Annotated in this window: 43 protein-coding genes and 1 pseudogene; 33 read left to right on the top strand and 11 right to left on the bottom strand. The window is 58.0% G+C overall.

Features of this window, described 5'->3' with window-relative positions:
* Window positions 1-133: 133 nt before the first annotated feature.
* Window positions 134-1,312, bottom strand: a complete 1,179-nt coding sequence (gene pobA, locus ALO64_RS07690; RefSeq protein ID WP_044343410.1) for a 4-hydroxybenzoate 3-monooxygenase — start codon at window positions 1,310-1,312, stop codon at window positions 134-136.
* 152 nt (window positions 1,313-1,464) lie between these two features.
* On the opposite strand from pobA, the gene ALO64_RS07685 reads away from it, so the two are divergent.
* A complete protein-coding gene (locus ALO64_RS07685; protein ID WP_044343411.1) occupies window positions 1,465-2,334 on the top strand; it encodes a helix-turn-helix domain-containing protein in 870 nt (289 codons plus the stop codon).
* 51 nt (window positions 2,335-2,385) lie between these two features.
* Here the strand turns inward: ALO64_RS07685 and ppnN are convergent, their stop codons facing one another.
* Window positions 2,386-3,759 carry a nucleotide 5'-monophosphate nucleosidase PpnN gene (gene ppnN / locus ALO64_RS07680; protein ID WP_002554339.1) on the bottom strand — a complete coding sequence of 458 codons (1,374 nt, stop codon included), beginning with the start codon at window positions 3,757-3,759 and terminating at the stop codon, window positions 2,386-2,388.
* A gap of 452 nt (window positions 3,760-4,211) precedes the next feature.
* Between ppnN and ALO64_RS07675 the strand changes: the two genes are divergently transcribed.
* The 7 genes from ALO64_RS07675 to ALO64_RS07645 all read left to right on the top strand — a co-directional run bounded on the left by ALO64_RS07675 (window position 4,212) and on the right by ALO64_RS07645 (window position 10,506).
* Entirely contained in the window at window positions 4,212-4,886 is a 675-nt protein-coding gene (locus ALO64_RS07675; RefSeq protein WP_044343412.1) for a TIGR04211 family SH3 domain-containing protein, read from the top strand.
* A 367-nt stretch (window positions 4,887-5,253) separates the two neighbouring features.
* Window positions 5,254-6,855, top strand: coding sequence for a response regulator (locus ALO64_RS07670; RefSeq protein WP_044343413.1), 1,602 nt, complete (start codon window positions 5,254-5,256; stop codon window positions 6,853-6,855).
* Window positions 6,852-7,547 (top strand): sensor histidine kinase, encoded by a 696-nt coding sequence (locus tag ALO64_RS07665; RefSeq protein WP_010212559.1) that lies wholly within the window; start codon window positions 6,852-6,854, stop codon window positions 7,545-7,547. The genes ALO64_RS07670 and ALO64_RS07665 overlap by 4 nt, the downstream gene beginning before the upstream one ends.
* 275 nt (window positions 7,548-7,822) lie before the next feature.
* The gene (locus ALO64_RS07660; RefSeq protein ID WP_010212561.1) at window positions 7,823-8,032 is read left to right on the top strand and encodes a hypothetical protein; all 210 of its coding nucleotides are present in this window, start codon (window positions 7,823-7,825) and stop codon (window positions 8,030-8,032) included.
* A 52-nt stretch (window positions 8,033-8,084) separates the two neighbouring features.
* Window positions 8,085-8,846 carry an SDR family NAD(P)-dependent oxidoreductase gene (locus ALO64_RS07655; protein WP_011169104.1) on the top strand — a complete coding sequence of 254 codons (762 nt, stop codon included), beginning with the start codon at window positions 8,085-8,087 and terminating at the stop codon, window positions 8,844-8,846.
* Window positions 8,843-9,484 carry a dTDP-4-amino-4,6-dideoxy-D-glucose acetyltransferase VioB gene (gene vioB, locus ALO64_RS07650; RefSeq protein WP_002554333.1) on the top strand — a complete coding sequence of 214 codons (642 nt, stop codon included), beginning with the start codon at window positions 8,843-8,845 and terminating at the stop codon, window positions 9,482-9,484. The genes ALO64_RS07655 and vioB overlap by 4 nt, the downstream gene beginning before the upstream one ends.
* Window positions 9,485-9,489: 5 nt before the next feature.
* On the top strand, window positions 9,490-10,506 hold the full coding sequence (locus ALO64_RS07645; protein WP_044343414.1) for a ketoacyl-ACP synthase III: 1,017 nt from the start codon (window positions 9,490-9,492) through the stop codon (window positions 10,504-10,506).
* A 62-nt stretch (window positions 10,507-10,568) separates the two neighbouring features.
* On the opposite strand, the gene ALO64_RS07640 is transcribed toward ALO64_RS07645, so the two are convergent.
* From ALO64_RS07640 to vioA, 3 genes are all read right to left on the bottom strand, one after another.
* Window positions 10,569-14,090: a glycosyltransferase gene (locus tag ALO64_RS07640; protein ID WP_044343415.1), complete on the bottom strand. Its 3,522-nt coding sequence runs from the start codon at window positions 14,088-14,090 to the stop codon at window positions 10,569-10,571.
* A gap of 74 nt (window positions 14,091-14,164) precedes the next feature.
* A complete protein-coding gene (locus tag ALO64_RS07635; protein WP_002554330.1) occupies window positions 14,165-14,890 on the bottom strand; it encodes a class I SAM-dependent methyltransferase in 726 nt (241 codons plus the stop codon).
* Window positions 14,890-16,008: a dTDP-4-amino-4,6-dideoxy-D-glucose aminotransferase VioA gene (gene vioA, locus ALO64_RS07630; protein ID WP_044343416.1), complete on the bottom strand. Its 1,119-nt coding sequence runs from the start codon at window positions 16,006-16,008 to the stop codon at window positions 14,890-14,892. The genes ALO64_RS07635 and vioA overlap by 1 nt, the downstream gene beginning before the upstream one ends.
* A gap of 384 nt (window positions 16,009-16,392) precedes the next feature.
* Between vioA and ALO64_RS07625 the strand changes: the two genes are divergently transcribed.
* On the top strand, window positions 16,393-17,634 hold the full coding sequence (locus ALO64_RS07625) for a glutamine synthetase family protein (protein ID WP_161794679.1): 1,242 nt from the start codon (window positions 16,393-16,395) through the stop codon (window positions 17,632-17,634).
* Window positions 17,635-17,688: 54 nt separating this feature from the next.
* Entirely contained in the window at window positions 17,689-19,098 is a 1,410-nt protein-coding gene (locus ALO64_RS07620) for an MFS transporter (RefSeq protein ID WP_044343417.1), read from the top strand.
* A gap of 77 nt (window positions 19,099-19,175) precedes the next feature.
* On the opposite strand, the gene ALO64_RS07615 is transcribed toward ALO64_RS07620, so the two are convergent.
* From ALO64_RS07615 to flgA, 4 genes are all read right to left on the bottom strand, one after another.
* A complete protein-coding gene (locus ALO64_RS07615; RefSeq protein ID WP_002554326.1) occupies window positions 19,176-19,922 on the bottom strand; it encodes a flagellar brake protein in 747 nt (248 codons plus the stop codon).
* An 82-nt stretch (window positions 19,923-20,004) separates the two neighbouring features.
* A complete protein-coding gene (locus ALO64_RS07610) occupies window positions 20,005-20,472 on the bottom strand; it encodes a flagella synthesis protein FlgN (RefSeq protein WP_002554325.1) in 468 nt (155 codons plus the stop codon).
* Between the two features lie 49 nt (window positions 20,473-20,521).
* Window positions 20,522-20,836, bottom strand: a complete 315-nt coding sequence (gene flgM, locus ALO64_RS07605; protein ID WP_002554324.1) for a flagellar biosynthesis anti-sigma factor FlgM — start codon at window positions 20,834-20,836, stop codon at window positions 20,522-20,524.
* A gap of 160 nt (window positions 20,837-20,996) precedes the next feature.
* Complete coding sequence (gene flgA / locus ALO64_RS07600; protein WP_002554323.1) at window positions 20,997-21,755, bottom strand: flagellar basal body P-ring formation chaperone FlgA; 759 nt, start codon at window positions 21,753-21,755, stop codon at window positions 20,997-20,999.
* Between the two features lie 78 nt (window positions 21,756-21,833).
* Here flgA and ALO64_RS07595 point away from each other — a divergent pair, with 78 nt between their 5' ends.
* Both ALO64_RS07595 and cheR read left to right on the top strand, forming a co-directional pair.
* Window positions 21,834-22,760, top strand: a complete 927-nt coding sequence (locus ALO64_RS07595) for a chemotaxis protein CheV (RefSeq protein WP_002554322.1) — start codon at window positions 21,834-21,836, stop codon at window positions 22,758-22,760.
* Between the two features lie 51 nt (window positions 22,761-22,811).
* Window positions 22,812-23,639 carry a protein-glutamate O-methyltransferase CheR gene (gene cheR / locus ALO64_RS07590; protein ID WP_004658712.1) on the top strand — a complete coding sequence of 276 codons (828 nt, stop codon included), beginning with the start codon at window positions 22,812-22,814 and terminating at the stop codon, window positions 23,637-23,639.
* Window positions 23,640-23,743: 104 nt separating this feature from the next.
* Here cheR and cynR read toward each other — a convergent pair.
* Window positions 23,744-24,606, bottom strand: a pseudogene (gene cynR / locus ALO64_RS07585) (transcriptional regulator CynR).
* A gap of 73 nt (window positions 24,607-24,679) precedes the next feature.
* Here cynR and cynS point away from each other — a divergent pair.
* The 6 genes from cynS to ALO64_RS07555 all read left to right on the top strand — a co-directional run bounded on the left by cynS (window position 24,680) and on the right by ALO64_RS07555 (window position 29,223).
* Window positions 24,680-25,147: a cyanase gene (gene cynS, locus ALO64_RS07580; RefSeq protein WP_004658714.1), complete on the top strand. Its 468-nt coding sequence runs from the start codon at window positions 24,680-24,682 to the stop codon at window positions 25,145-25,147.
* A gap of 10 nt (window positions 25,148-25,157) precedes the next feature.
* On the top strand, window positions 25,158-25,631 hold the full coding sequence (locus ALO64_RS07575; protein WP_003370064.1) for a nuclear transport factor 2 family protein: 474 nt from the start codon (window positions 25,158-25,160) through the stop codon (window positions 25,629-25,631).
* 279 nt (window positions 25,632-25,910) lie between these two features.
* Window positions 25,911-26,318, top strand: coding sequence for a flagellar basal body rod protein FlgB (gene flgB, locus ALO64_RS07570; protein WP_002554317.1), 408 nt, complete (start codon window positions 25,911-25,913; stop codon window positions 26,316-26,318).
* 3 nt (window positions 26,319-26,321) lie between these two features.
* Window positions 26,322-26,762 carry a flagellar basal body rod protein FlgC gene (gene flgC, locus ALO64_RS07565; protein WP_002554316.1) on the top strand — a complete coding sequence of 147 codons (441 nt, stop codon included), beginning with the start codon at window positions 26,322-26,324 and terminating at the stop codon, window positions 26,760-26,762.
* 15 nt (window positions 26,763-26,777) lie between these two features.
* Entirely contained in the window at window positions 26,778-27,464 is a 687-nt protein-coding gene (gene flgD / locus ALO64_RS07560; RefSeq protein ID WP_002554315.1) for a flagellar hook assembly protein FlgD, read from the top strand.
* Window positions 27,465-27,489: 25 nt separating this feature from the next.
* Window positions 27,490-29,223, top strand: a complete 1,734-nt coding sequence (locus tag ALO64_RS07555; protein WP_054991681.1) for a flagellar hook protein FlgE — start codon at window positions 27,490-27,492, stop codon at window positions 29,221-29,223.
* Here the strand turns inward: ALO64_RS07555 and ALO64_RS25505 are convergent, their stop codons facing one another.
* Window positions 29,224-29,415 (bottom strand): hypothetical protein, encoded by a 192-nt coding sequence (locus ALO64_RS25505; protein ID WP_005754776.1) that lies wholly within the window; start codon window positions 29,413-29,415, stop codon window positions 29,224-29,226. It abuts the gene before it with no gap.
* A gap of 283 nt (window positions 29,416-29,698) precedes the next feature.
* On the opposite strand from ALO64_RS25505, the gene ALO64_RS07545 reads away from it, so the two are divergent.
* From ALO64_RS07545 to fliT, 15 genes are all read left to right on the top strand, one after another.
* Window positions 29,699-30,439 (top strand): flagellar basal body rod protein FlgF, encoded by a 741-nt coding sequence (locus tag ALO64_RS07545; RefSeq protein WP_004658719.1) that lies wholly within the window; start codon window positions 29,699-29,701, stop codon window positions 30,437-30,439.
* A 46-nt stretch (window positions 30,440-30,485) separates the two neighbouring features.
* The gene (gene flgG, locus ALO64_RS07540; protein ID WP_002554310.1) at window positions 30,486-31,274 is read left to right on the top strand and encodes a flagellar basal-body rod protein FlgG; all 789 of its coding nucleotides are present in this window, start codon (window positions 30,486-30,488) and stop codon (window positions 31,272-31,274) included.
* 84 nt (window positions 31,275-31,358) lie between these two features.
* The gene (flgH, locus tag ALO64_RS07535; protein ID WP_002554309.1) at window positions 31,359-32,072 is read left to right on the top strand and encodes a flagellar basal body L-ring protein FlgH; all 714 of its coding nucleotides are present in this window, start codon (window positions 31,359-31,361) and stop codon (window positions 32,070-32,072) included.
* Between the two features lie 13 nt (window positions 32,073-32,085).
* Window positions 32,086-33,195, top strand: coding sequence for a flagellar basal body P-ring protein FlgI (locus ALO64_RS07530; RefSeq protein WP_003404340.1), 1,110 nt, complete (start codon window positions 32,086-32,088; stop codon window positions 33,193-33,195).
* A 10-nt stretch (window positions 33,196-33,205) separates the two neighbouring features.
* The gene (flgJ, locus tag ALO64_RS07525; RefSeq protein ID WP_044343419.1) at window positions 33,206-34,450 is read left to right on the top strand and encodes a flagellar assembly peptidoglycan hydrolase FlgJ; all 1,245 of its coding nucleotides are present in this window, start codon (window positions 33,206-33,208) and stop codon (window positions 34,448-34,450) included.
* Between the two features lie 11 nt (window positions 34,451-34,461).
* The gene (flgK, locus tag ALO64_RS07520; RefSeq protein ID WP_044343420.1) at window positions 34,462-36,522 is read left to right on the top strand and encodes a flagellar hook-associated protein FlgK; all 2,061 of its coding nucleotides are present in this window, start codon (window positions 34,462-34,464) and stop codon (window positions 36,520-36,522) included.
* 13 nt (window positions 36,523-36,535) lie between these two features.
* Entirely contained in the window at window positions 36,536-38,128 is a 1,593-nt protein-coding gene (locus ALO64_RS07515; RefSeq protein WP_002554305.1) for a flagellar hook-associated protein 3, read from the top strand.
* A gap of 88 nt (window positions 38,129-38,216) precedes the next feature.
* Window positions 38,217-41,792, top strand: coding sequence for a glycosyltransferase (locus ALO64_RS07510; protein ID WP_044343421.1), 3,576 nt, complete (start codon window positions 38,217-38,219; stop codon window positions 41,790-41,792).
* A 141-nt stretch (window positions 41,793-41,933) separates the two neighbouring features.
* On the top strand, window positions 41,934-44,840 hold the full coding sequence (locus ALO64_RS07505; RefSeq protein ID WP_044343422.1) for a glycosyltransferase: 2,907 nt from the start codon (window positions 41,934-41,936) through the stop codon (window positions 44,838-44,840).
* Window positions 44,841-45,125: 285 nt separating this feature from the next.
* A complete protein-coding gene (locus tag ALO64_RS07500; RefSeq protein ID WP_002554302.1) occupies window positions 45,126-46,052 on the top strand; it encodes a ketoacyl-ACP synthase III in 927 nt (308 codons plus the stop codon).
* A gap of 328 nt (window positions 46,053-46,380) precedes the next feature.
* Window positions 46,381-47,229: a flagellin domain-containing protein gene (locus ALO64_RS07495; protein WP_002554301.1), complete on the top strand. Its 849-nt coding sequence runs from the start codon at window positions 46,381-46,383 to the stop codon at window positions 47,227-47,229.
* A gap of 72 nt (window positions 47,230-47,301) precedes the next feature.
* Complete coding sequence (locus tag ALO64_RS07490) at window positions 47,302-47,694, top strand: flagellar protein FlaG (protein WP_005731560.1); 393 nt, start codon at window positions 47,302-47,304, stop codon at window positions 47,692-47,694.
* An 82-nt stretch (window positions 47,695-47,776) separates the two neighbouring features.
* A complete protein-coding gene (gene fliD / locus ALO64_RS07485) occupies window positions 47,777-49,255 on the top strand; it encodes a flagellar filament capping protein FliD (RefSeq protein WP_005731561.1) in 1,479 nt (492 codons plus the stop codon).
* Window positions 49,256-49,380: 125 nt separating this feature from the next.
* Window positions 49,381-49,779 (top strand): flagellar export chaperone FliS, encoded by a 399-nt coding sequence (gene fliS, locus ALO64_RS07480; RefSeq protein ID WP_002554298.1) that lies wholly within the window; start codon window positions 49,381-49,383, stop codon window positions 49,777-49,779.
* A gap of 26 nt (window positions 49,780-49,805) precedes the next feature.
* Window positions 49,806-50,102, top strand: a complete 297-nt coding sequence (fliT, locus tag ALO64_RS07475; protein WP_002554297.1) for a flagellar protein FliT — start codon at window positions 49,806-49,808, stop codon at window positions 50,100-50,102.
* Window positions 50,103-50,125 lie beyond the last annotated feature (23 nt).

Here is a 50,125-nt window from a genome sequence, read left to right as displayed (position 1 = left end):
AAAATTTCTGACAGTCTCCTTGGCGAAGCTGCTCAAGACCGGACGCAGAGCTCACTACCGCTATCGTGCGACGCTCGGCGTCGGCATGCTTTTCAGGACGCTCTGCGTCCTCATACGCGATAGGTGAAATACGCTACTCAATCGCCTCATACGGCAAGCCCACATAATTCTCCGCAATGGTCCTGCGCCCGGCTTGCGAGCCGACGTAGTAGTCCAGTTCGGTTTGCTGGATGCGCTGGCTGAACGCATCGGTGTCGGGGAAGTTGTGCAGCACCGAGGTCATCCACCAGGAAAAACGCTCGGCCTTCCACACGCGGCGCAGGCAGATTTGCGAATACTTTTCCAGCAGGTCGGTGCGGCCCTCGCGGTAAACCTTGAGCAGAATCCGGTACAGCGTGCTGACGTCACTGGCCGCCAGGTTCAGGCCCTTGGCGCCGGTAGGCGGGACGATGTGCGCAGCATCGCCGAGCAGAAACAGACGGCCGTACTGCATGGGCTCAACCACGAAGCTGCGCAGCGGCGCGATGCTTTTTTCGATGGACGGGCCGGTCACCAAGCGGTCTGCCAGATGCTCGGGCAGACGGGCTTTCAACTCGGTCCAGAAGCGTTCGTCCGACCAGTCTTCGACTTTCTCTTCGGCACTGACCTGCACGTAATAGCGGGTGCGAATGGCCGAGCGCATGCTGCACAGGGCAAAGCCACGCGGGTGATTGGCGTAGACCAGCTCTTCGTTGACCGGCGGCGTGTCGGCCAGCACGCCGAGCCAGCCAAACGGGTAAACGCGCTCGAAGATTTTCAGCGTTTCAGACGGGATCGATTGCCGCGATACACCATGGAAACCGTCGCAGCCGGCAATGTAGTCGCAGTCCAGGCGCACGGTTTCGCCGTCTTTCACGAACGTCACATAGGGACTGTCGGTCTTTGGATCGTTCACGTCAGACGCGTCATAGACAGTCATCGCACCTGCTGCTGCGCGCGCGGCCATCAAGTCTCGGGTGACTTTAGTCTGGCCGTAGACCATCACGGTTCTGCCACCGGTCAGGGTTTTCAGGTCGATGCGCTCACAGCGCCCGTCGAAGGCCAGCTCGAAACCGTCATGAATCAAGCCTTCGGCGTCCATTCGTTCGCTGACGCCTGCTTCACGCAACAGGTCGGTCATGCCTTGCTCAAGCACGCCGGCGCGGATGCGCGAGAGGATGTAATCGGGATCCTTGCGCTCGACAATCACGTTGTCGATGCCGGCACGCTGGAGCAGTTGGCCCAGCAGCAGCCCTGAAGGGCCTGAACCGATAATGGCAACCTGGGTTTTCATGGAGATGGTCCTGTTTTTGATCCCTGCCAAGTGTCATCAGCGGGATATGATTGTTTTTGTCTCCTGCATTTTTAATGGATGCCATCGAGATAAGAAGGCAATATTCGACGCATTATCTGGACTTTTCGAGGGTCCGGACGGGAGAAGAACACATGGCCAGACCTGCCACTGCAACGATACCGGTGTTCAAGCTTTACGGTGAAACCGCGGCCTGGCCGACCCCGGACCTGATCCATTGCGAGTCGATCCCCGAGCGCAGCAAGATGCACGAATGGGAGATCAAGCCGCATCGCCATGGAGGTCTGGTGCAGTTGCTGTATGTGCAGTCCGGCAGGGCGATGCTCAAGGTCGAGGATGTGGTCACCGAGGTCGAGACACCTTCGCTGCAGGTGGTTCCGGCGTTAAGCGTGCACACCTTCAGGTTTGCCGAAGATATTCAGGGGCACATTCTCAGTCTGGCCAAACCCTTGGTGGAGCAGCTTGAGACGGCACTCGACAGCTCGGCAATGCGCACGGCACGGTGTTACGAGCTAGGGGCGGACAGCCATTACGCTGATACGCTGTTCAGCGCCATCGCCCGTGAGTACCGGCAGCCCAAGGCTGGTCGCGATCTGATGCTGCATTCATTGATCAACGTGCTGGTGGTCTGGCTCAGTCGGCGCAGCAGCGAGCATGCTGGCGAAGAAATTCACCCCATGGACCGCGGCCGTGAGCATTTGCAGGTGTTCATGCATCAATTGGAGGCGAGTTTTCGCGAGCACTGGTCCATTCACCAGCATGCGCAGGCCATGGGCATCAGCGCCGCGCATTTGAATTCTCTGTGTCGGCGCCTGTGCAACCAGTCGGCCTTGCAGATCATCAGCCAGCGGCTGTTGCTGGAGGCCAGGCGCAACCTGATCTACACCACCATGACCATCAATCAGGTGTCCGACAGCCTCGGGTTTTCCGAGCCCGCTTATTTTTCGCGCTTCTTCAAACGCGCTACCGGGCAGTCACCCAAAGCGTTTCGTCAGCAGAAATAGAAACGGGGTGCTCAAGGGCGCCCCGTTTGCCTGCCGGTCATTGCCGTGGGATCAGGCCACGACCTGATAACACGGCACGTAGGCCGCGCCACCGGGCAACTTCATCCGGTGCTGATCGACAAACGCCTGCAGCAGCTTGTCCAGCGGCCCCATGATCGAAGGATCGCCCTGAATCTGATAAGGCCCGTGCTCCTCGATCAGGCGAATGCCCTTGTCCTTGACGTTGCCCGCCACAATCCCGGAAAAAGCCCGGCGCAGGTTGGCGGCCAACTCGTGAGTGGGCACGTCGTGGTTCAGTTGCAGCTTCGACATGTTCTCGTGAGTCGGATCGAAAGGGTGCTGGAAGCTTTCCTCGATCTTCAGCAGCCAGTTGAAGTGAAACGCGTCATTCCGCTCGCGGCGGAACTGCTTCACTTCTTTCAGGCCCTGAGTCATCTGCCGGGCGACGTCTGCCGGGTTGTCGATGATGATCTGGTAATGACGCTGCGCTTCTTCACCCAGCGTGGCACCGACGAACGCGTGCAACTGTTGCAGGTACGGCTCGGTATTTTTCGGACCGGTCAGGATTACCGGGAACGGTACGTCCTTGTTGTCCGGGTGCATCAGAATGCCAAGCAGATAGAGGAATTCTTCAGCCGTGCCTGCGCCACCGGGGAAGATGATGATGCCGTGGCCAACGCGCACGAAGGCTTCGAGACGTTTTTCGATGTCCGGCAGGATCACCAGCTCGTTGACGATCGGGTTGGGTGCTTCGGCCGCAATGATGCCCGGCTCGGTCAGGCCCAGATAGCGCCCGCCGACAATGCGTTGTTTGGCGTGGGCAATAGTCGCGCCCTTCATCGGGCCTTTCATTACGCCAGGGCCGCAGCCGGTGCAGATATCCAGGCTGCGCAGGCCCAGTTCATGGCCGACTTTCTTGGTGTATTTGTATTCTTCAGTGTTGATCGAGTGACCACCCCAGCACACCACCATCTTCGGCTCTACGCCAGCGCGCAGCGTGCGGGCATTGCGCAGCAGGTGGAACACGTAATCGGTGATGCCCTGAGAATTGCTCAGGTCGATGCGCTGGCTGTCCAGTTCGCTTTCGGTGTAAACGATGTCACGCAGGGCGCTGAACAGCATCTCGCGGGTGCTGGCGATCATTTCACCATCGACAAACGCATCGGCCGGAGCGTTGAGCAGCTCCAGGCGCACACCGCGGTCCTGCTGATGAATTCGTACTTCAAAGCTTTCGTACGCCTCAAGAATGGTCTTGGCGTTATCGACGTGGGCGCCAGTATTGAGAATGGCCAGGGCGCACTGGCGAAACAGGGTGTAGGTGCTGCCTGAACCGGCCGCGCTGAGTTGCTGCACTTCACGCTGGGACAGGGTTTCAAGGCTGCCTTTCGGGCTTACGGTGGCGTTAATCACTTGTCTTGGGATCATTCTATTTTCCATTAGAGCGATGCAGTCGAGCATCAGGATGGTGAACATTGAGAACATTCACCCCTGTGGAGCCTTTTCTACAGTACTTGGCCGGGAAAGCAAACGCCGGACCGCAGACGTCCCCTGTTTGAGCCTTTGTGCGCCATCGCAGGATTGAATCGGCAAGCGAATTCTTTTGAAAGCAGGCACTTGCCCGGCATGACCGTGCGGCTGAATTTTGACGCGGACAACGGGCAATAGTGAACCTGACCCCGTTAACGGAGTCTGTTAGCTGATGGACTTTCTGGACGGCCTGCACGAAAGGGATCATCAGGTGCTTTTTAAGCGCGCCTGATAGGCAGACATTCCGTCCGGGCAGGAGTTGCAAAACCTTTGATCACCTGCCGCTCCCATCCTTAGCCGGCCCGTTAAACGAGGCTTTATTTTCATTTCAGATAAAGATAATTATCGCCATGTCTCGTCATTTCTCCGCACTTTTTTCCCGAGCCCCTGGCCTGTTCGCTGTTTCGCGTCGCTTGCTCGGCGCAGGCCTGTTTGGCGCTGCATTGACCGTTGTCGTTCCTGGCAACGCGCAGGCCGCAGGCAGCGATCGCTGGGTCAGCGACAGCCTCACCACCTACGTACGCAGCGGACCAACCGATGATCATCGGATTGTGGGGACGCTGAAATCCGGGCAGAAGGTCGAGCTGCTCAGCTCTTCGGGCAAGTTCAGCCAGGTGCGCGGCGAAGGCGGTTCCACGGTGTGGATCCCCAGCACTGACCTGCAGGAGGTGCCTGGTCAGGCCGAGCGTGTGCCGCAACTGACCCAGCAGGTCACCGAACTGACCGATCAACTGGCAGGCATCGACAATACCTGGAAGACCCGTGTGCAAGGCATGCAAGAGACTCTTGATGCGCGCAAGAAACTGGTCGACGAACTTGAAGCCCGCACCAAGACCCTTAACGATCAACTGGCTGATTCTCAGGCCGAATTGCGTGCCACTCAGGCGCGGCTCGGCGACGAGAACAAGCAGGTGATGATGCGCTACATGGTCTATGGCGGCAGCATTGCCGGTGCAGGCCTGCTGGTGGGCCTGATCCTTCCGGCGTTGACCAAGGGTCGCAAGAAGAACGATGGCTGGGTGTAAACCTGCCCGAAACAGCTGCTCATGCCAGCGCCGCGCGCTGGCATGAGCGATAGGTGATGAGCCTCCGCTAAAAGTCCCTTCCTGCTCCTGCAATTACGATCCAGCTCGCAAAATGTATGCATGCCTGCCGCCCGGACAATGCGCGAAGTTGATGTTCGTTCTACAGTTTCTGCCCGTATGGTCGAAAAACTGAGTGTTGCCCTGAACCGCGTGGCTTGTTGCGGGGAGGGCGGCAACGGCGAACTGTGTTATGGCATGTTGCCATCAGTTATTATGTGCGTCCTGAAAAATGGGCTGCCGAGTCGGGTCTGAGTGGTTTTCAGGCCGTGGGTCTCATATTTTCACCCTCTCCTGTGCAGGAATCCGGATGCTGGCGTACAACCAAAAAAGCTTTCTTATCGTTGATGACTTCTCTGACTTTCGCAGTTCAGTGCGGTCGATGCTGCGTGAACTGGGCGTCAAGGAAGTGGATACCGCCGACACCGGCGAGCAGGCGCTGCGCATGTGCTCGCAAAAGCGTTATGACTTCGTATTGCACGACTTCAATCTGGGTGATGGCCGCAAGAATGGCCAGCAGGTGCTGGAAGACTTGATGGTCGAGCGGCTGCTGAGTTACGAAAGCGTATTCATCATGGTCACTGCCGAAAACAGTCAGGCGATGGTCATGAGTGCGCTTGAGTGGGAGCCGGACGGTTACCTGACCAAGCCGTTCAACCGTGCCGGGCTGGCCCAGCGCCTGGAAAAGCTGGTGCAGCGCAAGACCTTGCTCAAGCCGATTCTGCAGGCCCTCGACCGGCGCAAACCGGCCGAGGTACTGGCCGCGTGCAACAAGCTGATCGAGCAGGACCCGCGTTATGCGCCGTTGTGCTTGCGCTACAAGGCGGATGCCTTGCGTGATTTGAAGCAGAACGAGCCACTGGAAGCTTTTCTCAAGACCATTCTGGCTGATCGTGCCACGCCGTGGGCCTACGGCGCGTTGGGCAGTCTGCTGCTGAAACGCGGCAAGACTGCCGAAGCGCAGGCCGTCTATGAACAGGCAATCAAAGCGTTTCCGGCCATGCCGGCGCTGTTCGATGGCCTGGCTGATGCGCTGGTGGCGCTTGGCGATGCCAAGCGGGCGCAGACGGTGCTGGAAAGCGCTGTGCGCCTGTCGCCTCTGGCAGTCCGTCGACAGAAGCTGCTGGGCAAGCTGGCGCTGGGCAACGAGGATTTTGAAAGTGCCTCCAAAGCCTATCGCCAGGCGGTTTCCCAAGGCCAGCATTCGCGCTTCAAGGACCCGGAAACCAACCTGGGTCTGGCACATGCTCTGATCAGCAAGGGCGGCGAGCAGGGGTTGGATGCGCGCACGCGTGTCGAGATCAACAACGCCCTTGTCGACGTTGCCAAGGAACACACCGACGACGAAGGTCTTCAAGTGCGCACCCGCCTGATGAAGGCTGCCAGCCTGCAGCACTCGGACCCGGAAACCGCAGCCAAGCTCACCGAACAGGCGATGGCCAGGCTCGATGGCATGGAGCAGGTGCTCAGTGCCGATGCCGCCCTGATGGTGGCTGCGCAGCTCAAGAAGCTGGGGCAGGAAGAAGCGGGCACCAGTGTTCTGAAGAGCTGTGCTGAAGCCTATGGCGATGATCCGGCGGTGATGAAAAGCGTCGCCAGCATGACCGACGATCCCGCGATTCTGGGCGCCAGCAAGGCTGCAATCGATTTCAACCTGCAAGGCGTGCGCAGTTACAAGGCCGGCAACCTCACCGAGGCGCAGGCGTTTTTCCGCAGCGCGCTGGGCTTGCAGCCGAAGAACATCAGTATTGTGCTGAACATGGTGCAGTCGCTGCTTCATCCGGGGCAGAACCTCGGGCAGGCCGGCATTGACGAATGCCGTGCCAGCCTGAAGGTGCTGGGCAAGATTCCGGAAAGCGATCCGCGTTATGAGCGTTACCAGAAACTCAGGGAGAGGGCGTTTGGCGCATGAGTGAAGAGACAGAGCAGGGCCTCGACTTTTCCATGGTGATCGCCTCCACCGTGCACGACATGAAAAACTCGCTGGCGACCCTGACACAGGCGCACAGCGAGTGGCTGGCGAAGCTTTCCGGTCAGCAGCGTGACACGCCGGAACATGGGGTCATCGACTATGAGTTCGCCAACCTCAACGGCATGCTCGTGCAACTGCTGGGCCTATACAAACTCGGTGTCAATCAACTGCCGTTGCGTCCGGATTACCACGAACTGGACGATTTCATCGAAGCGCAGCTGGCGCACCATCAGGACGTGCTGGCCAGCCGCGGTATCGCCGCGCGCTATGAAATCGATGACATGAGCCCCTTGGGCTTTTTTGACCGTGAACTGGTGGGCTCGGTGGTCGGCAATATCATCGTCAATGCCATCGGCTTTGCCCGCGAGCAGATCGTGATCAGCATCGGTGAAGAAGGCGGTCAGTTGAAGATCACCCTCAATGACGACGGCCCCGGTTACCCGGCGTATCTGATCGAGCGTCAAACCGAATACGTGCAGGGCATCAATCAGGGCAGTGGCAGTACCGGCCTGGGCTTGTACTTTGCTGCGCACATTGCCCGGCTGCATGTGCGCAACGGCATGCGCGGGCGAATCGAAATCGCCAACGGCGGCGTGCTGGGCGGGGCAATGTTCAGCATTTATCTGCCCTGAAACCCGAACTGCAATTGCTGCGAAATATGAGACAGCCGCGCACCAGCATTATATTGACGCGGTGCCGCGCACTTGCGTTATCCCGTTGTCGATAAGCCTGTCATGTTTTTGACTTTGGTGTCCTCAATGCCTGCCTTTTGCCCCTGTCCAGCCCGGTAACAGGGGCTTCCCCGTGTGCTCAATGGCTTGGTTCGATTATTGCTAACGTCCTGTCAGGCGCAGGCTTTGGTCGGCGCGCGTTTTAATCCAATAGCAGGCTGTCCGGGAGCATCGAAATGGAAGACAAAGTACTTAAGCTGATCGAAGAAGCGATGGAAGCAGACGAAGGCACCTTGAGCAAAGGACAAAGTCTGGATTGGGACTCCATTGCGGTCCTGACCTTCATGTCGCTTGCGAATGAACGGCTGGATAAGAACCTGTCGGCCAACCGTCTCAACGCTTGCAAGAGTGTGGATGACGTCATCGGTCTCGTTACAGAGTCATAAGCGATCAGGGGTTTTCCAGGCGGTGCCGGTCAGCCCTGAAGAGGAACGTTGGGTGGTGAGTAATCCGTTTTCATTAAGCGGCAAATTGATCATGGTCACAGGTGCCTCTTCCGGCATCGGCAGCCAGGTTGCGATATGGCTGAGCCAGCAGGGCGCCCGGGTGGTACTGGTTGCCAGGAACACCGAACGGCTTGAAGCAACAAGGCGCCAGCTTCACGGTGAGAGTCACGGGGTCGAGCCTTTTGACTTGCTTGACGGGCACGCAGTCCCGGCCTGGATGAAAACCCTGGCCAGCACCTACGGGCCTTTCGACGGGCTGGTGCATGCTGCCGGTGTACAGATGCCGCTACCGATTCGAGCCCTGGCAATCGAGCAATGGGAAACGGTGTTTGCCACCAACGTGACCTCTGGCTTTTCGCTGATAAAGTCATTCAGGCAGAAAGGCGTCTTCGTTCAAGGGGCCAGTATTGTTCTGCTTTCATCGGTGATGGCTCAGGCCGCCCAGCCTTCCCTGATGGCCTACTGCGCCAGTAAAGGCGCAGTGGAATCGATGGTCCGCGCTGCGGCACTTGAACTGGCCAGAGACGGAATAAGGGTCAATGCCATTGCGCCGGGCATAGTGCGAACCGAAATGACCCGCAAGCTTGAAGATCTGGTCGGTATCGATTCCATGGCCGTGGTTGAGCAGAAGCACCCGCTGGGGTTTGGTGAGCCGCTGGACATAGCCTATGCGGTCAATTACCTGTTGTCTCCGGCGGCTCGCTGGGTGACCGGAACAGCGATGGTTGTGGATGGAGGATACCTGGCGCAATGAATGCCAATAGATTGCTCATCGTAGGTGCCGGCGCTTTCGGCCGTGAAGTGCATGCTTGGCTGACGGATTGGGTGGAGAACAATCCGGGATGGCTCATCGCCGGATTCATCAATGACGGCCCGGGCTCAACCGAGCGCTTCGACCATTATCCGCCTGTCGTTTCGACGGTGGACGGCTACCAGCCAAAGCCCGAAGAGTATCTGGTCTGTGCGATCGGCGACCCGAGCGGCAAGCGCCTGGTCGTAGAAAAACTCCTTGCCAGGGGCGCGCAATTTTTCACCCTCATTCACCCCTCGGTCATCATTGGCGAAAATGTTTCCATTGGCCAGGGTGCGGTGATCTGTCCTTCAACGGTGCTCACGGTCGATCTTCGCATCGGCGCATTTGTAACCCTCAATATTGGCTGTCTGGTGGGGCATGACGCAGACATCGGCGACTTCTCCACCTTGAGCGGGCATTGCGATATCACTGGCGGTGTCGTGCTGGAGGAGGGTGTTTTCATGGGGACGCATGCCAGCGTCCTGCCAAAGGTAAGGATCGGCAAACAGGCTGTGGTCGGAGCGGGTAGCGTTGCAATACGCAATGTCGCCGCTGGCACTACAGTATTCGGTGTACCTGCCACACGCATATCGGGGTAACGCTCATGGGCGCTCATGCCAGGATCGTGAACATAGAATATGAACTGCCTGCTCATTCGCTGGGCAATGAAACACTGGCGCGCGAATTTCCCGAATGGGACGTCGAGAAAATCTTCTCGAAGACCGGTATTGGCGAGCGGCGCATCATCGACAAGGATGAAACTGCGTCCGACCTTGCGTACCGCGCCTGCGAGAAGTTGTTTCTCAACGGATATATTCAGCGCAGCGAAGTAGACGCATTGATTTACTGCACGCAAAGCCCGGATTATGTATTGCCCGCCACCGCCTGCATTCTGCAGCACCGCTTGCAACTTCCCACCCACTGCGCCGCCTTCGATTTCAATCAGGGCTGTTCAGGCTACATTTACGGGCTTGGCATCGCCAAAGGGTTGATCGAGTCAGGGCAATGCCGGAACGTATTGCTGGTGACGGCGGAAACCTACAGTCGCTACATCCATCCGCAGGACAAAAGTGTTCGTACCCTGTTCGGTGACGCCGCGGCTGTGACCCTGCTCAGCGCGACTGAGGGCGGGCCTTTCCTGGAACGTTTTCGTTATGGCAGTGACGGCTCCGGGGCGGAAAACCTGATGGTCCCGATTGGCGGTGCGCGAAGACCCTCGGCGGAAAACCTTCAGCCTGCCGAGTATCAGGATGACGGTGGCAGTGTGCGTACCGATGCACACCTGTACATGAATGGCCCGGCGATTTTCGAGTTTTCCATGACCCGCGTACCGCAGTTGTTCGCGTCGTTGTTCGATGACGAACTGGGTGGGGCCGATGTCGATCTGTTCGTGTTTCATCAGGCCAACCACTTCATGCTGGATGCCCTGCGTCGGCGTTTGAAGTTGCCGGTCGAGAAGTTCGTTTCTGCCTTCCAGCACTGTGGCAATACGGTGTCTTGCACCATTCCCATTGCGCTGAAGGAATCCTTGAACCGCGGTACGCTGAAACCGGGCGACCGGGTTGCTGCGGTCGGGTTCGGGGTGGGCTATTCGTGGGGGGCGTGCGTCATACGCTGGTAAACATCATCGCTCTGCGTCACCGCCCGGACGCAGAGCTTGTTGTTGGTTTTAATCCTTTCTGATCAGCCCTTCAGCCAGGCATCGCGCCAGGCTTGCAAGTGATCGGCCTCAAGCATCCAGTTATCAATGACAGCCTGTCTCAAGGCATCGCCCTTGCGTGCGCACTCATCCAACTGATCAATGTGTTGCTCGATGGCACTGACCCAGGCATTCGTCTCGTTTTCCACCCGAGTGACGGGCAGGTCTTCAGGCACGCTGAGCACATCACTGCAAATGACTGGAAAACCGCAGGCACCGAATTCCAGCAGGGCCACCGGGCTTTTGCTCGTATTGATCAGGTTGGATTCTGCAGGCGCCAACACCAGATCCAGGTTCAGACTGGCCAGCGTCCCGGGGAACAAAGTGCCCTCCACGGGCGAACGCAGTTCATGAATATAAGGGCGTAGCCAGCGCGTGCAGGGTCCCATGATGACCCACTCCACACGGTCTGCCAGCGCCTTGATGACTTCTGACAGAATCAGCAGGTCGCCCGTTTCTGCCGCCGTGCCTACCCAACCTACACGAGGTCTGGGGCGAGTCTGGCGCTGGCTTTGCAGATTGCGCCATGGCTCAGGCGCAAGTCGGGTTTCAATCACCTGAACGTTGGGGTGTGAGCCCTCCAGCAGCTCCGCCAGCGCTGTTGTGGGGACGGTAATCAGATCTGCCCGCGCCAGCCCGTGGCGCAGGGAGGCCTGCACTGTTGCGAGTGGCACAGCGCTCTTGTCGATTTCAGCGTACGCCGGGTAGTGCGGCAGGTCGTAGGCCACCCAGGCATTGGTGTGGTCCTTGATCGCGTTGATGCTGGCAATCAGGCTTTCGTTTACTGGCCCCTGGATAACCACCGTATCCGGGCTGAGTCTGGCAATTTCCACGAATGGAAGCGGCGCATGGCTGATGATGCCGTCTGTCTCGCGCTCGGCGCTCAGGCTTTGCAGCGCAGTGCTGATGCGATTGCCGGCAGCCGCATGATTGCAGGGCAGAGCAAGGACCACCGGCAGTGGACGGTGGGTCAATGGCCGCCAGCTCAGTTGCGGGTTGCTCTGGGCGACGAAACTGTCAGTCAGCGTCAGATTCTTGTTGTATGCAGGGTCCCAGGCCATGTAGTGCAGCCAGCGGTGGTAGAGCGCGCGCGTCGCGAAGTCCAGTGCTTCAGCGTCGCTCTGTGCGTCGTCCGGGCGCAGCGCGACAATGGCGTGCGGTGTCCAGACGACCAGATGCCCGGTGCTGCGTGTCTTTAAGCACAGATCCACGTCATTGAAGTGCAGGGGGAACAAGTGTTCGTCCAGGCCTTGCACCTCTTCATGCACGGACTTGCGAATCATCAGGCAGGAGCCGCTGACAGCGCTGTAGTTCTGATCTGTTTCCAGACGTTGCGCATCGCTCGCAGATCCTGCGATGTCGCTGGCAGTGACGGTGGCCGCGGTGCCATTGAGGCCCATGATGATGCCGGCCTGCACGACATTACCATCCGTCGAAATGAGTTTCGCGCCGACAACGCCTACTTCAGGGCGCAGTGCGTGGTTGAGCAGGTGGTTGAGCCAGTCCTGCTGGATGATCAGGGCGTGGCTGTCGAGCATCACAAGATAGTCGCCCAGCGCGTGTTCGGCTGCGGAGTTGAGCAGCGCCGACGGGCTCAGTGCCTGTTCGTGGCGAACGATGCGAATCCGCTCCGACTGCATCGAATCGATGGTCGCCAGCCATTGCGTGGTCTGCGCCGACTGGCTGTTGTTGTCGCAAATCAGAATTTCATAGTGCGGATATGTCGTGTTTTCCAGAATGCTCTCTACGCAGGGCAGTAGCGTTTCGAGCTGATCCTGCGAGGTGACGAGAATGGAGACCAGAGGCTGTTCGGCATGGCCGTAATCGATCCGGTAAAGTCCCGATTCCAGCGCATGCACCTTACTGCCTGGGTAGCCACGTACGTGCAGATGCCGTTGCACGGTGCGCGCCTGATCGTAGTTCTCCTGCGCCTGCCATAAGGGCGAGATGATCATCGGCTCGCAAGAGTGCGCAAATTCGGTATAGCCCGAACCCTCGATCATGCGCAGGATCAGGTCGAGTTCAATGGCCTGCGCGTGGACTGGGTCGAAGCCGCCCACTTCCAGAGCTTTTTCACGATTGAACAGCCAATTGCGGCTGGTTGCCGCCGGGCAGGTCAGCAGGTAATCCAGGCTGAAGTCCGGGCGAAAGGCCAGATGAGCACCTGCCTGCGCATGCAGGGTCACTTCGTCGCCGAACACTGCACAGGCTTCGGGTGTTTCGATCATTTTCATGACAGCGCACAGCAGGCCGCTCGAGGTGAACGTCGTGCCGGCGTCAACCAGGATCCACCACGCTTGGTCGTTTTCCTGCATCAACGCGTTGATGACTGTTGCGCGGTTTTCCATGCTGGCATCCCGCCGGGTCAGTTGCGCTTGCAGCGGCGTCTGCTGTTCCCGGTCGTAGTCGGCAAGGACAAACACCTTGAGCTTGTCGAGCAGCGGCGCATCGGACGCCAGGCTTTGCAGCGTGCTCAGCACGCTCTCGGGCTGCTGATTGAAGTCCGACACGACAATCGCAACCGCAGGGCCGCCGTTGTGTTGTTGCAGGTACTCTTCAAGCAACACATGCTGGGCTGGCGTAGGTCGACGCTGAGCCAGCCAGCCGGCGACACGGGTATTCCGAACAGTGGCTTCGGGCCTTCTGTCGAAGTAGGCCAGCAGGTCCATTTCCTGAATATTGTCGCGTTGTGACAGCGGAGCAACCTTGACCTTGCCATTGAACTCGTCAGGCCTTACCCAGCCCAGCTCTGTGGGAATGCGCCTGAAGTTGGCGTGACCTTCGCGAGGCAGGGTCGGGTCTTTTCTGAATGCCTCGCTGCTCTGCTGATCCGACACCCGGAAATAGGAAAGGGGACGGGCGAGCATCGCCAGGTTGCCATGACGCAAGAGCTTTACGTACATGGCCAAATCACCCAGCCCCCAGATCAGCACCTGTTGCAGAGACATGATGTCCTGCCCGAATACCAGCAGGTCTTCGCGACGACACATGACTGCACTGGGCTCGCCGACGAAGTTGATCGGGTGACTGGCCAGAAAGGACACCAGCTCAGGACCGTTCAGAACGACGTTTTTGCCGAATGGGTAGGCCGTGTAGAGGTTGTCTGCCAGCAGAGCGCCGTTGGCGTCGATCCTCTTTCTGGTCGCTGACACGACTTTGATGTCCGGGCTGTCGTGCATGACATCGAACATCAGGCGCACGCAGTCCGGGAGAAGGATGTCATCGTCGTAGAGAAACTTGATGTACTCACCCTGCGCACGCGCTATGGCGTGTGCGATGTTGTGAGGTTCGCCCAGCGGCGTTGCATTTTTGAAATAGTGAATGGGCCAGCGGCTGTTCGGGCTGAGCTTTTCGACAATAGCCTTGATGCCATCGTCACGGCAGTCGTCGGTGATGATGATCTCGATGTCGTCGTGGTTCTGGCGCAGCGCGCTGGCAAGCGCTGCTTCGAAGAAAGCCGGTTTGTAAGCGGGGATGACAATACTGACCAGGCGTGAAGAACTCATCGCAATACCACTTTTGAAAAAGTTTTAAAAACCAACCGGGCAACGCAGTCGGCGTCCATGATCTGCAGTTGTCGTCAGCTTTTTTGGCCTATATACAAAACCGACTGCTCCGTAATGCCGTGCTGCTTGAAGACGCCTTCACCAAATGCCTGCGAGCCGAGGGCCTTCACGTCGAAACCGGCCTGCGTCAAACGGGACTGGAAGTCTTGTCTGGCGTACATCCGCACATGATCGTCCTGGCCGAAGCGCGCCCAGCGCTCATCGACGCTGGCCTCGTCCGGGTCTTCTTCGGTTTCGGTGGCGGTCAGCAGAATCGGCACCATCAGGATGGCAGAGCCGCCTTTGGCCAGTACCCGAAACAGCTCGGACATGGCCTTGCGGTCATCAGGTACGTGCTCAAGTACGTGCGAGCACACGATGAAATCGAAGGACTCGTCGGCATACATGTGCATGTCCATGATGTCGACCACGTCATCAGCCAGCGGCGAGAACAGGTCGGCCGAGCGATATCGGGCGTTGGGCAGGCTGCGCAGAAACTTCGAGAGCACCACTGCCGGTGCGATATCGAGAATGCGCAGCGGTTTGCCCGGCGGGTTGTCGAGCATGTTCATGGCAAACAACGCGTAAAGCCGGTCACGGTCCGACGCCATGCATTCGGGGCAGCTGTATTGCCCGACGTTAAGGGTCTCAAAGTCTTCGATGCAGTAGTGGACGTTCAGGCGGTGGAGGATTTCCAGATGGCTTCTACCCAGCGGATAGAAGTTCGGAAAACGACAGGAGCAGACCGGGCACGTTCGCATTAGCAGTTCTCTTTACTGGCTGTGACGATCACATCAATGATGCTGTCGAAGGCTTCATCCGTCAGGCTGTCGTAGATCGGCAGGCACAGGATCTGACTGGACAGACCGGTCGCGACACGCAGGCGATCAGGTTTTGCCGAGTCAAGGCCCCGGTACATCGGGAATGTGGAAATGAGCGGGTAAAAGTAACGGCGCGCCAGGATGTTGTGGTCGCGGAACCGCTGATAAAGGTCATCGCGAGAAATCGCGAAGTCTTCGGTGACCAGCACCGGGAAGTACGAGTAATTGTGTTTTTCGGTGCTTTTCCAGAGAATTTTCAGCCCCGGTACCGTTGCCAGCGCATCGCGATAGCGTTCATCGATACGTTGCCGTTTCAAGAGCGCTTCATCGATGTACTTCAACTGAAGCAGACCGAACGCAGCGTTGATTTCACTCATCTTGCCGTTGATTCCCGGCGCGACCACGGTCACTTCGTCAGCAAAGCCGAAGTTCTTCAGGTAATCGATACGTTGCTTGGTCTTGGCATCCGGACTGATGATGGCCCCGCCTTCGAAGGTGTTGAACACCTTGGTGGCGTGAAAGCTCAGCACCGACAGATCCCCGTGATTCAACAGGCTTTGCCCGCAGTGCTGGACACCGAACGCATGGGCGGCATCGTAGATGACCTTCAGGCCATAGCGATCGGCGACCTGCTGAATGCGGTCGACGTCACACGGGATGCCGTAGCAGTGTACGGGCATGATCGCCGTGGTAGCCGGAGTGATGGCTTCTTCGATGCGCTCCGGGTCCAGGTTATAAGTACCCGGGTCGATGTCGACAAACACCGGCGTCAGGCTGTTCCAGAGCAGCGAATGGGCGGTTGCCACGAACGAGTAGGGCGTGGTGATGACTTCGCCCTTGATGCGCAGCGCCTGAATGGCGGTCATCAGCGCCAGCGTGCCATTGGAAAACAGCGAGAGATGCTGCACGCCCAGGTACTCGGCCAGCTCCTTTTCAAGCTGCTGGTGAAACGGACCGCTATTGGTGAGCTGGCGGCTTTCCCATATGTGTTCGAGGTAGGGAATGAACTCCTCCAGAGGCGGTAACAGAGGACGAGTTACTGGAATCGGTGCGCTCATGGAGGGTTCTCTGCTCGTGTTTTATCCGATTGCTGTTCGAAAGGGCATCTGCTTCAAGGGCTTCCGGCAAAGGCGTTGCCATTGACATAAAAATGACAGTCGAACTGTTGTGACCGGGGTACACAGCAAGAACCCGGCCAAGACCGCTTTCGTCGGATCAGGTCGAGGCCGGGTTGTAATCCTTCTCACTAAGTCGTTTCAGTGCTTGATATCCCGAACGCCCGCTGCGTATTTTGTACGGGTTGCCGCCAAGCGGCCTGGCCCATGACAAAGGATTGAACCATGACACGCAATGACCCCCATCCGCTGGCACAGCTGTTGATGGGCATTGGTGAAGTGGAGTGTGTGACCCCGGACCTGAACGGCGTGCCTCGCGGCAAGGTGATGACCGCTGCCGGTTTTCTGGAGGGCAGGCGATTGCAGCTTGCGCGGGGGGTGTTGCTGCAATGCATCATGGGCGGGTACCCGCCGTCACGGTTTTACGGTAGCGATGATGGCGACCTCGCGCTGCTCAGCGATCCGCAGCAGGTCCATCGTCTGCCCTGGAGCGAGCAACCGCGCGCCCTGGCCATCTGCGATGCCGAGGAGTTGAGCGGCGAGCGTTGCATGCTCTCGACGCGCAGCCAGCTAAAGGCCGTCATCGCCCGCTACGCCGCACGGGGGTTGGCACCGGTTGTGGCCACCGAACTGGAGTTCTTTATCTTTGCGCCCAACCCCGAGCCGCTGTATCCGTTCGTGCCGCCGACAGGGCTTGACGGACGACGCGAGCAGGGGCATTCAGCGTTCAGTGTCAGCTCGAACAATGGCTTGCGGCCTTTTTTCGCCGAGGTATACGCCTGCATGGCGGCGTTGGGGCTGCCGCGTGACACGGTGATGCACGAGATGGGCGTCAGCCAGTTCGAGATCAACCTGCTGCATGGCGACCCGCTGCTGCTCGCCGACCAGACCTTTCTGTTCAAGCACCTGCTCAAGGAGGTCGCGCTCAAGCACGGGCTTATTGTGGTCTGCATGGCCAAGCCGCTCGCTCACACGGCGGGCAGTTCGATGCATCTTCATCAGAGCGTTGTAGCAACAGACTCCGGGGTAAACGTCTTCAGTGGTGCAGATGGCCAACCGACTGACACGTTTCGTCACTTTATTGCGGGTCAGCAAGCCTGCATGGCTGATTTCACAGCGCTGTTCGCGCCCAATGTGAATTCCTATCAGCGCCTGTGCCAACCCTATGCTTCGCCCAATAACGCCTGCTGGTCCTACGACAATCGCGCAGCCGGCCTGCGCATCCCGTCGAGTGCAGCGGCGGCTCGAAGGGTGGAGAACCGTTTGCCAGGCGCCGACGCCAATCCTTATCTGGCCATCGCCGCAAGCCTGGCGGCCGGGCTGCATGGCATCGAGCAAAAGCTGGAACCCACCCCGCCCATGCAAGGCGCGATTGAGGTGCCGGAAGAATTGTCATTGCCGTGTACCCTGCACGCCGCTCTGGAGCGTCTGAAAAGCAGTCAGTTGGCCAAGGAACTGTTTGGTCATGAATTCATCGAAGGCTACATCGCGTCGAAGACCCTGGAACTGACCAGTTTTTTTGACGAGATAACCCCCTGGGAACGCCGCGTTCTGGCTGCTCAGGTTTAAGAATCGCAGTGTTGGGCTCGCCCGGTCGGGCGACTCCCTATTTTTGGAAAGTTGATGCGCCAAATCTGGAAGTCCTTTCGAGCGCTTTATTTTGCCTCGTTGATGATGTTGATCGGTTCAGGTCTGCTGAGCACTTATCTGGCCCTGCGCCTGGCGGCTGATCAGGTCGACAGTCTGTGGGTCGGTGCGCTGATGGCCGCCAACTATTTCGGTCTGGTCCTGGGGGGCAAGATCGGTCACCGTCTGATCGGTCGTGTCGGTCATATTCGGGCCTATGCCACCTGCGCCGGTATCGTTGGTGCTGCGGTGCTAGGGCATGGCCTGATCAGTTGGTTGCCCGCCTGGCTGGTACTGCGGGTGATTGTCGGTCTGGGCATGATGTGCCAATACATGGTCATCGAGAGCTGGCTGAACGAGCAGGCCGCCGCCAAGCAGCGCGGCATGGTGTTCAGCGGTTACATGATTGCGTCCTATCTGGGCCTGGTGCTGGGGCAACTGGTACTGGTGGTCCACCCGCAACTGGGCCCTGAGCTGCTGATGCTGGTGGCATTGTGCTTCGCGCTGTGTCTTGTGCCGGTCGCCATGACCCGGGCGATTCACCCCGCACCGTTGCACCCGGCACCGCTGGAGCCGCTCTTCTTCATGAAGCGTGTGCCGCAGTCGCTGACGGCGGTTTTGGGTGCCGGGCTAATCATCGGTTCGTTCTACGGTCTGGCACCGGTTTACGCCGCCGAACAGGGGCTGTCCACCGAGCAGGTCGGTCTGTTCATGGGCTGCTGCATTCTGGCCGGGTTCCTGGTGCAGTGGCCATTGGGTCTGCTTTCCGACCGCTATGACCGATCCGTACTGATGCGCATCTTTGCCGCTGCACTGGTGGTGGCGTCATTGCCGCTGGCGGTGTTTCCGAGTGTGCCGGTCGAAGTCCTGTTCGGCGTCGGCTTTCTCGCCTCGCTGATGCAGTTCTGCCTCTATCCACTGGCGGTGGCATTTGCCAATGACCACGTCGAGGCCGAGCGCCGGGTGTCGCTGACGGCCATGTTGCTGATGACCTATGGCATCGGCGCGAGTATCGGCCCGTTGGCTGCCGGCGTGGTCATGAAGCTGTTTGGCGGCCACATGCTGTATGCGTTCGTCTGTGGTGCCGGGGTGATTCTGGTGATGCTGATCAGACCCAAGGCCGTTACCCATTTGCATCAGGTCGAAAACGCACCGCTGCATCACGTCGCCATGCCGGACAGCATGTCCAGTTCGCCCCTGGTGGTTGCACTCGACCCGCGTGTCGATGAGCAGGTGGTTCAGGAGCAGATGCAGACCACCGTCGAGCCGGAGTCCGAACCTGAGTCTGAAGTGGTGGTCGACGCCGCCGCAGAAACCGAGGCACAGGCCGAGCCGGTCGCGGGCACGGAAACAGCCGAAGCTGAAGAGCACGAACGCGAGCGTGAAAGCGAGACCTGGAAGGCTTGAGTGTAGCGGGGGGCAGAGCAGGGGATTACGGTGTGATTGCGGCAGGTTGCCGNNNNACCAGCAAGCAGAAGCGGGGATCAGAAGTCGTCGTCTTTGTCGAAGCGGCGAGCTTCACGCTGCAACTGGTAGACGAAACGCTCAACCTGACGCTGCACAAGCCCACTCATGTTGTGGAAGCGCACGCCGGCAAAGGTGGTGTGAAATCTTTCTTCGAAGTGCAGATAACGCAGCTCTACGGGGGCTGTCATTGCTCCGAATGGCAACTTCGCAATAAAGCGTTCGTATACCTGGCCCAACTGCATGCGCTCGGACACATCGCCTTCAAAGCGCAGTTTGCAACCGGTTGCAGAGATGTCCAGCAGTTTGCCGGTCAGAGGGGATTTCAAACGGTCTCCACCGATCTCGATGTCGACCAGCTGCGCCAGCTTCAGCGCTGCACGAAATGCGTTGCGCCGCTGGTGGTAAATCACCTCTTCAGGCATCGGCCCGCGGTACAGGCGCTGCCCGTTGGTATCGACAATCTCCATCTGCGATGAGCTTTCCCAGGCGATACGCACGCCGTCGTGAAAACCTTCGACGCGGAAAGACTCGCCATTACTTAAAAAGCGTTCGCCATCGCGGGGGATCATTTCGTCGAGCGCCATGACGTTGCTGTCACGGTCGACTTCAAGCAAGTAGCTCTGAAAGCGTTGGGCACGCTCATGGAAGGTAATGATCAGAGGATCATGACTCTCGAGTAGCAACCGCAGGTTAGCGGCAATTTCCAAAGGTGTGTTGAGGACCTTCGGGGGCTGCGGAGCATCGTCCGCGCTTGAGCCATTCACGTTCTTGAATCTCCAGGCAAAATACTACGGCAACGCAACAACAGGCATTCTGCCACTACGCACGAAACCTTGATACAGGAAGTTACGCCTGACTCAGAGGGCGTGGTTTTGCTCTAAGCGCAGTTGACCCGCGACTGTCATAGAGCGTGGGCGTCTCACCGCCGTTCAGTATGCGAAGCTGATGAGCGGTGCTGATCTGTTGCAGCTGGATCAGACTACCATTCTGCTCGTTCAGCGTCTGGCATTCATTGATCAACGCATTCAGTTCGTCACCGGCCATCAGCAATTGCTCGCCGACATCCGACTGGCTGGCCAGTTGCTGGAGACCACTGCGATTGGCTGGCAGCCCCATGCCCGCAAGCACCTGGCTACGTTTGCGCCCATGTTGATCGAGAAGAATGACCAGCGCCTGTTTCTGCGCCAGTACCTGCTCCATCTCGCCCATGTCGCGGCCGTGAAGAATCAGGGATTCGGCCTGCAGCAGCTCTAGAAGCTGTCGGGCCGAAACCATGTCGTCAGTGATCATCTGCAACAAAGTAGTGTCTTGCATCGCATGCTCTGGTTTTTAAGCGTCCAGAATATCCAGCGCCAGCCTTGGCTTAGCGTTGGGTTTCGAAATTCAACAGCTTGCTGGCGACACGGTTGCTGTCCACTGTGTAACTACCGTCGGCGATGGCCTGTTTGAGCTCGGCAACGCGAGCACTATTGACGGTTGGCAGATCGGTCAGCTTGTCCGTGATTTTCTGCAACTGTTGAGCCTCACTGCTCAAAGAAAAAGTTTCCCCGGTGCTTTTGACACCTGCGGTGGCTGCAGGGGCTGGTGCATCGGTTTTGACGGTGTCTTTACTGGCACTGGTACGTGTTGTACCGGCAACAGACTGTGAATTGTTAAGGCGACTGAAATCTATGACCATGATTGAAAAAACCTCTGGGTGTTTGGACGCTTGCCTTGTTTTCGGCCAACCCCTATCAAACTTTAGGCCGATTGTGAGAAAGCTTCCCAATAGACGCTTTTCACCGTCGGATATTCCCCGCAGTCTAAAAAAACACACCCTGTGCGCCAGCATCAATGCATTACATGGCCACTTCCACCTGCCCTGGGCCGGTGACATTCGCTTTGATCACCCGCTGGGAATTAAGGTTTTTCACCCGTATCTGTTCGTTGAAACCGCCGTCGGACATCGCTTCGCCGGGCATGCGCACTGCCAGCGAACCGCTGCGGGCGATGATGACCACCTGGTCGCCCTTGTGAATCATTTGTGGCTGTTCCAGCGCCACCGGGGTAACGACCTGGTCGATGACCATTTGTCGGACAACCTTTTGACCGACGGCCTGATCAAGAGAGGCCAGAAATCCCTGGCCCAGGCTGCTCACGTCGCGCTCACGCAGCGCAACGTCTTCTTCGGTAACGATGGCGTCGCGTTTCAGCGGGCGCATCACGGTCACAACGTTGCGATACAGCAGCACCTGGGCCGGCACAAATACTGTCCAGGGCGAAGAGCCTTCGCAGCGTACCCGCACCGTAACCCGGCCGACCGGGCGCGGGCTTTCCAGTGTGGCTGTCAAATCCTTGTCACAGGCACCCATCCGTAAACGCGGGTCGAGCTGCTTGACCTGTATGTCATGACGCCCGTCAATCTGGTTGGTTGCCAAATAGTCTTCTACTGTGAACTCAAGAAACCCTTGGGTGACGCCGATAAGCTGTTCAGGCAGTGTGAAATTCTCTGCGCGAGCGAGGCTCACTGTGCCACAAAGGCACAGCAGAGCGATTGCGCACAGAAGCCTGCGGGTTTCTAATGCGAGGTGTCGAGAAATTGTCGTCTTTGCGTTCATGAGGTAATAAATAGCAAAGCCCGTGCCGCTTGTTGATCTGGTGTCTGGGCGGCGGTCATTTTGGTAAGGGGGTTCGGCATGGCAGGTGTAATGGATTCGGTAAACCAGCGAACTCAGCTGGTGGGTCAGAATCGCCTGGAGCTGCTCTTGTTCCGTCTCGACGGCAAGCAGCTCTACGGGATCAACGTCTTCAAGGTAAAAGAAGTACTGCAATGCCCGAAACTCACCATCATGCCCAAGTCGAGCAAGATCGTCCGGGGTGTGGCCAATATTCGTGGCGGCACGATCCCGATCATGGATCTGGCGATGGCGACGGGTTCCACGGGCATGATTTCGCTGGTCAACTCCTTCGTCATCATTACCGAGTACAACACCAAGGTTCAGGGTTTTCTGGTGCATTCTGTAGAACGCATCGTCAACATGAACTGGGAAGAGATTCATCCACCACCCAAAGGTACCGGGCGCGATCATTACCTGACCGCAGTTACCCGGGTTGATAATCAGTTGGTGGAAATTATCGACGTCGAGAAGATTCTTGCCGAAGTCGCACCTATTTCCGAAGAAGTGTCGGTCGGTGTGATCGATGCCGAGGTTCAGCACAAGGCGATTTCGCTGCGTGTGCTGACGGTCGATGACTCGTCGGTGGCCCGCAAGCAGGTCAGCCGCTGCCTGGAAACCGTCGGTGTGGAGGTGGTTGCCCTTAACGATGGCCGTCAAGCGCTGGATTACCTGCGCAAAATGGTCGAAGAGGGTAAAAAACCGGAAGAAGAGTTCCTGATGATGATCTCCGACATTGAAATGCCGGAGATGGATGGCTATACCCTTACAGCTGCGATACGTAATGACCCGCGTATGCAGAAGATGCACATCACCTTGCATACCTCTCTGTCCGGGGTATTCAACCAGGCGATGGTCAAGAAAGTCGGCGCTGATGATTTTCTCGCGAAATTCCGGCCTGATGATCTTGCGGCCAGGGTTGTTGCGCGGATCAAGGCAGCAGAATAACCAGCCGGGGGCGCCGTCCCCGGTGATTCACATGATTTGAGAGGCGGCACCTTGTCTACGGGTAATTTGGATTTTGATCAGTTCCGGGTATTTCTGGAAAAAGCCTGTGGCATCTTGCTTGGGGAAAACAAGCAGTATCTGGTGTCCAGCCGCCTCAACAAACTGATGGAGCAGCAAAGCATCAAGTCGCTTGGCGAGTTGGTTCAGCGCATCCAGACCCAGCCGCGCAGCGGGTTGCGCGAACAGGTTGTCGATGCGATGACCACCAACGAAACCCTGTGGTTTCGCGACACCTATCCGTTCGAAGTGCTGAAGAACAAAGTGCTGCCCGAGCAGATCAAGGCCAGCCCTGGTCAGCGACTGCGCATCTGGTCGGCGGCCTGTTCATCGGGCCAGGAACCGTACTCGCTGTCGATGTCGATTGATGAGTTCGAGCGCGCCAATCAGGGCCAGCTCAAATCGGGCGTGCAAATTGTTGCCACCGATTTGTCTGGCGCAATGCTCAACAACTGCAAGACCGGCGAGTACGACAGTCTGGCTATCGGCCGTGGCTTGTCGCCGGATCGTCTGCAGCGTTTCTTTGATGTGAAAAGTCCGGGGCGCTGGGTCGTCAAGACGCCGATCAAGAGCCGTGTGGAGTTCCGCTCGTTCAACCTGCTCGACAGCTACGCTGCGCTGGGCAAGTTCGACATCGTGTTCTGCCGCAACGTACTCATCTACTTCTCCGCCGAAGTGAAGAAAGACATCCTGCTGCGCATCCACGGCACGCTCAAGCCAGGTGGCTACCTGTTTCTGGGTGCCTCCGAAGCGCTTAATGGTCTGCCGGATCATTACCAGATGGTTCAGTGCAGCCCGGGGATTATCTACAAAGCCAAGTGACGGTCTGTCAGTTGCTTGCCATGAACAAAGAGACCTTCGGGTCTCTTTTTTCATGGGCAGACAAAAGCAGTTTTTTCGTCTGCCTATCGGTTTCATGTTTACGTTCAGATATCGCTCACCAGTTTGGCAAAAGCGTTGGCGGCGGCGCTCTGGTAGCCGTTTTTACGCCGCAGCAGCGCAACCGTCCGCCCAGGCAGGGCAGGGATCGTCTGAACTTCGCGCAACCCGGGCTGCTCGCGAACGATGGCATCGGGAAGAATGGTTGCCATACGCCCCTGGGCAACAACCTTGAGCAAAATGGCGATCGAGTTCGCCTCCAGGTTGACCGCAGGCTTGAAATTCTGCGTCTGGCACCAGGCATCCAGCAGCTGGCGAGTGGCGAATCCGGGGGCGAGCAAGGCAAAGCGAAGCGTTTGCAGGTCCTCAAGTGTCAGCGCGGTCTGCTTATCGGGGGCAGGTTTTGCCATGACCAGGCACAGTTGTTCATCGAACAGAGGCTGGCTGTCTATCTCGACAGCATGACTGCCGGCAAAACCAATGGCCAGATCGAGAGCTCTGTGAGGATTATTGCCACGCCGGGATACAGCGCGCTGAAGCGGTCGATCAGCGGCGCTATCAGGTATTCACTGAAGGTTGGCGTGACGCCGAGGCGCAATTGTCCGCGTGACAGGTCGCTGACATCGTTGAGCGCACGCTTCCCGGCCTCCAGCTCAAGCAGGCAACGACGCGCGTGGTCCAGATACGCGCGGCCGGCATCGGTCGGCACGACGCTGCGATGGGTGCGGTCGAACAGTTGCACACCCAGGCTGCTTTCCAGCTGCCTGATCTGTTGCGACAACGCCGGTTGCGAGACATGCAGGGCCTCGGCCGCCCGGGTGAAATTGCCATGGTCGGCGACCGCCAGCAAATAACGTATATGGCGTAACAGCACGGCATCACCATAAGGCAGGATTATGGCGATGATCATAAATCAGTCTTGGATCTTATGGTGATAGTTGCCGATGCTGTGATTGATATGAATTCATTCCGGAGGGTTACCTATGCCGCACAGCAACATTTCCAGAGCGCCGCGCCAGAATCTGACTGAACGTGTGCTGCAGGCCAAGACCGCAAAGAACCTGACGTGGGCAGGGCTTGCAGAAGGTACGGGGTTGAGCGTGGTGTATGTCACGGCTGCATTGCTCGGTCAGCACCCATTGCCGGAAGCGGTGGCCGAGGTAGTCGCCGAGCGTCTCGGGCTGGACAGGGACGCGGTCGCCGAACTGCAAACCATCCCGTTGCGCGGCAATGTCGAAGACGTCTCCAGTGACCCGACGATCTATCGCTTCCACGAAATGGTTCAGGTCTACGGCACAACGCTGAAGGCATTGGTGCATGAGCAGTTCGGCGACGGCATCATCAGCGCAATCAACTTCAAGCTCGACATCAAGAAAGTCGAAGATCCGGAAGGGGGCGAGCGAGCCGTGATCACCCTTGATGGAAAATTTCTGCCCTATAAACCGTTCTGAGGACGCTGAGATGAGTGATAAAGGAAGACCGCCATTTCCACCCTTTACCCTGGAGACGGCTGTCCAGAAAGTCCGTGGCGCCGAGGATGGCTGGAACTCTCGCGATGCGGCGAAAGTTGCGCTGGCCTACACCGAAGACACCTACTGGCGTAACCGCAGTGAGTTCATCAATGGCCGCGCAGAGGCCCAGGCCTTTCTGGAACGCAAGTGGCGCAAGGAACTGGACTACCGGCTGATCAAGGAGCTCTGGGCATTTACCGATAACCGCATAGCCGTGCGCTATGCCTATGAATGGCATGACGACTCTGGCAACTGGTTCCGTTCGTATGGCAACGAAAACTGGGAGTTCGCTGCAAACGGCCTCATGCAGCGGCGCTTTGCCTGCATCAACGATTTGCCGATCGCCGAGTCCGAGCGCAAATACCATTGGCCATTGGGGCGGCGACCTGATGACCACCCTGGGTTAAGTGAGCTTGGCCTCTGATTCAGTCGTCAAAGAGACCTTCGGGTCTCTTTTTTATTGGGCGTCCGAATGAGGCAATGATGAAGTGCCGCCATTGTCAGGCGGCAAGTCGACACTGGCAAAAAAACGGCACCCCGCTTGCCGCTTTCTCCTCCCACAGCGGAAATGCCTTGCCGCTTTTCTGGCATTGCCGCCTCGCCGCCGCCTGCGGCCCCCGCAATCATTGGCTTTTGCAACATGGCACGCCGATTGCTTTGTCAGTAACAACAGAATCAGGTCAACCGGCAAAGGTTTCCCGAAATGAGCATCAGCTTCGATAAAGCGCTAGGCATACATGAAAAGGCTCTGAACTTCCGGGCTCAGCGTGCAGAGGTGTTGGCCAACAACATCTCCAACGCCGATACCCCGAACTTCAAGGCTCGCGATCTGGACTTCTCGTCGGTGCTGGCTGCCGAAAACGACAAGGTGCAGAACGGTCATTTCGCGCTGAACAAGACCAACAGCCGCCATATCGAAGCCGAAGGCATGGGCAATGATGACGGGACGCTGCTGTATCGCACCCCGTCGCAGCCTTCGCTGGACCAGAACACCGTCGATTCCCAGGTCGAGCAGGCCAGCTACACCGAGAACGCCATGGGCTTTCAGGCCAGCTTCACATTGCTCAACAGCAAGTTCAAGGGGCTGGTTGCAGCCCTTCGCGGAGAATAATTCATGTCACTAGCCAATGTGTTCAACATTGCCGGTAGCGCCATGAGTGCCCAGACCACGCGTCTGAACACTACGGCCAGTAACATCGCCAACGCCGAGACCGTGTCTTCGAGCATGGACCAGACCTACCGCGCCCGTCACCCGGTGTTTGCCACCGTGATGCAGGGTCAGCAGTCCACAGGCGGTTCGCTGTTCCAGGATCAGGGCGAAGCCGGGCAGGGCGTTCAGGTCAACGGCATCATCGAAGACAGCTCGAACCTGGAAGCACGTTACGAGCCCAATCATCCTTCCGCTGACAAGGACGGGTATGTCTACTACCCCAACGTCAATGTCGTGGAAGAAATGGCCGACATGATTTCTGCCAGCCGGTCTTTCCAGACCAACGCCGAAATCATGAACACCGCTAAATCCATGATGCAGAAGGTTCTGACCCTCGGTCAGTGATAGAAGGCGAACGTTATGGCCGATAACACCACAGCAAGCAGCGTCTCATCGACGTTCTTGAACACACTGCAGAATCCGACGCCGACCGCGACGAATTCCACCGGTACGCTGGGCAAGGACGCGTTCCTGCAGCTGCTCGTGACGCAGATGAAGAACCAGAACCCGCTGGACCCACAGGACAACACGCAGTTCGTGGCCCAGCTGGCACAGTTCAGCAGCCTTGAAAGCATGCAGAACCTGACGTCGACGGTTGACACGATTGCAACCAGTTACAAGTCGTCCCAGGCGTTGCAGGCATCGTCGCTGGTAGGTCGCTCGGTGATCATCGATTCGAGCTCCACCACCGTGGATACCACCAAGGGTATGACCGGTTCGATCGTTATTCCGAGCGCCACTACGGCGACAAGTATCAAGGTTTACGATTCGCAATCGAATCTGGTCGACACGGTCGAGCTGGGCGCGCAGAAAGTCGGCACCACCAGCTTTTCCTGGGACGGTACGGACAGCGACGGTACAGCGCTTGCGTCGGGCAACTACACCTTCAAGGCTGAAGGCTCGGTTGACGGCAAGAACACACAGCTTTCGACTTACCTGCCTGCCACGGTCAACAGCGTCACGTTGGGTGTGAATGGTGCAGAAACAATGCTCAATCTGGCCAGCGGCAGTGTTGCCCTGTCCAAAGTTCAAACCATCGGATTGTAGAGCCTACCAGGCGCAGGAGTGAAACATGTCTTTCAATATCGGCCTTAGTGGGCTCTATGCTGCAAACAAAAGTCTCGACGTTACCGGCAACAACATTGCCAACGTTGCGACCACTGGCTTCAAATCGTCGCGCGCGGAGTTTGCCGATCAATACGCTCAATCGATTCGCGGCACTTCCGGCCAGACCAATGTGGGCAGCGGCGTAACAACCGCAGCGGTTTCCCAGCAGTTCACGCAGGGCAACCTGACTACCGGTACTGCCAACAGCCTCGACCTAGCCATCAACGGCAACGGTTTCTTCATGCTCAGCAATAACGGCGAGAAGCTGTACACCCGTGCCGGTGCATTCCACACCGACAAGGAAGGCTACGTCGTCAACAGCGGCGGTATGAAGTTGCAGGGTTACAACGTTGATGCCAACGGCAGTGTGGTAACCGGTGCATTGAGCGACCTGCGGGTGGATTCGTCCAACCTTCAGCCCAAGGCAACCACCGCCATTACCAACGTTGCCAACCTGAATTCGACCACTGCCTTGCCGTCGCTCACTACGTTCGACGCGACTGACACCAAGTCGTACAACATGAAGTACAGCACGCCGACCTATGACACTCAGGGTAACGCGCATACGCTGGATCAGTATTTCGTCAAGACCGGCGACAGTCAGTGGTCCATGTATGTGCTGATCGATGGGCGTAATCCGGTGGACCCGAACAGCGTGGCACCGTTGCAAGTAACCCTTGAGCAAAGACCGAACGGATCGCTGTCATACAGCGGCAATAGCCAGCACCTTCGTAAAATCTCGGATACCGAATTTGCCCTGCAAGGCTGGCGGCCGGCTGAAGAGGTCAATGGTGCCTGGGTCAGTAACGGCGCTGCCAATGGCGGCACAGTTTCGCTGCCGTTGAATAATGGATCGATCAGCATGCTTGATCCTGGTGATGCGTTGATGGATCGCCCGGTTCCGGCGTTCGATCCATCGGACCTGAAGACGTACAGCGATATGTTTGCCAATGCGATTTTCGACAGCCAGGGCAATCAGCACGAGCTGAAGCAGTATTTCGTGAAGGACGGCACCAACAGCTGGCGCATTCATGCCCTGATTGATGGCCGCAACCCGCAGATGCCTGATTCCACCGATCCGCTGACTGCAAACATCGTGTTTGATTCTGGCGGCTGGGTACAGTCATTGACCGGCGGCCCTGGTTTTGCGAGTACCCATAGCAACGGTCTGCAACTGACCGGCTGGACACCGGCCATGCCTGCCGAGCGGGTCACAGGGCCAGAAAAATGGGTACCCAACGGTGCGGCTGGCAGTGCGAAGGGCATTACGATCGACTTCACCAACCTGCTGCAGCACAACGCCGCCAGTTCGCGTTCTTCCACGCATGTTGATGGCCATGCGGCGGGGCAGTTGAGCAGCTTGAGCGTGGGGCGCGATGGCATCCTGCGTGCCGGGTTTACCAATGGCATGAACAAGAATATCGGTCAGGTGATACTCGCCAGCTTCGCCAATCCGCAGGGGTTGCAGGCGCGCAGTGATACGCGCTGGACCGAATCCGCCGACTCTGGCGTTGCCGATTACGATGTGCCGGGCGTCGGCACGCTGGGCAGCCTCATTGGCGACGGGCTGGAGGGGTCCAATGTCGTCCTGGCTGATGAGCTGATTGCTCTCATCCAGGCGCAGACGGCTTATCAGGCCAACTCCAAAGCCATATCGACAGAGGCGACCGTGATGCAGACGCTGATTCAGTCGACCTGATCAGATTGAGCAGTCGGATTTGATGAAGTGACCTTTCAGCCGTGTCCAGCCAGGCCCGGGGCTGGTCTGGGCGCAGACAATCCGGCTGTCGCCCTGCCATTTGTAATAGTGAGCGGGGGCGGCCTGGGCGAGGAGGGCGAGGGTCATCAGGCTCGCGCTGGCGATGCCGGCAATGCATGCACGAAAAAGCATGAGGGTTCCCGTTCAGGGCTGCGGTGTCGGCAAGATTATCACTGTCGATCCGCTTGTCAGCCCATACCAATGAAGTTTTTTTGGCGGTGCTCGCTGCTTGATGATCGGCAGGCGGCAGTCCTCCGCCGCTATTGGGTGGCGCTTTGCCCGAAGGGCATCATCGAATGCCGGTTTTTGCTGGTTAATCAGGCATTTGTATCGAGCCTGACAAGTTGGTTCAAAAATTGCTTTAACCCTTTCAGAACAGCTACAGGCGGCAAGCGTCTGTCGGAGGAGGAAGACTGTGGACAAGTTGCTTTACGTCGCAATGAGCGGTGCATCCGAAAACGCGATCGCGCAGAAGGCTCACGCCAACAACCTGGCAAACGTATCAACAAACGGTTTCATGCGTGACCTTGAACAGGCCCGCTCGATGCCGGTGTTTGGCGAGGTCATGCCGTCGCGTGCCTATGCGATGAGCGAACGTCCGGGGACCGACTTTTCCGCCGGTGCCATGGTTGAGACCGGCCGTGAACTGGACATCGCCGTCAAAGGTGATGGCTGGATTGCAGTGCAGACCCCCGATGGTGGCGAAGCCTACACCCGCAGCTCCGGCATGAACATCGATGCCCTGGGTGTGTTGCGCGACGGCAGCGGTTTGCCGGTAATGGGCAATGGCGGTCCGATTGCCGTGCCGCCTCAGCAGCAGATCGAGATCGGTGCCGACGGCACAATCAGCATTCGCTCACTCGGCGAAAGCCCACAGGTGATGGCGCAGGTCGACCGTATCAAGCTGGTCAAGCCTGACCTCAAGACCATGGAAAAAGGCCCCGATGGCCTGATCCACACCAAGACCGGTCGGCCTGCCGACGCAGATGCCACCGTTCAGGTCGAGTCCGGCTTTCTGCAGGCGAGTAACGTCAATGCGGTCGAGGAAATGACCTCGGTACTGGCCTTGTCCCGTCAATTCGAATTGCACGTCAAGATGATGAAGACCGCCGAAGAAGACGATCAGTCGATGGCTCGCGTCTTGCAACTTGGCTAATCAATGACAGCTTGCGCCGACAAACCGGCGCTTGAGGAGAACACACATGCTTCCTGCACTATACGTCGCTAAAACCGGTCTTGCCGCTCAGGACACCAACCTGACCACCATCTCCAACAACCTGGCGAACGTTTCGACCACAGGTTTCAAGAGCGACCGTGCCGAGTTTCAGGACCTGCTGTACCAGATCAAACGCCAGCCGGGTGCCCAGTCCACTCAGGACAGCGAGCTGCCATCCGGTCTGCAATTGGGTACCGGTGTGCGCATTGTCGGTACGCAGAAGAACTTCACAGCCGGTAGCCTGCAGACCACCAACAACCCGCTGGACCTGGCGGTCAACGGTCGTGGTTTCTTTCAGGTGACCCAGCCGGACGGCACTGTTGCCTACAGCCGCGACGGTACTTTTCACCTGGACGCCAACGGCCAGATCGTGACTGCCAACGGCTACGCTCTTGAGCCTGCGATTGTCGTTCCACAGAACGCCCAGACTTTCACAGTCGGTCAGGACGGTACTGTTTCCGTCACGCTGGCCGGTGCAACCGCCACACCGCAGATCATCGGCAACATCCAGACCGCTGACTTCATCAACCCGGCCGGCCTGCAGGCCATCGGCGGCAACCTTTATCTGGAAACCGGTTCAAGCGGCGCGCCGCAGATCGGCACGCCTGGCCTCAACGGCCTGGGTCCGACCCTGCAGAACACCCTGGAAAACTCCAACGTCAGCACCGTTGAGGAACTGGTCAACATGATCACCACCCAGCGTGCTTACGAGATGAACTCCAAAGTGATCTCGACCGCCGACCAGATGCTGCAGAACCTGACTCAGAACCTGTAAGTGTTTGATGTTGTCGCTCGTAAAACTGCTCAATCCGATGGGGCGCCTGATAAGCGCCTGTTACACCGCGAGGTTTCAAGTGTCATGAACCGCCTTAGTGTTCCGCGTTTTTCAGTGTTGATCGCTTCATTGTGCGGGATCACCCTGCTGTCTGGCTGCGTTGCGCCGACGGCCAAGCCCAATGACCCTTATTACGCTCCGGTGTTGCCGCGTACACCCATGTCGGCCGCTGCCAACAATGGTGCCATCTATCAGGCCGGTTTCGAGCAGAACCTGTACGGCGACCGCAAGGCTTTCCGTATCGGCGACATCATCACCATCACGCTTTCCGAGCGTATGGCAGCCAGCAAGGCGGCCACTTCGGCCATGACCAAGGACAGCACCAACAGTATTGGTCTGACCTCGCTGTTCGGTTCGGGGCTGACCACCAACAACCCGATTGGTGGCAACGACCTGAGCCTGAACGCCGGTTACACCGGCGCGCGGACCACCAAGGGTGATGGCAAGGCCGCACAGAGCAACAGCCTGACCGGTTCGGTCACTGTTACCGTGGCGGATGTGTTGCCCAACGGCATTCTGGCGGTGCGTGGCGAGAAGTGGATGACCCTCAATACCGGTGACGAGCTGGTGCGGATTGCCGGTCTGGTTCGGGCTGATGACATCGCCACCGACAACACAGTGTCGTCCACCCGTATTGCCGATGCACGTATTACCTATTCGGGGACTGGAGCCTTTGCCGATACCAGCCAGCCAGGCTGGTTCGACCGGTTCTTCCTCAGCCCGTTGTTCCCTTTCTGATAGCGGGATAGACATGATCAAGCTCAAGCAACTGATAGCGGCGACCTTGTTGTTGTCCACAGCGTTCGGCGTTCACGCCGAGCGTCTGAAGGACATCGCAAGCATCTCCGGCGTGCGGGCCAACCAGTTGATCGGTTACGGTCTTGTCGTGGGTCTCAATGGTACGGGCGACCAGACCACCCAGACCCCGTTCACCCTGCAGACGTTCAATAACATGCTGTCGCAGTTCGGCATCAAGGTGCCGTCCGGTTCCGGCACTGTGCAGTTGAAAAACGTTGCAGCAGTTGCTGTGTACGCGGATCTGCCAGCGTTCGCCAAGCCGGGTCAGACGGTCGATATCACCGTTTCCTCGATTGGTAACTCCAAGAGCCTGCGCGGTGGTGCGCTGTTGATGACGCCGATGAAGGGTGTCGACGGCAATGTCTACGCCATCGCACAGGGTAACCTGGTGGTCGGCGGTTTTGACGCGGAAGGCCGTGACGGTTCGAAAATCACTGTCAACGTTCCGTCGTCGGGCCGTATTCCCGGTGGTGCGTCGGTCGAGCGCTCGGTGCCGAGCGGCTTCAATCAGGGTAATACCCTGACCCTTAACCTGAACCGGTCCGACTTCACCACTGCCAAGCGGATTGTGGACAAGATCAATGAGCTGCTTGGTCCTGGTGTTGCTCAGGCGCTGGACGGTGGCTCGGTACGTGTGACCGCGCCGCTTGATCCGGGCCAGCGTGTCGACTACCTGTCGATTCTGGAGAACCTGGAAGTCGACCCGGGCCAGACCGCTGCCAAGGTCATCATCAATTCGCGGACCGGCACTATCGTGATCGGTCAGAACGTCAAGGTTTCGCCCGCTGCGGTAACGCACGGCAGCCTGACCGTGACCATTACCGAAGACCCGATTGTCAGCCAGCCGGGCGCATTGTCCGGTGGTCAGACGGCGGTCGTGCCGCGTTCGCGGGTCAATGCCCAGCAGGAGCTACACCCGATGTTCAAGTTCGGTCCAGGCACCACGCTGGATGAGATTGTTCGTGCGGTCAATCAGGTGGGCGCTGCGCCCGGCGACCTGATGGCCATCCTCGAAGCCCTTAAGCAGGCCGGCGCGTTGCAAGCCGATCTGATAGTTATCTGAGGACTCAAGCATGGATATGCCCAAGAGCGGAATTTCGTCAGCGGTCGACTCCGGTGCCTACACCGACGTCAACCGTCTGGCGTCGCTGAAGCATGGCGACAAGGACAGTGTGGAAAACCAGAAGAAGGTGGCCCGCGAGTTCGAGTCGCTGTTCGTCAGCCAGATGCTCAAGGCCATGCGCTCGGCCAACGAAGTGCTGGCCAAGGACAACCCGATGAACACCCCGGCGACGCGCCAGTATCAGGATATGTATGACCAGCAATTGGCGGTCACCCTGTCCACCCGTGGCAACGGCATCGGTTTGCAGGACGTGTTGATGCGTCAACTGTCCAAGGACAAGGGTATTCAGCACGCAGCACCGACCGATACGACGACCACGCCTGTAACGACCACCGATGCAACCCCGGCCAAAACCGGGCTGGCGACCAGTGTCTATCAGCGTCCGCTGTGGGCCACGCGCTCGGCGGCGGCAGATCAGGCGGCTGCGGCAGTTTCGGCATCTGGTGATGGGCGCAATGACATGGCGGCGCTCAACTCGCGTCGTCTGTCGTTGCCAACCAAACTCACCGACCGATTGCTGGCCGGCATCGTGCCTTCCGCCACCGCAGCCGTCAGCAACAGCCCGGTACCTGCTCGCGCAACCGCCAGCAGCAATGGCAACAACGGCGACTGGACGCTCGACCCCAACCTGGCACCCGCGCCTGAGTACGTGCGTTCCATGGCCCAGCCACCGCTGGCACCGGCCAAGCGCGCATTCAGCAACGCCGATCAGTTTGTCGAGACCATGCTGCCGCTGGCCAAGGAAGCAGCCGCACGCATCGGCGTCGATCCAGTGATGCTGGTGGCGCAGGCTGCGCTGGAAACCGGCTGGGGCAAGTCGATCATGCGTCAGCAGGATGGCAGCAGCAGTCACAACCTGTTCGGTATCAAGGCAGCGGGTAGCTGGAAAGGCGCTGAAGCGCGCGCCATTACCAGCGAGTTCCGTGACGGCAAGATGGTCAAGGAAACCGCGGATTTCCGTTCCTACGACTCCTACGCCGACAGCTTCCATGACCTGGTCAGCCTGCTGCAGAACAACAATCGGTATAAAGAAGTGGTCAATTCGGCCGATAAACCGGAACAGTTTGTAAAAGAATTGCAGAAGGCCGGTTACGCCACTGACCCGGACTATGCCAGCAAGATTTCGCAGATCGCGAAGCAGATGAAGAGTTACCAGACTTACGCTGCTGCATCGGGCTCTTCCACGACTTTATAAGGTTTTGAATCATGTCGCTGATTTCAATTGGGCTCTCAGGTATCAATGCCAGCAGTGCCGCGATCAACACCATCGGTAACAACACGGCCAACGTGGATACCGCCGGTTACTCGCGTCAGCAGGTAATGACCACGGCTTCGGCACAGATCAATATCGGCCTGGGTGTCGGTTACATAGGCACCGGTACGACGCTGTCCGACGTGCGTCGTATCTACAACAGCTACCTTGATGCCCAATTGCAAACCAGTACTGCCCTGAGCGCCGACGCGGTTGCGTACTCCGGCCAGGCCAGCAAGACCGATACGCTGCTGTCCGATAGCGCCACTGGCGTGTCCACGCAGCTGGCCGACTTTTTCACCAAGATGCAGGGCATTGCCACCAACGCTACCCAGTCGTCGGACCGTTCGGCATTTCTGACTCAGGCTTCTGCGTTGAGCTCACGCTTCAATTCGGTCGCTTCACAGTTGTCGTCGCAGAATGACAACGTCAATGCCCAGCTCACCACCTTCACCAAACAGGTCAACGAGCTGACCACGACCCTGGCAAGCCTGAACAAGCAGATCACTCAGGCAGGAGCTGGTAACACTACGCCCAACTCGCTGCTCGATTCGCGCAATGAGACTGTGCGCCAGCTCAACGGGCTGGTGGGTGTCAAGGTAATCGAGAACAACGGCAACTACGATATCTACACCGGCACCGGCCAATCGCTGGTCAGTGGTGGCACGTCGTACACCATGTCGGCGACCCCGAGCCCTGCCGATCCTCTGCAGTACAACGTACAAATCGCTTACGGCCAGACCAAGACTGACGTCACCTCGGTGATCAGCGGTGGCTCGATTGGCGGTCTGCTGCGCTATCGCTCCGATGTGCTGGTGCCTGCGACCAATGAGCTGGGCCGTGCCGCGATGGTGCTGGCCGATCAGGTCAACAGCCAGATGAGCCAGGGCATCGACAGCAAAGGCAACTTCGGTTCCAGCCTGTATTCCAACATCAACAGTGCCGACGCCATTTCGCAGCGCAGTACCGGCAAGACCACCAACAGTGCCGGTTCCGGCAACCTGGACGTGACCATTGGCGATACCAGCAAACTGACCGCCGACGATTACGAAGTCACCTTCAGCGACGCCTCCAACTTCACGGTTCGTCGCCTGCCCAACGGCGAAAGTGTCGGCACCGGTGCGCTGACTGACAATCCGCCCAAACAGTTCGACGGCTTCAGTGTCAGCCTCAATGGCAATGCGCTGGCTGCTGGCGACGTTTTCAAGGTTACTCCGACACGCAACGGTGCCTCGGGTATCTCGGTGGTGTTGACCGATCCCAAGGACATTGCAGCCGCCGCACCATTGACAGCGACTGCCGGGTCCAGCAACTCGGGCACAGGTGGCTTCACGCAGCCAGTGCTCAATACCAAATCGGACATCTACGACAGCGTTCAGACCTCTGACCTGCGTAACGCGATCAAAGACTCCGCGCCGATGAAGCTGGTGATGGGTGCGGTCAGCAGTACCGGTGTGCAGAGCTACACGCTGATCAATGCCAGTGGTGCGCCCGTGCTCGACCAGAATGGCAGCGCGGTAAGTGGCACGATCATTCAGGGCCAGAGCAACGCCATAAAGCTGAGCATCGGTTACACCGACAACACCACCACGCCAGCCGGCAAGACGGCATTCGAAGTGCAGATGACCCTCTCAGGTTCGCCGTTGGTCAATGACACGTTCAGCATCGGCCTGACGGGTGCCGGCTCTTCGGACAACCGCAACGCGCTGGCAGTAGTAGGGTTGCAGACGGCCAAGACTGTCGGCGTCACCAACGGCGGCGTGGGCACCAGCCTGTCCGGCGCATACGCCGATCTGGTCTCGGTGGTCGGTACGCTGGCAGGGCAGGGCAAGAGCGATGTCACCGCCAGCGCTGCCGTCGTTGCACAGGCCAAATCGGCGCGTGATTCGGTCTCCGGCGTGTCGCTCGATGAAGAAGCGGCCAACCTGATCAAGTATCAACAGTACTACACCGCCTCTTCGCAGATCATCAAGGCGGCCCAAACCATTTTCAGCACGCTGATCAACAGCCTTTAAGGAGTCGTGAACCATGCGGATCTCAACTACCCAGTTCTACGAATCCACCAACACCAACTATCAGCGTACTTATTCGAATGTGCTCAAGACCAGTGAAGAGGTCTCCAGCGGCATCAAACTCAATACCGCCAGCGATGATCCGGTAGGCGCTGCACGTGTCCTGCAACTGGCTCAGCAGAACTCCATGCTGACCCAGTACGCGTCGAACATCGGCACGATCAATACCAATATCGTCAATTCCGAGACCGCGCTGACCAGCATCGTTGATACGATGCAGACAGCCCGTGAAGTGATCGTGTCGGCAGGCAACGGTGCCTACACCGATTCCGACCGTCTGGCCAAGGCTGCTGAACTCAAGCAGTATCAGAGCCAGCTTCTCGGCTTGATGAACAGCCAGGACTCCAACGGCCAGTATATTTTTGCCGGGTCCAAGTCTTCGGCTCCGCCGTACGCGCAGAATGCCGATGGTACTTACAGCTATAGCGGGGACCAGACCAGCGTCAATCTGGCGATTGGTGATGGCCTGGTTTTACCGAGCAACACCACAGGCTATGAAGCGTTCGAGCAAGCCGTCAACACTACCCGTACGTCCTCGACCCTGCTTTCGCCTGCGACCGACGACGGCAAGGTTGGCCTGACTGGCGGTCAGGTGACGTCCACCAGCGCCTACAACTCGGGCTATCAGGCTGGCGAACCGTACACCATGACGTTCCTCAGCGGTACGCAGTTCAAGATTACCGATGCCAGCGGCACCGACGTCACGACCGATGCGTCAACTGCCGGTAAATTCAGCTATGGCTCGTTCGCTGATCAGACCTTCACCTTCCGCGGTGTCGAGCTGACCATGAACATCAACCTGTCAGCTGCCGAATCTGCCACGCCTGCAACGGCCGCTACTGCACTGACCAATCGCAGCTATGAACTGGCCTCGACGCCGGACACGGTTTCGGCGTCGCGCAGCCCGGGCAACACGTCGGCCGCTACTATCAGCAGTTCGGCAGTGGGCAACACAACGGCTGACCGCACGGCGTTCAACAACACCTTTCCGCCCAATGGTGCGATTCTCAAGTTCACCAGTGCCACTGCCTACGACCTGTATGCGTCGCCCGTGACCAGCAGCAGCAAACCCGTGTCGAGTGGCACGTTGACCGGTTCGACGGCCAATGCGTCGGGCGTCAATTTTACGGTCAGCGGTACGCCAGCAGCCGGTGACCAGTTTGTCGTGGAGTCCGGCACGCACCAGACCGAGAACATCCTCAATACGCTGACCGCAGCGATCAAGGCGTTGTCGACACCGACTGACGGCAATCTGGTTGCCTCGCAAAAGCTTGATGCCGCATTGGGCTCGGCGCTTGGCAACATTGCCAGCAGCATCGACCAGGCGTCCACAGCGCGCTCCGCCGGCGGCGCACGGCAATTGGCGGCGACGGCGCAGGGCACGACCAACGATTTGCTCAAGGGTAACAACACAGTTGAGCAAGGCACCTACGTCAACGCCGATATCGTTGAGGCCACCACCCGATTGACGTTGCAGAAGACTATGCTGGATGCCTCTCAGCAGGTATTTGTCCAGTTGTCCAAGCTGAACCTGTTCAGCCAGCTGTAACCCTGGCATTGAGCATCCGCCGTCTTTATTTCAGCGGTGAGGGAGGTTACTTGACCGGTAACTTCCCGCCGCTCGCGAGTCTGCAATAGTGAATTCAGTCCCCCTCGTCAGTATCGTCATTCCCGCCCTCAATCCCCGGTTCTTCCGCGCCGCGCTACAAAGTGCCTTGAATCAGGTTTACGACAACCTGGAAATCATTGTCTGCGACGATTGCCGCACCGATGAAATCAAGGCCGTTTTCGACGAACTGGTGCCTGCATCCAGCAACCTTGCGCGTTACGTGCGCAACCCGCAGCGGCTGGGGTTCCAGGCCAATCTGCTGAAGTGCCTTGAAGAATCGCGCGGCGAATACATCAAGTTTCTGTGTGACGACGACCGCCTCTTTCCGTACTTCATCGCTAATCAGGCAGGCGTTCTGGATGCCTATGAAGACGTGAGTCTGGTGGTTGGCCGACGACATCTGGTCGACATCGATGACTATGTATTGCCACCCCGTCTGGAAAACGTCGGGCTTGTGCCCTACGACGCCGTGTTCAAAGGCGAGGACATGCTGGCGATTTTCGAGCGTACGCCACGCAATTATCTGGGTGGGTTCAGTGCTGCTCTGATGCGCCGGGCCGATGTTATGGAGTACCTGCCTTCGATTGCCCAGTCGGGACAGGGGTTTATCGCACTGCTGGATTTTGCCCTGTTCATATGCCTGTTGCGCCGTGGCAACCTGGTGGCGCTGCATACTATTCAAAACGTCGAGCGCCGGCACCCGGATCGTTTCAGCGGCCAGCCCGACGTGATTCAAAAGGCCGCCACTGAATGGGGCTGGCTGAGCGAAATGCTCAAGGCACGTAGCGGTGAGCAGGCCCCGGCCCAGGGCTGGGTGCGCTTTTTGCCCTTGCGCAAGGCACTGGAGCAGCCCCGCGAGTGGGACGAGGTCGGCCTTTACGGGATAATGGCCAGTCGTCAGGGTGTCATGCACAGCAGGGTGGGCAGCAAGAGCGAAACCTACGCCGAGCTCTACACTGAATGGCTGTCGTGTCGGCAATTTACCGCCCCGCAGAGAAAACTGATCGAGAAACGCATCGGACACTGGACGTGGCAGCCGCGCATCGTTCCGGTGGTCGTTGACCCGTTTGGCGATGCCGAAGGGCTGGATATCACCCTGCGCAGCATTGCCGAGCAGGATTACGCCGCTGATTCAGTGGTTGTGTTGACCAATGCCGATGTTGACGATCCGCAGGTGCTGCGTTTCTCGTTGCAGCCGGATTGGGCGCGCCAACTGAACGAAGTGCTGCCGCTGCTGGAGAACGCCGATTGGGTTTATCTGCTGCGTGCCGGTGACCGGCTGACTCGGCCGTCACTGCTGGTGCTGGCAGAGCGAGTCGCGCAAAGCGAGGGCCTATTGTGCATTTACAGCGACGAAGGCGCGCTGGTCGATGGGAAATCCAGCGAGCCGATCTTCAAGCCTGATTTCAACCTAGACCTGATGCGGGCCTATCCTTACGTTGGCCGCACGCTGGCGTTCCAGCGCCGCAATCTGCTGGACACAGGCGGCTTCGACCCTGTGCACGGCGAACTGGCACCGCACGATTTCATCTGGCGTCTGGTGGAAGGCGTCGGGCCTCAGTCTGTCGAACACATCGCCGAGGTTCAGGTTGAATCGACCCTGACCTACGCTGAATGGCTTTCGCTGCCTCAGGTGATCGAGCATAACGAGTCGGTCGTATCGGCCCATCTTTCGCGCATTGGCCGAGAGCACGTCATCCACCATGATCAGTTGCCACTGCTGAACCGGATCGAGTACCGGCATGCTACAAGCCCGCTGGTATCGGTGATCATTACCACCCGGGATCAACTGGCAGCCCTGGAGCGCTGTGTAGAAAGCCTGCTCAGCAACACGACTTACCCTTATTTTGAAGTGCTGATCGTCGACAACGCCAGCGAGAGCGCCGATACCCGCGCCTGGTTTGCCGCGATGAGTGAGCTGGGCAGCGACAAGCTGCGCATTTATGCGCTGACCGAGCCCGGCAGCGAAGCCAGCGCCCAGAACCTCGCCGCCCGGCACGCCAACGGCGATTATCTGCTCATGCTCAGCCCACATGCCGTGCTGCATCAGGCTGACTGGCTGCAAGGCCTGCTCAATCATGCTCAGCGCCCCGAAGTCGGTATCGTCGGTCCACGAATCCTTACCCCTCAGGGCAATATTCTCTATGCAGGGATGGTGATGGGCATGGACGGGCTGGCGGGTCGGCCCTTCATCAATTATCCGACAGGCTCAAGCAGCTACATGCAGCGCTTGCAGTTGACACAGAACTGGAGCGCGGTCAGTGGCAATTGCCTGATGGTCCGCAAGGAAGTGTTCGACCACGCAGGCGGCATGCAAGCAGCAACCTTCACTCAGGGGCTGCAGGATCTGGACCTGTGCATGCGGGTCGGGCGTGACGGCTACCTGATTGTCGGCACACCCGATTCGTCTCTGGTATTGGCCGAGCCCGCCGCCGCCGAGCGCTCTGAAACGTCTCGTCAGGCGCTGGATAAAGAGCAGCAATCGTTCTTTGAAAAATGGCTGCCGAAAATGGCCCGGGACCCGGCCTATAACCCCAATCTTCAGCTCAGTGAAGTGCAGGCGTTCGATCTTGACCCAGGTCTGCAAATGGGCTGGGAACCGTTCTGCACCCGCCATCTGCCTTCGATTCTGGGCATGCTGGTCAACTCGTCGGCGGTAGGCCACTACCGTGTCAGCCAACCCTTGCTTGAGTTGATGACAGCCGGGCGAGTGGTAGGCCGAATGTCCTATGAGTCGACTACGCCCGTCGAGATCGAGCGCCAGCGTCCGGACGTCATCGTTTTTCAAGGGCGTTATTCCGAACCCAAGATCAAAGACATCGTTCTGGCCAAAAACTACTCCAGTGCCATGCGCATTTTTGAACTGGATGACTACATCATCGATGTGCCCGAGCGCAACGAGCACCGGCGCAGCATGCCCGACAACATTGCCGAGATGCTGCGCAAGGGCATAGGCCTGTGCGACCGAGTGGTGGTGTCTACCCAGCCACTGGCTCAGGTGCTGTCGAGCATGCACAGCGATATTCGTGTCGTACCGAACATGTTGGCGACGCACTTGTGGAGCAGCCTCAAAAGCCAGCGTCGCACTTCCGGCAAGCCGCGCATCGGCTGGGGCGGCGGGACCAGTCATCGGGGCGACCTGGAATTGATTGTCGATGTCGTGCGTGAACTGGCCGATGAGGTCGAGTGGGTGTTCTTCGGCATGTGCCCGGATTTGCTCAAGCCTTACATTCATGAGTATCACACAGCTGTAAGCCTGCAAACCTATCCGGCCAAACTGGCCAGCCTGAACCTCGATCTGGCCCTGGCACCGCTGGAATTCCATATCTTCAATGACTGCAAGAGCAATCTGCGTCTGCTGGAGTACGGTGCGTGCGGCTACCCGGTCATCTGTTCGGACACCGAGGCGTACCGGGGCCATTTGCCGGCTACCCGGGTCTACACCAACAGCTCCGAAGAATGGTTGCAGGCGATTCGCATGCACCTGTCAGACCCCAATGCGAGCTATCGTATGGGCGACGAATTGCGCGAAACGGTCTTGCGCGATTTCATGTTGCGTGGGGAAAACCTGCAATATTGGGCTAACGGCTGGTTGCCCGACTGACCCGACCTGTTTGATGAGCTCCAGCCACTGATGGCTGGAGCTGTGTTGTTTGCTCTTGCGTTGACCGGGTCTTTTGGTTATCAGGGTTGCTTCTGGTCACCAGGATTAAAGACGCCATCGGCACGCTATCAAGGAAAGCTCATGCAAAGCCATTCTGGAAATGAAACCACACCGTTGAGCCAGCGTTTGACTCTGCTGTTGCTCGCCGAGAATCAGCCGGATTTCCTGCGTCGTGCGCTGAAGTACTACAGCAGTTATCCGTGCAATGTGATTGTGGTCGATGCCTCGCCTGCGCCCGACGCGCAGGTCGCCGAGAGTGCCGGGCTGCAGTACATCCATAACGCCGCACTCAGTGAAACCGGTCTCAGTGCCAGAGTTGCAGAGGGCCTCAAACATGTGTCCACGCCCTTCGTGGTGTACGCACAGGTCGACAGTTTTCTGCTGCCTGATGCGCTGACCGAGGCCGTGAGTTTCCTTGAAAGCAACGAGCGTTACGGCGCTTGCCAGGGCTACAGCCTGGGTTACCAGGCCTACGTCGATCATGTGGATTATTTCCGCCGCGACCGTAAGGTTCATGAGGACTACGCGTCTGATCAGGCCAGTGAGCGGCTTCTGGGCTTCATGGGGCAAAGCCTGTCGCTGCTCAATGCCGTGACCCGGACCGGGCTGGCGCGTCAGTGGTTCACTTCAGTGCCTGAGGGCACCGAGTTGCACTGGCAGGAAATCGGCCATATGACCTTTCTGGTTGCGGCTGCTGCATTGCGCATCCTGCCCATCCCCTACGCGTTGCACGTCAATGCCGGCAAGGAGGCAGAGCATCGCTACGGTGCCGCCATCGCAGGCGCAGTCAAACACATCGACTCCAAGGCCAAAGCCGAGCGCGAAACGCTTGCGCGTCTGCTGGTCTCGTCTCTGGGCGCCGCCAGTGGCCTGGCAGGTGAGCAGGGCGAGCAACACATACTGGCCGGCCTCGCAGCAATGGCTGAATGCCTGGAAACCCAGCCGTATCAGGGCGGCGAAAAAATCATCAGCTCTGTGTGGAACGTGGCTCTGGCAGAGGTGGACGCGCAGTTCGAGCCTCGCCAGTTCGTTGAACTGCCGTTCTATAACCAGCCGTTGTTCGACGAACTGGCGCGAATCGAGTTTCTGATCCATCTATTGCCGGCAGGGCATGTGCAGATGGAAGGGCTGGAAGCCGTGCTGGTGAAGCAGGCCGAGCTGTTGCGTGTACAGAGCAATCCGGACGCCGAGTCGCTTTTGAGCCGTCTGTGGCAAGCCTATGCACACTACTCCTTCAGTCACAGCGTCGTGCAACGTCTGGCCGATGAGTTGGGCAAGTCCGAGGACGAGGACGACATCGAGCGCGCCGAGCGCATCGTTGCCTGGGGCCAGCGTCTGCAGGCTGATTCCGCTTTCGATAACAGCCAGCTGTTGCGTGGCATGCCTTCCGGCAAGTTGCTCGACTGGCTCGATGCGCGTGATCCGGCACCGGCACAACTGAAAAAGCTCACCACGCAGCTGACGCGTCGGCCAGCAGGTTCGCAAATCGGTATTTTGCTGCTTGATCTGGACGCCGACGTGTTCAAGCTGCAGGCAACCTTCGACAGCCTTATCAACAGCCATTATCGAGCGTTCAAGGTCGTGGTATTCACCACCGGTGAGCTGCCGGCAACCACCAGCCTGAACGACACACTGCACTTCGTCAAAGTCACCGAAAGCAACTATGTCGACAAGATCAATCAGGTCGTCAAACAGGCTTCCAGCGACTGGCTGATGCTGGCGCAGGCGGGTGAAGAGTTCACCCTCAGCGGTCTGCTGCTGGCCAGCGCCGAGCTGATTGACGCCGGGCAGTGCCGAGCCGTTGCTGTGGATGAAATTCACCGTCAAGCCAACGGCACCCTGGCGCCGTTGTTCCGTCCGGGCTTCAACCTCGATCTGCTGCAAAGTGTGCCGACGCTGGCCGCTCGGCACTGGCTGATTCGCCGCGAACTGCTGGTCGAGGCGGGCGGCTATTCGCGAGAGTTTCCCAAGGCGCTGGAATTCGACCTGCTGCTGCGCCTGATCGAGCAAGGCGGCATGAGCGGTCTGGCGCATTTGAGCGAGCCGGTACTGATCTGCGATGCCCCCGAGCTTGAAGAGAATCAGGACGAACAAAAGGCGCTGACGCGTCATCTGGGGCAGCGGGGTTATCAGGCTGAGGTCAGCTCGGCGTTGCCCGGCACCTACAAGATCGATTATCGCCATGCCCATCGGCCGGTGGTCTCGATTCTGCTCCACAGCCAGGACAATCTGCCGGAACTGCAACGTTGCCTGCACAGTATCCTGCAACGCACCCGCTATCAGCGCTATGAAGTGTTGATCGGTGATAACGCCAGCACCTCTGCCGAATTATCGACGTGGCTTGATCAGCAGCAACAGCTGTCCAGCCGGGTACGCGTATTCCGCGCCGAGCAGCGTGTCAGCACGGCCGCCTTGCGCAATCTGGTCAGCCAGGAAGCCAGGGGCGAGTACCTGATTCTGCTGGATGCCGAAAGCCAGATCGTCAATGTCGGCTGGATCGAGTCGCTGCTCAACCAGGCACAACGTCCGGAAGTGGGCGTGGTCGGGGTCCGTCTGGTTGATCGTGAAGGAACCATTACTCAGGCAGGTCTTGTTCTGGGACTTAATGGCGGTGTCGGTTCCGGTTTCGTTGGCGAGCCAAAGACGTCGCGGGGTTATATGCAGCGGCTGGTGGTCGAGCAGAACTACTCCGCGGTGTCATCGGCCTGCCTGATGATTGCCAAAGCGTTGTACGACTCACTGGGCGGGCTGGACGAAGAGGCTTTTGCCGAGTCTCTGGGCGATGTCGACCTGTGCCTGAAGGCGGCGCAGGCGGGCTATCTGACGGTCTGGACCCCGCATGTTCAGGTGGTGCATTCAGGCGTGGTAAATGCTCCCCAACCAGCGCTTGGCGCGCTGGCCGGAAAGTGGGCGGCGCAGTTTGCCCAGGACGAAGCCTATAACGCCAATCTCGATCTCGACGGCAAGGGGTTCACACTGGCGGTTTAAGCTGCATGCATCATGCGATCCGGCTGTTTTACGGCAGGATCGTCGCCCTCCTGCTGCGGCAGCATTTTGTTTTTTCCCTCCGCCAATAATCGCAAAGCGTGCAAACCGGCGTGACCTGCGGGTCATAACGTGCATCTTCACTGTATTGTGTTACAGGGAGCGACACGCGTCTGGCTTGCTTTCACACGCCTTGCGCCCTGAAAATGTCTGCAATCACCCTTATTCGGTAGCGCCCTGATTCTTATCGGGACGAAAAATGACCTGTTTACTCATCGGGAAGCCATGATGATTGGCATTAAAAGCATAGCGAGTTACGTGCCCACTGCTGGCGTGGATAACTACGCTCAAGGTGCCAGTTTCGGCAAGGATGAAGATTTCATCCTAGGGAAAATCGGTTCCACGTTCCTGCCGCGTAAAGACGCTGGCCAGGAAACCTCGGACCTGTGCGTTGAAGCGGCCAATACCCTGTTTGCCAACAACCCGCAGCTCAAGCGCGAAAGTATTGACGTTTTGATCGTCGTTACCCAGAACGGTGACGAAGAGGGGCTGCCGCATACCGCAGCCATCGTTCAGGACAAGCTGGGTCTGTCGACCAATGTCGCTGCGTTCGACATTTCACTGGGCTGTTCCGGCTATGTCTATGGCATCTACGCGATCAAGGGGTTCATGGAGGCAGCAGGGCTGAAAAACGGCCTGCTTATAACCGCTGACCCGTATTCGAAAATCGTCGACCCGCAGGACCGCAACACCACCATGTTGTTTGGCGATGCAGCCACAGCAACCTGGATGGGCGAGGACGCTGCCTGGCAACTGGGCAAGGCAAAATTCGGCACCGATGGTTCGGGTGCGCCGCACTTGAAGGTCAGCAACGGCGTGTTTTTCATGAACGGTCGTCAGGTGTTCAATTTTGCGCTGCTGAAAGTACCGGCGCATCTGCACGAACTGTTGGGAGAGTCAGACCTGACGCCTGACGATATCGATGCATTCTGCATTCATCAGGGCAGCGCTGCTATTGTCGATGCCGTGGCACGCCGCTTTGAAGACAAACCCGAGAAATTTCTCAAGGACATGGTTGAAACGGGTAACACCGTGTCGTCGAGCATTCCATTGCTGATTGAAAAGCACGTGCTCAACTCTTCGTGGCATCGAGTAGCACTGAGCGGTTTTGGCGTGGGGCTTTCCTGGGGTTCTGCGATTATCTATAAAGCCTGAATCGCCGCAGGCTAAAAACAGCGCCCGTGACTAGTTCACCGGGCGCTTTTTTTTGAATAATCGATTCTGGTCACATTTTTGAACTTCTACAGTGGCCTGCTCTTTCTGGAACGTGAAGTTCAGACAACGGGTTTTCTCGCGTCATGTTGGTTTGGTTTCGTCTCAAACCCTTGTTTTATAAGGGGTACAGGCATGATGGCAAAATATTCAAAAAAAACACTCAAGCAACCTGCCATCGCGACGATAACTATTACGAAGGTTCTCTAGGCACACCCGGCGCTTGCAGGGGCCGGAAGCCACGTAGTACCAAACCAACGAGGAATTCATCATGGCTTTAACAGTAAACACCAACGTAGCATCGTTGAACGTCCAGAAGAACCTGGGTCGCGCTTCCGACGCACTTTCGACCTCGATGACTCGTCTGTCTTCCGGTCTGAAAATCAACAGCGCCAAAGATGACGCTGCCGGCCTGCAAATCGCTACCAAGATCACTTCGCAGATCCGTGGTCAGACAATGGCGATCAAAAACGCCAACGACGGTATGTCCCTGGCGCAGACCGCTGAAGGCGCACTGCAAGAGTCGACCAACATTCTGCAGCGTATGCGTGAACTGGCTGTTCAGTCGCGAAACGACAGCAACAGCTCGACTGACCGTGACGCGCTGAACAAAGAATTCACCGCGATGAGTTCCGAGCTGACCCGTATCGCTCAAAGTACCAACCTGAACGGCAAGAACCTGCTCGACGGTTCCGCCAGCACCATGACTTTCCAGGTTGGCTCCAACTCTGGCGCTTCGAACCAGATCACTCTGACTCTGAGCGCAAGCTTCGACGCCAACACCCTGGGTGTCGGTTCGGCTGTGACCATCGCTGGTTCCGATAGCACCACTGCAGAGACCAACTTCTCTGCCGCTATCGCCGCCATCGACTCGGCTCTGCAGACCATCAATTCCACCCGTGCTGACCTCGGTGCTGCACAAAACCGTCTGACCAGCACCATCTCCAACCTGCAGAACATCAACGAAAACGCCAGTGCTGCACTGGGTCGCGTACAAGATACCGACTTCGCTGCTGAAACTGCACAGCTGACCAAGCAACAGACCCTGCAACAGGCTTCCACCTCTGTTCTGGCTCAGGCTAACCAGCTGCCATCCGCTGTACTGAAACTGCTTCAGTAATAGCGACATGAGTTTTAGCGGGGGAGTGCGTAATAGCGCTCTCTCGCTTTTTTACTTTCGGAGGTGATGGTCATGGATATGAGTGTAAAGCTGAACGTGTCTTATCCGGCCGCTCAACCGGCGAGTCAGGCGCCAGTGCCAGATAAGTCTGTTGACAAGCCTGCCGATACGCCGCCAGTCGAGCGTGTTGCTGCCACGGCGGAAAGTAAAGGCTCAGATCTGCACAAGGATGACTCCCACGACGAGGCGAAAGTCAAAGCCGCGGCAGAAGACATCCAGAAATTTTTTCACTCGGTGAAGCGCAATCTCGAGTTTTCGATCGATGAAGCTTCTGGCAAAGTGATCGTCAAGGTCATTGCCAGTGATTCGGGTGAAGTGGTAAGACAAATTCCCAATGCAGAAATCCTGAAACTGGCCGATAGCCTGAGTGATGCGAACAGCTTGTTGTTCCGCGCCAAGGCCTGATTGTCAGTACGGTATTTGTTGCCGTTTTGCGAGACCTGTGAAAAGGCGGTGAAACCGGCGACATTCTTGAAGGGAGAAGCAAATGGCTAGTCCAATTACATCTACAACAGGCCTGGGTTCGGGTCTGGCAATCACGTCCATCGTTGAAGGTCTTGTGGGTGCCGAGAAAGCGCCCAAGCAAAACCAGATCGACAAGCAGACCGCCGCTACAACCGCATCGTTGTCGGGTGTGAGTCAGCTGACGTCGGCACTGGCCGCGTTCCAGAAAACCCTGGATACCCTGGGTAGCTCAACGACGCCTGCGTTTCAGGGCTTTGCTGCGACATCTGCCAACGAGGCGGTGGTCAAGGCAACGGCCGGCAACACGGCCGTCAACGGTACTTACGCGATCGGTATCACCCAGCTGGCAACGCCTTCAAAGGTGGCCACAGCCGCGCTGAATTCCACGCAGGCGAGTGCTATTCCGAGTGGTACCCTGAAAATCACTCAGAATGGCACTGACTACAGTGTCGTGATCGACAAGACCTCGACGTTGCAGGAAGTGCGCGACAAGATCAACTCGTCGCTGCAGGGTAAAGGCATTACTGCCAACATCATCAACGACGACAATGGTGCCAGGCTGGTATTCAGCTCGACGACCACCGGCAAGGGCAGTGACATTTCGGTCGTGGGTGCTTCCGGTCAGGAAGCGCTGAATATCGATGGCACCAAGCTGATGAGCGATACCAGCACGGGGACCGATGCCAACGGCAAGGCGATTCCCGGTGCTGGCGCTATTACTGCGACCGCCAAGGATGCTGCTTTCACTGTTGACGGCCTGAGCCTGACCAGCAAGACGAATACAGTCAGTACCGCGATTTCCGGCCTGACTTTCGATCTGGTCGCGCCAAGTGCTGCTGGAGCAACCACTACCGTCACGGTGGCGACCAATACCGATGGGTTGAAGGCTTCGCTGCAGTCCTTTGTGGACTCCTACAACACGCTGGCCACTTTGGTGACTTCCCTGACCAAGGGCTCGATCAGCGACAAGGGTGTTTACACGGCGGCCGCCCTTACTGGTGATGCTACGCCGCGCGCGCTGTTGGCGACTATCCGTGATCAGCTGGCGAGTGCCTCTTCAAGTGCCGGCCTTAGTGCTCTTTCGCAGTTGGGCATCAAGACCGAGCAGTCCAACGGTACGCTGTCACTGGACACTGCTACATTCACAGCAGCGCTGAACGATAAAAAACTGGGCAGTCAGATTCAGACGATGTTCACTGGTACGGGTGCAACAAATGCCGACGGTACGGTTGATGGCGGCCTGGTTTCGCGTATGACCAAGGCGCTTCTGCCCTACACAAAGTCTGACGGTGTTCTGGCAAGCAAGACGAGCAGTCTCAATAAAATACAGACCCGTATTGCCAGCGATCAGGACGCTCTTGATCGTCGTATTGCCAGCTTGACGACCAGTCTGACCAGTAAATACAACGCCATGGACCTGGTGGTCGGGCAGCTCAAGGCGACCGCTACCAGTATCACTTCGATCTTCGAAGCGATGAACGCGCAGAAAAACGCTTCTTAAATTCGTTTTACAGAAGTACCCAGAACCCGACTCCGTGTCGGGTTTCTGCTTTTGGGCTAAAGTTTCTGCGCCATGCGTCGATAGCTTGAGTATCAGTATTATGGATTTGCGACGAGGTCCCCTTTATGAATCCGATGTTAGCGTTGCGGCAGTATCAGAAGATCGGCTCCCAGGCTCAGACCTCGGAAGCCAGTCCTCACCGTCTGGTTCAAATGTTGATGGAGGGTGGCCTCGACCGTATCGCTCAAGCCAAGGGTGCCATGGCACGCAAGGACGTCGCCAGCAAAGGCGTGTTCATCAGCAAGGCTATCGGTATTGTAGGTGGTCTGCGTGAAGGGCTTGACCTGGACAACGCCCCCAGCGAAGCGCTGGTCAGGCAGGACAGCCTTTATCACTACATGATGACGCGTTTGGCCGAAGCCAACGCACGCAACGATCAGAAGATGCTCGACGAGGTTGCCGGGCTGCTGATTACCGTCAAGGAAGGCTGGGACGCTATCGGTACCGCACAAGCACAACAATAAGTTGCTGCCCTGAGGAGAACAACAAGATGAGTGCTGCGCTCAAGCGTATCGAGGAAACCCGGGAAGCCCTGGTGGGGGCGCTTGCCGAACGCGACTGGGAGGCTATCGTCAAACTTGACCTGGCGTGTCGCGAATGTGTCGATGCGGTGGTCAGCGAAGCACCTGCTGACGAGCCGGCTCTGCGCAGCAATCTCGAGGAGTTGTTGGGGGTCTACAGGCAACTGATTGATGTTGCAACCGGGGAGCGTCAAGCAGTCGTCGATGAAATGACTCAAATCCAGAATGCGAAGAACGCGACGAAGGTATACCATCTGTTCGGTTAATGTTTAAGGAGCCGCTGATTTAT

The organism is Pseudomonas meliae, assembly GCF_001400515.1.
In the GTDB taxonomy this organism is placed as follows: domain Bacteria; phylum Pseudomonadota; class Gammaproteobacteria; order Pseudomonadales; family Pseudomonadaceae; genus Aquipseudomonas; species Aquipseudomonas amygdali.
This window is presented reverse-complemented; position numbering and strand designations above follow the sequence as displayed.

Bases quoted from the DNA above. Each gene is read 5' to 3' on its own strand.
- pobA (WP_044343410.1), bottom strand. From the start codon at position 1,312: ATGAAAACCCAGGTTGCCATTATCGGTTCAGGCCCTTCAGGGCTGCTG.
- ALO64_RS07685 (WP_044343411.1), top strand. From the start codon at position 1,465: ATGGCCAGACCTGCCACTGCAACGATACCGGTGTTCAAGCTTTACGGT.
- ppnN (WP_002554339.1), bottom strand. From the start codon at position 3,759: ATGATCCCAAGACAAGTGATTAACGCCACCGTAAGCCCGAAAGGCAGC.
- ALO64_RS07675 (WP_044343412.1), top strand. From the start codon at position 4,212: ATGTCTCGTCATTTCTCCGCACTTTTTTCCCGAGCCCCTGGCCTGTTC.
- ALO64_RS07670 (WP_044343413.1), top strand. From the start codon at position 5,254: ATGCTGGCGTACAACCAAAAAAGCTTTCTTATCGTTGATGACTTCTCT.
- ALO64_RS07665 (WP_010212559.1), top strand. From the start codon at position 6,852: ATGAGTGAAGAGACAGAGCAGGGCCTCGACTTTTCCATGGTGATCGCC.
- ALO64_RS07660 (WP_010212561.1), top strand. From the start codon at position 7,823: ATGGAAGACAAAGTACTTAAGCTGATCGAAGAAGCGATGGAAGCAGAC.
- vioB (WP_002554333.1), top strand. From the start codon at position 8,843: ATGAATGCCAATAGATTGCTCATCGTAGGTGCCGGCGCTTTCGGCCGT.
- ALO64_RS07645 (WP_044343414.1), top strand. From the start codon at position 9,490: ATGGGCGCTCATGCCAGGATCGTGAACATAGAATATGAACTGCCTGCT.
- ALO64_RS07640 (WP_044343415.1), bottom strand. From the start codon at position 14,090: ATGAGTTCTTCACGCCTGGTCAGTATTGTCATCCCCGCTTACAAACCG.
- ALO64_RS07635 (WP_002554330.1), bottom strand. From the start codon at position 14,890: ATGCGAACGTGCCCGGTCTGCTCCTGTCGTTTTCCGAACTTCTATCCG.
- vioA (WP_044343416.1), bottom strand. From the start codon at position 16,008: ATGAGCGCACCGATTCCAGTAACTCGTCCTCTGTTACCGCCTCTGGAG.
- ALO64_RS07625 (WP_161794679.1), top strand. From the start codon at position 16,393: ATGACCGCTGCCGGTTTTCTGGAGGGCAGGCGATTGCAGCTTGCGCGG.
- ALO64_RS07620 (WP_044343417.1), top strand. From the start codon at position 17,689: ATGCGCCAAATCTGGAAGTCCTTTCGAGCGCTTTATTTTGCCTCGTTG.
- ALO64_RS07610 (WP_002554325.1), bottom strand. From the start codon at position 20,472: ATGCAAGACACTACTTTGTTGCAGATGATCACTGACGACATGGTTTCG.
- flgM (WP_002554324.1), bottom strand. From the start codon at position 20,836: ATGGTCATAGATTTCAGTCGCCTTAACAATTCACAGTCTGTTGCCGGT.
- flgA (WP_002554323.1), bottom strand. From the start codon at position 21,755: ATGAACGCAAAGACGACAATTTCTCGACACCTCGCATTAGAAACCCGC.
- ALO64_RS07595 (WP_002554322.1), top strand. From the start codon at position 21,834: ATGGCAGGTGTAATGGATTCGGTAAACCAGCGAACTCAGCTGGTGGGT.
- cynS (WP_004658714.1), top strand. From the start codon at position 24,680: ATGCCGCACAGCAACATTTCCAGAGCGCCGCGCCAGAATCTGACTGAA.
- ALO64_RS07575 (WP_003370064.1), top strand. From the start codon at position 25,158: ATGAGTGATAAAGGAAGACCGCCATTTCCACCCTTTACCCTGGAGACG.
- flgB (WP_002554317.1), top strand. From the start codon at position 25,911: ATGAGCATCAGCTTCGATAAAGCGCTAGGCATACATGAAAAGGCTCTG.
- flgC (WP_002554316.1), top strand. From the start codon at position 26,322: ATGTCACTAGCCAATGTGTTCAACATTGCCGGTAGCGCCATGAGTGCC.
- flgD (WP_002554315.1), top strand. From the start codon at position 26,778: ATGGCCGATAACACCACAGCAAGCAGCGTCTCATCGACGTTCTTGAAC.
- ALO64_RS07555 (WP_054991681.1), top strand. From the start codon at position 27,490: ATGTCTTTCAATATCGGCCTTAGTGGGCTCTATGCTGCAAACAAAAGT.
- ALO64_RS25505 (WP_005754776.1), bottom strand. From the start codon at position 29,415: ATGCTTTTTCGTGCATGCATTGCCGGCATCGCCAGCGCGAGCCTGATG.
- flgG (WP_002554310.1), top strand. From the start codon at position 30,486: ATGCTTCCTGCACTATACGTCGCTAAAACCGGTCTTGCCGCTCAGGAC.
- flgH (WP_002554309.1), top strand. From the start codon at position 31,359: ATGAACCGCCTTAGTGTTCCGCGTTTTTCAGTGTTGATCGCTTCATTG.
- ALO64_RS07530 (WP_003404340.1), top strand. From the start codon at position 32,086: ATGATCAAGCTCAAGCAACTGATAGCGGCGACCTTGTTGTTGTCCACA.
- flgJ (WP_044343419.1), top strand. From the start codon at position 33,206: ATGGATATGCCCAAGAGCGGAATTTCGTCAGCGGTCGACTCCGGTGCC.
- flgK (WP_044343420.1), top strand. From the start codon at position 34,462: ATGTCGCTGATTTCAATTGGGCTCTCAGGTATCAATGCCAGCAGTGCC.
- ALO64_RS07515 (WP_002554305.1), top strand. From the start codon at position 36,536: ATGCGGATCTCAACTACCCAGTTCTACGAATCCACCAACACCAACTAT.
- ALO64_RS07505 (WP_044343422.1), top strand. From the start codon at position 41,934: ATGCAAAGCCATTCTGGAAATGAAACCACACCGTTGAGCCAGCGTTTG.
- ALO64_RS07500 (WP_002554302.1), top strand. From the start codon at position 45,126: ATGATTGGCATTAAAAGCATAGCGAGTTACGTGCCCACTGCTGGCGTG.
- ALO64_RS07495 (WP_002554301.1), top strand. From the start codon at position 46,381: ATGGCTTTAACAGTAAACACCAACGTAGCATCGTTGAACGTCCAGAAG.
- ALO64_RS07490 (WP_005731560.1), top strand. From the start codon at position 47,302: ATGGATATGAGTGTAAAGCTGAACGTGTCTTATCCGGCCGCTCAACCG.
- fliD (WP_005731561.1), top strand. From the start codon at position 47,777: ATGGCTAGTCCAATTACATCTACAACAGGCCTGGGTTCGGGTCTGGCA.
- fliS (WP_002554298.1), top strand. From the start codon at position 49,381: ATGAATCCGATGTTAGCGTTGCGGCAGTATCAGAAGATCGGCTCCCAG.
- fliT (WP_002554297.1), top strand. From the start codon at position 49,806: ATGAGTGCTGCGCTCAAGCGTATCGAGGAAACCCGGGAAGCCCTGGTG.